Source organism: Pseudomonas sp. MOIL14HWK12:I1 (genome assembly GCF_000510705.1).
Classification (GTDB): domain Bacteria; phylum Pseudomonadota; class Gammaproteobacteria; order Pseudomonadales; family Pseudomonadaceae; genus Chryseomonas; species Chryseomonas oryzihabitans.
In genome coordinates this window covers 1-54,648 of sequence record NZ_AZNY01000006.1, presented here as the reverse complement: position 1 = coordinate 54,648, position 54,648 = coordinate 1, and the positions used below count along the sequence as shown (strand labels likewise).

Genomic DNA, 54,648 nt, shown 5'->3' with positions numbered 1-54,648 from the left:
GCCCCGCAGGATCTGGCCAACTATGACAATCTACCGCGGCTGTACGGCCCCAAGCGGGCCCAGCAGCAGGTAATGCAGCAGTACCAGATGTTCAGCCAGATGCTCCGGCCGCTCGGTTACACCGTGTCGCGCCTGGAAATGCACGAGCGCGGCAGCTGGTACCTCACCACCGGTCAGGGCCTGGAACTGGTGTTCGGCCGCGACCAGCTGGTGGAAAAGATGCGGCGCTTCATGCGCCTGTACGATCAGGTGCTCAAGGCACAGATGGACAATATCGCGCGGATCGATCTGCGTTATCCGAACGGTCTGGCCGTGGCCTGGCGTGATCCCGCTGTCGCCGCCACCCCCGTGACCGAACCGGCCAAGCATTGAGGAGAAGTTTTTTACTATGGCAAGCGTGCAAAGCGGCAAGATGATCGTCGGCCTCGACATCGGCACTTCCAAGGTCGTGGCTCTGGTCGGCGAGGTGTCTTCCGATGGTCAGATCGAGATCGTCGGGATCGGCACCCATCCGTCGCGCGGGCTCAAGAAGGGCGTGGTGGTCAACATCGAATCCACCGTCGCCTCCATCCAGCGGGCCATCGAAGAAGCCCAGCTGATGGCCGGTTGCCGGATCCATTCGGCCTTCGTCGGCATTGCCGGCAATCACATTCGCAGCCTGAATTCCCACGGCATCGTGGCGATCCGCGATCGTGAAGTGAGCCCTGCGGACATCGAGCGGGTGCTCGATGCCGCCCAGGCGGTGGCCATCCCCGCCGACCAGCGCGTGCTGCACACCCTGGCCCAGGACTATGTGATCGACAACCAGGAAGGGGTGCGCGAACCCCTGGGCATGTCCGGCGTCCGCCTGGAAGCCAAGGTTCACGTCGTGACCTGCGCCGTCAACGCCGCGCAGAACATCGAGAAATGTGTTCGTCGTTGCGGCCTGGAAGTCGACGACATCATCCTTGAACAACTGGCGTCGGCCTATTCGGTGCTGACCGACGATGAAAAGGAACTGGGCGTCTGCCTGGTCGACATCGGCGGCGGCACCACCGATATAGCCATCTTTACCGAAGGCGCCATCCGCCATACGGCGGTGATACCTATTGCTGGCGACCAAGTCACAAATGACATTGCCATGGCCTTGAGAACCCCAACGCAATATGCCGAAGAAATCAAGATTCGGTATGCTTGTGCCTTGGCGAAACTGGCTGGACCGGGCGAAACCATCAAGGTGCCCAGCGTGGGTGACCGTCCGCCGCGAGAATTGTCGCGTCAGGCCCTCGCGGAAGTGGTCGAGCCCCGTTACGATGAGCTATTCACACTGGTGCAAGCGGAACTGCGCCGCAGTGGTTACGAGGATCTGATCCCCGCTGGGATCGTACTCACCGGTGGTACCGCGAAGATGGAAGGCGCGGTCGAGCTGGCGGAAGAGATTTTCCATATGCCGGTACGCCTGGGGGTGCCCCAGACGGTCAAGGGTCTGACTGACGTGATCAGCAACCCGATCTATTCCACAGGCGTCGGCCTGTTGCTCTATGGCCTGCAAAAGCAGACCGATCCCTTGCCGGTTGTTTCTGGCGGATATAGCAGCGAAACCAAATCCACAGTCCTGGAACGCATGAAGCGTTGGGTCCAGGGCAACTTGTAATTCACAATTAAACCGCGGCAGTAGGCGAAGATCCGAAAGGAAGAGAGGGGACCATGTTCGAACTCGTAGACAACATTCCACAAAGCGCCGTGATCAAAGTCATCGGCGTGGGCGGTGGCGGTGGCAACGCCGTCAACCACATGGTCAAAAGCGGTGTTGAAGGCGTCGAATTCATCTGTGCAAATACCGACGCCCAGGCCCTGAAGAACGTCACATCCCGTACCGTGCTGCAACTCGGCCCGGGCGTCACCAAGGGTCTTGGTGCCGGCACCAACCCGGAAATCGGCCGCCAGGCGGCCATGGAAGATCGTGAGCGCATCGCCGAAGTCCTCGAAGGCGCCGACATGGTCTTCATCACCACCGGCATGGGCGGTGGCACCGGTACCGGTGCGGCGCCGATCATCGCTGAAGTGGCCAAGGAAATGGGTATCCTGACCGTTGCCGTGGTCACCCGTCCGTTCCCCTTCGAAGGCCGCAAGCGCATGCAGGTCGCCGACGAAGGCATTCGCTCCCTGTCCGAATGCGTCGACTCGCTGATCACCATCCCCAACGAGAAGCTGCTGACCATTCTGGGCAAGGACGCCAGCCTGCTGGCCGCCTTCGCCAAGGCTGACGACGTCCTCGCCGGCGCCGTCCGTGGTATCTCCGACATCATGCAGCGTCCCGGCCTGATGAACGTCGACTTCGCCGACGTCAAGACCGTGATGGGCGAGATGGGCATGGCCATGATGGGTACCGGCCACGCCAGCGGTCCGAACCGTGCGCGCGAAGCCACCGAAGCCGCCATCCGCAACCCGCTGCTGGAAGACGTCAACCTGCACGGCGCCCGCGGCATCCTGGTCAACATCACCGCCGGCCTGGATCTGTCCCTGGGCGAATACGCCGCCGTCGGCGAGATCATCGAGGACTTCGCGTCCGAGCACGCCACCGTCAAGGTCGGCGCCGTGATCGATCCGGAAATGCGCGACGAGCTGCACGTCACCGTGGTCGCCACCGGCCTGGGTGCGCGCATCGAGAAGCCGGTCAAGGTGGTGGACAACACTGCCCAGACCCTGGCCGCGGCCCGTCAGGAAACCGCTCCGGTCAACTACGACGACCTCAAGTACCCGACCTCGATGCGCTCCGGTCGTGGCAGCCAGAATCATGGCGGCTCGGCAGCGGCGACCAAGGTCAATCCCAACGACGACCTGGATTACCTGGACATCCCGGCCTTCCTGCGTCGTCAGGCTGATTGATCGGGTATATCACAAGCCAGGGTGTGATTAGTGGGCATCGATTTTCGCTTCTGCTATCATCGCGACTTCGTTGAACACCATTCGCACCCTGCGACCGAGCGGCCCTGGCATGATTAGACAACGCACCCTCAAGAACACCATTCGCGCCACTGGCGTTGGCCTGCATTCCGGGGAAAAGGTTTACCTGACCCTGAAGCCGGCGCCGGTCGACACGGGGATCGTGTTCCGTCGCACCGATCTCGATCCGGTCGTGGAAATCCCGGCCTGGGCCGAGAACGTGGGTGAAACCACCATGTCGACCAACCTGTTCAGCGACACCGGCGTCAAGGTCGGTACCGTTGAACACCTGCTGTCGGCCATGGCCGGTCTGGGTATCGACAATGCCTACGTCGAGCTGTCCGCAGTCGAAGTGCCGATCATGGACGGCAGTGCCGGTCCCTTCGTTTTCCTGATCCAGTCCGCCGGTCTGCAGGAACAGGAAGCGGCCAAGCAGTTCATCCGTATCAAGCGTGAAGTGACCGTCGTCGACGGTGACAAGCGCGCCACCTTTGTGCCCTTCGACGGCTTCAAGGTGACCTTCGAAATAGATTTCGATCACCCGGTGGTCAACAACCGTACCCAGAAGGCCTCGGTGGACTTCTCGAGCACCTCCTTCCTCAAGGAAGTCAGCCGTGCCCGTACCTTCGGCTTCATGCGCGACCTGGAATTCCTGCGTTCGCACAACCTGGCCCTGGGCGGCAGCGTCGACAACGCCATCGTGGTGGACGAGAAGGGTGTGATCAACGAAGACGGTCTTCGTTACGAAGACGAATTCGTCAAGCACAAGATCCTCGACGCCATCGGCGACCTGTACCTGCTCGGCAAGAGCCTCATCGGCGAATTCCGTGGCTACAAGTCCGGTCATGCCATGAACAATCGCCTGCTGCGTGCGCTGCTGGCCGATCGTGATGCCTGGGAAGTGGTGACCTTCGAAGATTCCGGTCTGGCGCCGATTTCCTACATGAGACCTGCGGCTGCCGTCTGAGTCCGGTCCAAGAAAAAGCCCTGCATCCGCAGGGCTTTTTTTATGGCCGCTGAAAAGGCCTAGCGACGCGCCAGGGGCTCGCCCTGGAAGCTCACTCCGGCCAGGCCGTGGGCGATAAGGGCGCGAATGTTGGCGTGGTCGCTGCCCTCGGGGGTCTGCAGCACGCTGCGATAGTGCTCGCCGAAGGCCAGCAGGGCTTCCTGATCGCTCAGACCTTCGAGCTTGGCCAGGCCCAGGGTCTTGCAGGAGCCTTCGTTCTGGCCTGCGGCATTGTCCACCGCGCCGTTGCGAAAGGCGGTGGGCTGGTAGTGGTAGTGCTCGGCGACAAAGGCCAGGGTGTCGGCGAAGGCATGGTCGCCCTGGGCCAGGCGGGCGCGGAAGCTGGCGAGATCGCTCATTTGTTCTGCTGCTCCTGGAAGGCCGCGGCCTGGGCCGGCGAGGCCTCGGTCTGGTACTGGGCTTTCCAGTCGGCGTAGGGCATGCCGTAGACGGCCTCGCGGGCATCGTCCAGGCTCAGCGCCAGGCCCTTGTCGTCGGCCGCGGCCTTGTACCACTTGGACAGGCAGTTGCGGCAGAAGCCGGACAGGTTCATCAGGTCGATGTTCTGCACGTCGGTGCGCTTGCGCAGGTGCTCGACCAGGGTGCGGAAGGCGGCGGCCTCCAGTTCCAGGCGGTCTTGTTCGGTCATGGCTGATTCCTCTTGCTAGCGGCGGCCGTGGCGCAGGTGGCGCCCGCCGTTGACGGTAAAGGTGCTGCCGGTGGCGTACTGGGTCGACAGCAGATAGAGCACGGTATCGACGATGGGATCGGCGCCGGGTTCGAAATCCAGCAGCGCCTTGTCCAGGGTCGCCTGGCGATAGGCCTCGTCGGCGCCTTCCTTGAAGATCAGCAGGCCCGGCGCGATGGTGTTGACCCGGACGGTGGGCGCCAGGGCCTCGGCAAAGGACAGGGTCAGGTTGTGCAGGGCGGCCTTGGTGGCGGCGTAGCCGATGTGGTTGCGGCTGCCGCGGGTGGCGCTGTCGTCGCCGATATGGATGATGTCGGCCCGGGGCGCGGCCAGCAGCAGGTCCTGCAGGCCCAGGTTGAGGTGGTAGGGCGCTTCCAGGTGCAGGCGATAGAGCAGCCGCAGATTATCCAGGCCGTCTTCGGCCCAGACCGAGGCGTTGTGCACGATGCCGCGTAGCGCCGGATGGCGTTCATGCAGCTGTTGCAGCAGGTTTTCGCGCTGCGCCTCTTCCGCCAGATCGACCTGATAGGCCTCGATCTCCAGTTCACGCAAGGGACCGGGATCGTCGCGATAGACGGCGATGACGGGTTGGCCCTCCGCCAGCAGCCGGCGGGTCAAGGCGAGACCGACACGGCGATTGGCGCCAGTGACCAGAAGGGGGAGGGTTGCGGACATGAGGGTACCCGATCCTGATGAGCGAGGCGGCCAGAGGGCTGGCCGCGGCTATTGTACGCATTCGACGCGTCAGGATGCAGGCCGATCCGTGCGAGCCTAGCGGGCGCTGCCTCGCCAGTCGTTGGCCCGCGAGGCGTTGTGCAGCCAGCCCTTCAGCACCCGGGTGATCAGCGGGATGAAGACGCAGACCATCACCGGGGTGAGGATCAGGGTGCTCAGCAGGATGCGCGGCAGCAACGGCAGATGAGCCAGGTAATCGCCGAAGGCGGCATTGAACAGCAGCGAGATGGGAAAGAACGCCAGCCAGACCGCGATGCTCTGCTTCCAGCGTGGCGGAGGCTGCAGGCCGGCGCCGAACCAGTCGTCCATGCCTTGGGCACGCCGTGCCAGGGGTGCTTCGAACAGGCCCTGGCCACGCTCCAGCCAGAGGCGCCGGGTGTCAGAGTGTTCCCAGGCGTCGAGGGTCTGGGGGCAGGCAAAGCGAAAGACGATCTGCACCAGGTTGTCGCCTGGAGGCGGGGTCAGGACCCCCGAACCGAGATAGCCGGGATGCCCGGTGGCCAGGGCTTCGCCTTCGCGCAGCCAGACCAGAAAGGCGTCGTATTGGCCGGCCGCGACGCGCCGCGCGACCATGAGGGTAACAGGCTGATTCATGCTCTAACTCCGGGCGATCGGGCCGGATAGGCCGGATGCCGTCACGCCGCCGGGTAGGCGGACAGGTGGCGAAGACGCCTGGGGTAGCAGGCGGCGCTAGCATAACAAGCCTTGAGACCCTTGGCTGCAGCCGGGGTTGCCAGCGGAGTCGTCTTGCTGACGGAGCGCCAACCCTGGCCGGCCCAGGCATACTGGGCGGGATTCCACGCAAGAGGTCCGTATGAAAGTCGCACTGTTGAATGGCTCGGTCTATGGCACTGCCGAAGATATCGCCCGTCAGGTGAAGGCGCGCCTAAGCGCGGCAGGGCATGAGGTCTGGCACCAGCCCAATGCCGATCTCGCCAGCCTGGAGGCCTTCGCGCCCGAGGCCCTGCTGGCCATCACCTCCACCACCGGCATGGGCGAATTGCCGGCCAACCTGGAATCCCTGTATTTCCAGCTGCGCGATCGGCTGCCGCCCTGGTCCGGACGATCCGGCGCCGTGCTGGCCCTGGGTGATTCCAGCTATGGCGACACCTATTGCGGCGGCGGCGAGCTGATGCAGGAATTGTTCGCCGAACTGGGGCTGCGCGAAGTGCTGCCCATGCTGCGCATCGATGCCAGTGAAACGGTCACGCCGGACGAAGACGCCGAGCGCTGGGTCGCCGAGGTCATCGCCGCCCTGGGCTGATCTTGCCCCGGCAGCAAAGCTGCTTTACCCGCGCGGAGCGCGCCGCCGGGCCCGGTTCGCTGTCCTCGCTCCCTCAGCCTCGGTATCCTTGGCGCCTGTCGAGGATTTGAGAAGGAGCCCTGGGTGAATAGATATCTGCGCCTGGCTCTGGAGCTGTGCGGATTGGGCGCGCTGTGGGGTGTGGGTACCTGGCTGGCCACCTATTTCGCCTTGCCGGTACCAGGCGGGGTGGTGGGGCTGGCCATGCTGCTGGTGCTGCTGGCCGCGCGCATCGTCGAGCCCGAGTGGTTGCAGGGCGGCGTGCGCCTGCTGCTGGGGGAAATGCTGCTGTTCTTCATTCCCGCGCTGCTGAGTCTGCTCGACTACGGTCCGTTGCTGCGGCAAGAGGGTGTGCGCATCCTGCTGGCCATCCTGCTCAGCACCGTGCTGACCATGGTCGCGACCGCCCTTACCGTGGACTGGATGTTTCGCCGGCGAGGGCGTCGTGATGCTTGATCTGCCCGGACTCTTCTGGCTGCTGCTGACGGTGGCGGGCTATGGGGTAAGTAGGCTGCTCTATGCCCGGCTGCGCTGGTATGTGGTCAGTCCGATCATCTTCGTCACGGTGCTGCTCTATGCCGCCACCCTCTGGCAGCAGGTGAGCTATGCCGAGTACGCCCACTACAGCCACTGGCTGATCACCCTGCTGGGGCCGGCGACGGTGGCCTTCGCCGTGCCGATCTGGCAGCAGAGACGCCTGCTGGCGCGCTACTGGCAGGCGTTGCTGGCCGGCCTCTGCGTCGGCAGTGGCGTGGCCATTGGCAGTTCCTGGCTGCTGGCCCGGCTGCTGCTGCTCGATGACCGGGTGCTGCTGTCCATGCTGCCGCGCTCCATCAGCACCCCCTTTGCCATGCCGATGTCCGCCACCGTGGGAGGCGTCCCCGAGCTGACCGCGGCCTTCGTGATGATCACCGGCCTGGGGGGCGCCATCCTCGGCAGCCTGCTGATCAAGCTGCTGCCGCTCAAGTCGGCCCTGGCCCGCGGTGCCCTGTTCGGCATGGGCGCCCACGGCGTAGGGACCAGCAAGGCCTACGAGGTCGGCCTGGAGGAGGGCACCGTGGCTGGCCTGGTCATGGTGCTGGCCGGCCTGAGCAATCTGCTCGGCGCCCAGCTGGTGCTCTGGCTGCTGCACCGCTAGTGCAGGGTGGCGGACGGCGCGCCCAGTTGCGCCAGCCGCCGCCGCACCTGCTCGCGTTCGGCATCGTCTTCGCTGATCAGCAGGGCGTGCTGCAGGTCGTAGCGCTCGGCCTGGGGGCAGTCGAGCTGGCGGTACAGATCGGCGCGCGCCAGGTGATCGATGACTCCGACCGTGCCCAGCTCGATGACCCGCTGGGCATCCTTGAGCGCGGCCAGCGGCTGGTCGCCCTGGCGATGCAATTCCCGCAGATTGCGCGAGAGTCGCTGCATCATCTGCCGCGGACCGAGGGGCGCCAGATAGCTGGCCTGCAGTTGCGCGTTGGGCCCGAACTGATCCACCAGCAGTTGGCGGCAGTCGTTCATGTACAGGCGACGACCGCCGAAGGGTTCGAGCAGATGATCCGCGCCTGGCACGCGCAAGAGGAAATGTCCGGGAAAGCCGATACCCTGCAGGTCGATCTCCAGGCGCCGGGCCAGTTCCAGAGCCACCAGGGCGATCGACAGCGGCTGGCCGCGTCGCCGCGCCAGGACCTCGTCGAGCAGGGCAGCCGTAGGGTTCAGGGGCCACTCGGCCGCGCGAAAACCGGCATCGCACAGCTGCCGCAACAAGGCCTGGGCCCGCTCGGCGTGACTAGCATCGCCATCCAGGCTGGCGACCAGGCGCAGTGCCAGGTCGTCCAGCGAGTGCAACAGGGCCGGGGGATCGATCTGTTCGTGGTGTTCGGCCGCGATCCACAGGGCGGCTTCCAGCAGCCGGGGATCGGGCCGGTCCAGGCAGGCGAGGCAGGAAAGACGCGCGTCCACGGTAGACTCCAGAGCCCTCGCGGGCTTTTCCTCAGGTTTTAGCCTGCCAGCGCCGGGCCGTCCAGTCTGCGACAGTTGCGCACTGGCCGACGGTCCGGCTTCTCGCTATAAGAGCGACTGACGCCAGGGCAACCTCGAGAACGGGATTCCGGCATGGATCTATCTTCGAGTGGAGGTCTTCACTCTTGCGGAGGGAGCAGCACGCCATGAAATGGGCAGACAACGGTCGCAAACGCATGCACGACGGGGCGAACTCCCTCGGCAACCTGCTGGTGGAAGGCTTCCACTACTTCGGGCTGTTCGCCATTGGCGCGGCCACGGCCTGGGCCTCGGTGCTGGCCTTCCTCGGCATGCTCGACAAGGGCCAGGCGAGCATCGATGACATCCTGCTGCTCTTCATCTACCTGGAGCTGGGTGCCATGGTCGGCATCTACTTCAAGACCAACCACCTGCCGATCCGCTTCCTGCTCTATATCGCCATCACCGCCCTGACCCGCTACCTGATCGGTGACGTCTCTCATCATCGGCCACCGGATGTCGGGCTGCTGTATCTCTGTGGCGGGATCTTCCTGCTGTCGCTTGCGGTGCTGGCGGTCCGCGTCGCCTCGAACAGGTTTCCTTCCAGCAGGGCGCTGGATGCGGCGGGTGATGTGGTGGGCGAGGGCGCGGGCGACAAGTAGCCCGCGGCACCGCTATCCGCTGCGTTCCCGGCAGCGCAGCTGGCCAGGCCAGACGCTGCCGGGATGACCCGCTGGCGGGTGCCTAGCGGTCCAGCGGCGCCAGCAGCTGGGCCAGGTCGCTTTCGGTCAGGCGCCAGTCGCCGCTGTTCTCGCTGAGGATGCCGGCGCTCAGGCGCGCCTTTTCCTGCTGCAGCTGCTGGATGCGTTCTTCCAGGGTACCGCGGGCGATCAGCTTGTAGACGAACACCGGACGATCCTGGCCGATGCGATAGGCGCGATCGCTGGCCTGCTGCTCGGCGGCCGGATTCCACCAGGGATCGAAGTGGATCACGGTGTCGGCCGCCGTCAGGTTGAGACCGCTGCCGCCGGCCTTGAGGCTGAGCAGGAACACCGGCACCTCGCCATTCTGGAAGCGCTGCACCGGGGTGCGCCGATCCCGGGTTTCGCCGGTCAGGGTGACGTACGGGATGCCGCGCTGGTCGAGATCGGCGGCGATGAGGTCGAGCATGCTGGTGAACTGGGAGAACACCAGGACCCGGCTGCCACCGGGGAGCAGGGCGTCGAGGCGCTCGTTCAGCGCCGCCAGTTTCGCCGAGGGCTTGGCCACGCTGGCGTCTTCGTTGGGCACCAGGCGCAGGTCGCAGCAGACCTGGCGCAGGCGCAGCAGGGCATCGAGGATCAGCAGCTGGCTGCGACCGATGCCCTGGCGGGCGATCTCGGCGCGGACACGTTCGTCCAGCAGCAGGCGCAGGTCTTCGTAGCGTTCGCGTTGCGCTGCGCTGAGTTCGACCAGCTGGACGATCTCGGTCTTGGGCGGCAACTCGCTGGCGACCCGCTGCTTGGTGCGGCGCAGCATGAAGGGGCGGACCCGTGCCTTGAGCGCCGCCAGGCGCTGCACATCGCCTTCGCGCTCCACGGGGATGCGATAGGCCTGCTTGAAGCCTTTCTCGTCGCCCAGCCAGCCGGGCATCAGGAAGTGGAATTGCGACCAGAGTTCGCCCAGGTGATTTTCCAACGGCGTGCCGGTCAGGCAGAGGCGATGGCGGGCGCGCAGGTGGCGCGCCGCCTGGGCGGCCTTGGTGGCGGCATTCTTGATCGACTGGGCTTCGTCGAGCACCTGCAGGTGGAAGTCGTAGCCGGCCAGGCGCTCGGCGTCACGGGGTAGCAGGGCATAGGTGGTGAGCACCACATCGTGTTCCGGAATCCGCTCGAAGCGACTGCTGCGGGCGCTGCCCTGCAGGGTCAGCACGCGCAGGCCGGGGGCGAAGCGGGCGATCTCGTCCTGCCAGTTGGGGATCAGGCTGGTGGGCATGACGATCAGCGCCGGCGCGGTCAGGCGACCGGCCGCCTGTTCGACGAGGATGTGCGCCAGGGTCTGCAGCGTCTTGCCCAGGCCCATGTCGTCGGCCAGGATGCCGCCCACGTCCAGTTCCCGCAGCGCCTGCAGCCAGGCCACGCCGTCGCGCTGATAGGGCCGCAATTCGGCGTGCAGGGTGTCCGGCAGGACCACCGGCTCGGCGGCATAGCTGCGCAGGCGTTCGGCAAAGTTGCGTAGGCGCTCGCCGCCTTCCCACTCCAGCGGCAGGCGTTCGTCCAGCTCGGCCAGGCGCGCGGCGTCCAGGCGCGGCAGGCGCAGCGCACGATCCTGGGTGAGGCGATCGGTGGCATAGAGTTCACCGAGGATCTGCAGGATCGGCTTGAGCCGCCCCAGGGGCACGGCGACCCGTTGCACCCGGCCCTGCTGGCCGGCCAGGCGCGGCGGCTCGATACGCAAGAGCACGGGTTCGTCGTCGGCGCGCTTGGCCAGCATCGCCGGTTCGTACTGGGAGGGCTCGCGCCGTATGGCGTCGATCAGCAGCGGGATCAGGCTGACGCGGCGCTGGCCCAGGCGGATGCCCAGTTCGACGTCGAACTGGCCGCTCGCGGCGGTCGCGTCCTGCACCTCTTCGAGGTGACCGTACCAGCCTTCCACCGGTGTCAGGTCGAAGGTGAATTCGGGATGGGCCTCGATCTGCCAGCCGGCTTCGCGCAGACCGGGGATGACCTGCTGCACGAATCTGAGCCAGGCGGGGTCGTCCGGCAGCTCGAACATCTCGCCACTGTCGTCGGGCAGCGCGGCGCTGCGCCGGGTCGCCAGGCGCAGACCGTGGTCGAGCAGCGTCTGCCGCCAGCGTTGTTCGGCCGGCAGCTGGCGCGCGGGATAGTCGGCTTCCGGGGTGCGCGGCGGCGCGCCGAACAGGCGCCGCGAGCCATAGGCGAAGGCCAGGGCGGCGCGATGGCGTACCGTGGGTCTCATCTTGCCGATGTGGCGGTCGTAATCGATCTGGGTATGGCTGCCAAGGGTCAGGACCGGGCGAGGCAGCTCCGGATGGGCGACCGGCGTGGCCGGCAGGGCGGCCTCGCTGCGTTGCAGCCGCTCGAGTTCGATGAGGGCGGCGGCGGCATGCTTGCAGTTGCGGCCGACCGGGCAGGTGCAGCGGGCGTCGACCCGCCAGGCGGTCTCGCCCGCGCGCAGGCTGATCGCCTGCCGATAGGCCGGTCCGGCCGGGCTGTGGCACTCGGCATAGAGCTGACTCTTGGCGGCCGAGCGCAGCTGCACCAGGCCGTCGAGCGCCAGCCGCCGGCCGCGCTCGTAATTGCGCTCCGTGAAGGCGCCTTTCCAGTCCTGCCACTTGAGCCGTTCGAAACGTAACGCCATCGTTCACCCAGGCTGTTCGTACCAAACCGGCTATTCTGCCACAGTCCGCCAGGCGCCCGCCGGACTCCCTTGATCTATGTGAGAATGAGAATATAGTGCATTTAAATGGGTAGGGAGCGAGACGATGCGTGAACAGCCGTTGACCAGCGTAGCCCTGATCGATGCCAGTCGCCTGGAGGCACGGCGGGAAGGGCGCTTGCGCGCGCTGCAGCGCGGCATCCTCATCAGTTGCAGTCTGGGTGTCCTGGGCGCTGCGGCCCTGCACCTGGCCTACTTGGCCGCCGGCGGTCGCTAGGGCTGCCTGGCCCCGATCCGTCCAGAAAAAAGCCCCGCACAGGGACCTGTGCGGGGCTTTGTCTTCAGCACCGGTCGGAGACCGGCGGCGGGGTCAGACCAGCAGGTCGCCCACGCGGTACATCTTCATGGTGTTGGTGCCGTCACGCTTGGTGTAGCTGTCGCCCTTGGTCAGGATGACCCAGTCGCCGTGCTCGACGATACCGCGCTTGAGCAGCTCGTCCACCGCGGCCTGGCTCACCTTGTTCGCCGGCATGGTGGTCGGGTCGAAGGGGATGGTGTGCACGTTGCGGAACAGCGCGGTGCGGGCCTGGGTGGCGCGGCTGGACGCGAAGGAGAAGATCGGCACCGAGGAGCGCAGGCGCGACATGATCAGCGGGGTGTAACCGGTGTCGGTCAGGCTGATGATGGCCTTCACGCCGGGGAAGTGGTTGGCCACGTAGATGGAGGCCAGGGCGATGCTCTCGTCCCAACGGGTGAAGGTATGGCCCAGGCGGTGGCTGGACAGCTTGCTGGTGGGCTGCTTCTCGGCACCGACGCAGACGCGCGCCATGGCCTTGACCGCTTCCACCGGATACTGGCCGGCGGCGCTTTCGGCGGAGAGCATCACGGCGTCGGTGTTGTCCAGCACGGCGTTGGCCACGTCGGAGACTTCCGCGCGGGTCGGCATGGGGCTGCTGATCATCGACTCCATCATCTGGGTCGCGGTGATCACCGCCTTGTTGAGGCGCCGGGCGTGGGAAATGATGCGCTTCTGGATGCCCACCAGCTCGGCGTCACCGATTTCCACGCCCAGGTCGCCCCGGGCCACCATCACGGCGTCACTGGCATGGATCAGGCCGTCCAGGGCTTCGTCGTCGGCCACGGCTTCGGCGCGCTCGATCTTGGCCACCAGCCAGGACTTGCCACCGGCGGCTTCCATCAGGCGACGGGCTTCGTGCATGTCTTCGGCATCGCGCGGGAAGGACACGGCCAGATAGTCGACCTCCATGGAGGCGGCCAGCTTGATGTCTTCGCGGTCCTTGTCGGTCAGCGCCGGAGCGGTGAGGCCACCGCCGCGACGGTTGATGCCCTTGTGGTCCGACAGCGGGCCGCCGATCAGGGTGGTGCAATGCAGTTCGGTGGCGGTCATGCCTTCCACGCGCAGGACCACGCGGCCATCGTCCAGCAGCAGTTCGTCACCCACGCGGCAGTCGGTGACCAGGCCCGGGTAGTCGATGCCGACCACTTCTTCGGTGCCTTCGGTGCGCGGATGGGCGATGGACAGGCGGAAGGGATCGCCGACCTTGAGTTCGATGCGCTTGTTGACGAACTTGGCGATGCGGATCTTCGGACCCTGGAGATCGCCGAGCAGGGCGACATGGCGACCGTGCTTGGCGGCGAGATCCCGTACCAGCTGACCACGAGCCCGGTGCTCGTCGGGCGTTCCATGCGAGAAGTTCAGGCGGGCGACGTCGATGCCGGCGATGATGAGCTGCTCGAGGACTTCCGGAGAATTGCTGGCCGGGCCCAGGGTGGCGACGATCTTGGTACGGCGATAAATCATGCAGTCTTTCCTTTAGCGGATTGCAACCATGAGTCGGCGCCTTAGCGCCGAGTCGACGTAGAACACGGAGCGCACCTCATTGTAGCGCTGTCGCGTGGCCAGCACATGACGGCTTTTCGCAGCTTGGTCACACCAATGGTCGTTTGCCCTCAAGAAGCGGGCCCCGGCGCCGATCTAGCGAGCAGGAGGACTTTCCATGCGCCCTTATCTCTGCCTGTTCCTGCTGCTCGGCCTCACCGGCTGTACCAGCGTCTCGATGAATTCCTATCTGGATGCCGCCTATAAATCCTATAGCGAAGGCGACTGCAACAATGCCTTGCTGCAGATCTCTCAGGCTGAACGCAAGGGGCGGGCACGGCCCTGGCTGCAACCGGAATTTTCCATGCTGCGCGGCCAGTGTCTGGAGCAGCAGCAACTGTACGCCGACGCGGTCCAGACCTATCGTTTCATCCAGGTCCGGTTTCCGGCCAGCGAATACGCCTATCGGGCCCAGGCCCGACTGGACACCCTGCGCCAATTGGGGCTAGATGGCGGAACGGCCGTTGCGACGCCCCAACCGGTGCGGAAACTACCGCAGCGCTGAGCTTTCCAGGACGTTGTCGGTAAAGTGGCTTTACCGTGTGCAGGATGAATCGCACCATGACTCAGAATCGTCGTATCGAGCGCCACCAGCTGCCCTACTATCTGAAGGTGTTCAACCGCTTTACCGACAAGCCCATGGGCTACATCGGCAACATTTCCCGCGAGGGGCTGCTGATGATCAGCCAGCTGCCCATGCTGGTGAACGCGCGCTTCGAACTTCGGCTGAAGATTCCGGGGCAGGACGGTCAGCTGCATTTCGTCGACTTCGACGCCCGCTGCCAGTGGAGTCATGAAGACGTGACCCCGGGCAACTACGATTCGGGCTTCAGCGTCGCCGAGCCGCCGGCCGAATTCGCCGAATTGATCGACGTGCTGCAGCACTACTTCACCTTCGGCCGCCTCTCTCAGTCGGCGGCCTGATCCGGGTCACCGGCATTCCATAGCTGCAGCAGGCAGGTCTGCAGATCCGCCGTGGCGCCGGCCGCCAGCCAGCGGACGTGCCTTCGCTCCAGCCGCGCGGCCAGCCGCTCGCCCTGGATCCGGGCCTGCCAGGCGTCGGCATAGCGGCGGGCATCGCGCCAGCTGCGGATGTCGTCGAGTTCCGCCACCTGCTGGCGTGCGGTGTCGACCAGCCAGAGCTGCAGGCCGCGTCGGACCAGGTCCAGACGGCCGAGCCAGACCGCCAGCTCTTCATCCAGCGGTGCCGCCACCACCAGCACACTGCCCGGGCGCGCCTGACGGCAGAGCCGTGCCAGCGCTGCCCTGAGATCGCTCGTCGCACCTGGCAGCCGCACCGGCAGTTCGGCTGGGGTCAGGCGGCAAGCAGCCGTGCCTGCCGCCAGCAGGCGCAGCTCGGGATCGAGACCATAGAGCCGCAGCTCATTGCCGCTGGCTGCCAGGGCCTGCCCGAAACCCAGCATCTGCTGGTGGTCGCCTGACCGCTCGGCCGGTCCTCGTCCCTGCTCGGCCGGGCTGGCGATCAGCAGGTGCAGGGGGGTATCCGCGCGCAGGCGTGCCCTGGAGGCCGGCGCGGCGAGCGGCGGATGCTCACCACTCGCTCGCCGGCGCCGGCGGGCGTTCAGCCGCCCCATAACGCTCAGCACCAGCAGCAGCAGGGCACCCGCCGCCGGCAGGCCCTGCCAACGCAGGGGCGCCAGTTCGCCCAGGATCAGGCTGAGCAGCGCCAGGGCGACCAGCGCCAGGGGCAGGCAGCGCTGGATCATGGGCGCGGTGCCGGACACTGTCCCAGCAGCTTGAGGATCTGGCCGTCCAGGCTGTCACCCTCGAATTCGCGTTCTGGCGTCAGCCGCAGCCGCGGCCGCAGCACGGCGGGCAGCAGGGTGCGCACATCCTCGGGCGTCACGCTGTCGCCACCCCGCAGAAAGGCCTGTGCCTGGGCCAGGCGCAGCAGGGCCTGACCGGCGCGCGGTCCGGCGCCCTGTTCGAAGGCCGGCCATTCCCGGGTGAGACGGATCAGGCGCACGGCATGCTCCAGGACCGGCTCCGCAACCGGCAGGCCGGCCACCAGTCGCTGCAGCGCCGGCAGATCCCGCGCCTGCAGCAGGGGGCGCAGCGCCGCCGCTTCCAGGGGGTCGCCCAGGCCCTGCTGCACGGCCAGGCGCAGGGCGGCCAGTTCCTGGCCTTCTGCCGGCCACTCCAGACGCAGTTGCACCAGGAAGCGATCCCGCAGCGCCAGTGGCAGCTCGCTGCCCGGGGGGCGGGTGGCAATCACCATAAAGGGCGCCGGCAGGGGCACCTGGCGACCGCCCAGGCTCAGCTGGCGACCCTGCAGGGCGTCGTCCAGCAACTGGAGGACCACCGGCGGCGCCCGATGCAGGTCTTCGAGCAGGACCAGGGAATTGAACAGCGGACCCCGGCGCAGACGGGCACTGTCGCTGCCGAGGTCCGTGACGATTTCGCCGGCCACCTCGGCAGGGGTCAGGGCCGGATGGCAGTGCAGCCGGGCGAAACCGGCATCCAGGCTGGCCGCCAGGGCGCGGGTCAGCAGCGTCTTGCCGGAGCCGGTGGGACCTTCCAGCAACAGGTGACCGCCGGCCAGCAGGCTGGCGAGCAGTCCGTCCACGGCGGCGTCCTGCTGTGGCAGCACCTTGAGCAGGGCCTGCCGCAGGGCCTGCAGGCGGGTCAGGGCGCGGGCCTTGACGCCGGTATCGCCAGCGTCCACCGGAGTGGCGTCAGGAGGAGAACTGTCGGTCATCGGAAGTCCTCGGGAGCGGGGGACGCACGGCCAGGTGCAACAGGCGCAGCTGGACGATGCGGCGGGTGAAGTCGCGAGCGGAGAGGCGCGCCGGGCTTGGGCGCATCGCCTCGCCCACCGCGCGGGTGCTCAAGCCGCTCAGACGCGCAAGATATTGCCAGCGCTCGGCCACGCCCTGGTCGGCGAGTTCGGGGCGGCGGCGGTGCGCCTCGCGCTGGATATCGCGCTGCAGCGTGGCGATCAATTCGGGCCAGCGTTGGGCATCACGCCGTGGCGCCGGATTCTGCCGACGACGTCTCAGCCAGATTCCTGCCGCCAGCATCAGCAGCCCAAGGGCCAGGCCATAGCGTTGCAAGGCGTCCAGCCACAGGGGGAGCGGTGGCGCCGGGGCGATCAGGGTCACCGGCGCGCCCTGGGTGAGGTACCACAGCAGCCAGGCATTGTCGTACTGGGCGAGATGGGCGTTGCTCCAGAGGTCGCTGTCCGACAGCAGGGTCACGCTGCCATCGCCCCAGGGCAGCATCAGCATATGGGTGGCGCTGGCGCTGCTGGCCCAGGCCACCGCCTGATCGCCGACATCGAACAGATGGCGACTGTCGTCGAAGCCGAGGTAGGCGGGAGCATCGTCTTCGGCGAGATAGAGTTGGGTCAGGTTGGGCCACAGGGGCAGCGCCATGATCGGCGGGGCGGCGCCGCCCAGTTCGCGGGTCGCCATGGGACGCACGCCCAGGGTCGCGCTGAGCGCCAGGGTGCTGTCATCGGCGACGGCCACCAGCCTGCCGCCCGCCTCGACCCAGTCCAGCAGCGCCTGGGCCTGAGCCTCCGCCAGGGGCGGGTTGCCGGCCAGCCAGAACCTGACGTCCTGGGGCGGTAATTCGGCGAGCTGCTCGGGCTGGCCCCGTTGCACCCGGCTGCCAAAGTGCTGTAGGTAAGCCGCCGCCAGCGCCTGGGGATCGGTGCTGCGGGTGGTCGCGGCGAGTTGGGTGGCGAGTTGGCGCGCGGTCCGGCTGTCGAGTCCCTGATGGGTCAGGCGCAGGCTGGCCGGGCCGCTGTCGGTCTGCGGCGGCAGGGGGCAGGACAGCGGCTCCTGCTGCGCGAGGCACGCCAGCGACAGGGTCAGCGCCCAGACGGCGGCGCCCAGGCGTACGCCGATACCTCGGCACCTGGAACGAACGGAGAGCCGATCGACTGAACGCATGGTAAGGGAGGATACGCGGTAGACGGACGCCAGAGCCTAGCGGGTGCGGGCGCCCGGGAGCAAGGCGCGCGACGATGCTAGACTGCGCCGATTGTAGGGGAGGGCGGTGTGACGCAAAGTATCTTCTGGTACGACTTCGAGACCACGGGCATCGATCCACGGCGGGATCGTCCGCTACAGGTGGCCGGGGTGCGTACCGATCTGGACCTCAACGAAATCGAAGCACCGCTCAATCTGCATTGCCAGCTGAGCGAGGACGTCCTGCCCCATCCGGCAGCCTGCCTGGTCACCGGTATCCTGCCCGCCACCCTGCAGCGCCTGGGGCTGCGCGAGCGGGACTTCGTCCAGCGTCTGCATGAGGAGTTGCGGCGTCCCAATACCTGCAGCGTCGGCTACAACAACCTCAGATTCGACGACGAAATGGTACGGCACAGCCTGTACCGCAACTTTCACGACCCCTATGCCCGCGAGTGGCAGCAGGGCAACAGTCGCTGGGATGTGCTTGGCCTGATCCGGGCGCTCTATGCCTTTCGCCCGGAAAGCCTGGACTGGCCGCAGGACGAGCAGCGCGTTTCCCTGCGCCTGGATCGCCTGACCGTCGCCAATGGCATCGAACACGCCCAGGCCCATGACGCCCTGGCGGATGTCCGCGCGACCCTGGCCCTGGCGCGCCTGGTCAGGCAGCGGCAGCCAAGGCTCTATGACTATCTCTGGACGCAGCGCCAGAAGAAGGCGGCGCTGGCGCGCATTCGTCTGCTCGAACCCCTGCTGCACGTCTCGGGACGCTTCAGCGCCGAGCGGCACTTTCTCGCCCCTGTCCTGCCGCTGGCCTGGCATCCGGTCAATCGCAATGCGTTGATCGTCTGCGACCTCGGCCTGGCGCCGGAGCCGCTGCTGGACCTGGACGTCGAGACCCTGCGCGAACGCCTCTATACCCGGCGGGATGCGCTGGCCGAGGGTGACCTGCCGGTGCCGCTCAAGCTGGTACAGGTCAACAAATGTCCGATTCTGGCGCCCTTCAGCGTCTTGCGTCCGGCGGATACGGAACGGCTTAACTTCGATCTGGCCGCCGTCTGGCGCTGCGTCCGCCAATTGCTCGACCAGCGTGCGACCTGGCAACCCAAGGTGCAGGCCCTCTATGCCGAGGCATCCGGATTGGCCGCCCAAGAACAGGAGGCCGAAGCAAGACTGTACGACGGCTTCATTGCCGCCGAAGAACGGCAACTCTGCGACCAAGTTCATCAGTGTCCGGCAGAGCAACTTGGCAGCCGCGCCTGGCCCTTTCGGGATGAGCGACATCCAGAGCTGTTCTTTCGCTATCGAGCGCGCAACTTTCCCGAGTTGCTGACGGCGGAAGAAGAGGCTCGTTGGCGACAATTCTGTCGGCAGCGTCTGCTGGGTGAAGAGCAACAAGGTCATATGACCTGTACGCAGTTCCTCACCCTGACCGAACAATTGCGGCGGGAAGTCCCGGTTGATCAGGTGCCGATTCTCGAGGCCTGGTCCGCTCATGTTCGAGCGGTGATGCAGCGATTGGATCGGGCGGTTGCCTGAAGTCGCAAAAGCCGGATACCGATCCGAGACGTTTGTTAACCAAAAAAGAGTGGCAAGCAGCAAATTCGGACGGACGCTATCCGACCGCGGTTGAAGCAAGGGAAAAGTGAAAGGGAAGTACCGCGCCGGAGATGAAAGCGCTTCGGGCGCTGTGGTGCGGGATATCGATAACGGCGAGCGGTCACCAGGCCTAACCTGGGTCCGCGCCTGGCAGGCTGCGGTAAACGCCTGCCAGGCGGGCAAAAAGAACGCCGGCTAGCCGGCGTTCTTCTGATCAATCCAGCAGCGTTGCCCAGGATTCGACGTCGTCCGAACCCCATTTGGCTTTCCACTCTTTCAGCGTCTTGTGATTGCCACCCTTGGTTTCGATCACTTCGCCATTGTGCGGATTCTTGTATTGCTTAACTTTGCGCGCGCGCTTGGGCGTACTGCCAGTGCTGGCCTTGGGAGTGCGCGCCTGGCGGGCAGGCTTGGCTTCGGTATCGAGAATGCCGATGATGTCGCGCAGGGACTTCTGATACTCACCCATCAACGCGCGGAGTTTCTTTTCGAATTCCAGTTCGCGCTGCAGTTTGTCGTCCTCTTGCAGCGACTTCAGGCGCTCCTGCAATTCCTTGATGGCTTCTTCGGTCTGGCGGTATTCATTGATGAGCGACATAAACGGCCTTTGTTCTGAGTGATGCAGAGATGAAAGTCTGCATCGATCATAGATTGGCTATCGGGATAAGTAAACTGTCCGTCTGACAGGTCGATAGTTGCAGCTCGTTTCGTCGCAACAGCGAAGTTGTCGAGTACGCGTAACTTTCGACAGGGCATTGGCGGAACTTATCGGTTCTTACTTGTCCTTTGCAAAGTCTTTACCCTGGCCCTACAGTCGCGCGCTATGGTGCCCTGCGCCGCTCGACGCTGCCGGCGACTGCGCCTAGAATGCAGCCCCTTTTCGTTCGAGGTTGTGCTATGCAAACGTTTCGTCTGGTGATCGCCTGTCCGGACGGGGTAGGTATCGTGGCCAAGGTCAGCAACTTCCTGGCGACCTATAACGGCTGGATTACCGAAGCGAGTCACCATTCGGATACGGAGAGTGGCTGGTTCTTCATGCGCCATGAGATCCGCGCCGATTCACTGCCCTTCGATCTGGCCGGCTTCAGTCAGGCCTTCGCACCCATCGCACGGGAATTCTCCATGCAATGGCGGATCACCGATTCGGCCCAGCGCAAGCGCGTGGTGCTCATGGCCAGTCGCGAATCCCACTGCCTGGCCGACCTGTTGCACCGCTGGCACAGCGGCGAGCTGGATTGCGAGATTCCCTGCGTCATCTCCAACCACGACACCCTGCGCAGCATGGTCGAATGGCACGGCATTCCCTTCTTCCATGTGCCGGTCGATCCCGCCAACAAGCAGCCGGCCTTCGACGAGGTGTCGCGGCTGATCGATCTGCACCAGGCCGATACCGTGGTCCTGGCGCGCTACATGCAAATCCTGCCGCCGGATCTCTGTGCGCGCTATGCCCACCAGGTGATCAACATCCACCACAGCTTCCTGCCGTCCTTTGTCGGGGCCAAGCCCTATCACCAGGCGGCACAGCGCGGCGTCAAGCTGATCGGCGCCACCTGCCACTACGTGACCGAAGAGCTGGATGCCGGGCCGATCATCGAGCAGGACGTGGAACGCGTCAGCCACCGGGACAACGTCGAAGACATGGTGCGCCTGGGCAAGGACGTCGAGAAGATGGTGCTGTCGCGCGGCCTGAGATACCACCTGCAAGAGCGGGTCATGGTTCATGGCAACAAGACCGTCATCTTCGACTGACCACGAACGGCCAGCGGCGGCGCCCGGTACCGCGGCGCCGCCACCGCGCCTGGGCGAGGGCTGCCTGGCGCGCTATGACCTGCAGGCCATGACTGAAGAGGGTGGCGCCGACTTCAGTGCCGCCGCCGCGCTCTGGCAGCAACTGCAGGCACGGCAAGAGCACGAGGACGTCGCAGAAGACGCCCCGGACAGCGGGGATCCGGACTCGACTCAGGCGTCCTGAGCGGTGGCCTCGGCGCTGGTCTTGGCTTTGAGATCGGCGATCTTGCGTACCTCGGAGGCGAACACCTCGTCCTGCACGGTCGGCCGTTTTTTCCAGGGCTTGCGGTCGGGCTTGGGTTGAGCGGCGTAGGTGACGATTTCGCCACCGTAGACATCCTGATAGCGCTGGGCCTGGCGTTCCAGTTCAGCGCGAAGTTGATCTTTGGTCACGGGTTCGATCTTGTTCGAGTGTCGCGAGAGGCGAGCGGTCGTCAGGACCGCTCGAAGCCGTTGCGCAAAGGGCGCGGCTGCGGAGTCTAGCCGCCGCGAGGTCCTTTGCCTATCCCACTCGATCCAGGACGCGCATGGACAGGTCGATGGCCTTGACGTCCTTGGTCAGGGTGCCGATGGAGATGTAGTCGACACCGGTCTGGGCGATGCCGAGCAGGGTGTCCTGGTTGACGCCACCCGAGGCCTCCAGCTTGGCCCGGCCGGCGGTCAGGGCCACCGCAGTACGCATGTCGGCCAGGCTCAGCTCGTCCAGCATGACGATGTCCGCGCCGGCGCTCAGGGCCTGTTCCAGCTCCTGCAGATTTTCCACCTCGACCTCCACCGGACGCCCCGGCGCCAGTTGCCGGGCGGCGGCCACGGCCTGGGCGATGCCGCCGCAGGCGGCGATGTGGTTTTCCTTGATCAGGAAGGCGTCGAACAGGCCGATGCGGTGGTTGTAGCAGCCGCCGCAGGTGACCGCGTATTTCTGGGCGCGGCGCAGGCCGGGCAGGGTCTTGCGGGTGTCCAGCAAGCGGACGGCGGTGTCCTGCACCAGATCGGCATAGTGGCGGCAGCGGGTGGCGGTGCCGGACAGCAACTGCAGGAAATTCAGCGCGCTGCGCTCGCCGGTGAGCAGGGCGCGCGCGGGACCCTGGAGTTCGAACAGCACCTGGTCGGGCGCGACCCGCTCGCCGTCGGCGACCTGCCAGCGGACCTCGACTGCGGGATCCAGCACCCGGAACACCTCGTCGACCCAGGCCGTGCCCGCCACTACCGCGGCCTCGCGGGTGATGATCCGCGCCCGGGCCTGCTGGTGAGCGGGGATCAGACCCGCCGTGAGATCACCACTGCCGACGTCTTCGCGCAGTGCGGCAGCGACGTTTTCGGTGATGACCTGGGCGAGATCGGCAGAGGTGGCGCTGGACATGAACGGACTCCGGTAGGGGTAGCGGCGGACGCGCGGGCAACTTTAGGGGAGGTTGACGATCTGAGATAGACAACGTTGAGTTATTCTAAGGGCAGGCGCTGACAGACAGGTGCCTTGTGAACCCTGTCATGTACTGTGCAGATGCCGATTGGTCGATGCCTTAGCAGAGCAAATAATGGCACATCGACAACGTTTCACCTCGCGGCCAGGGCGGCCAACGTTGTTCAATGCTCCTGTAGTGGAACGCGATTCAGCCGAACGCAAGAACGGTTGTGGGAGGCGGTGGTGCAGAACGACGTAAACGTAGTTCATTTCAAGGCGCTCGGGGAGTCCTCTTCCCGATTGCCTGCAGTGCTTTTACCGGTCAGGGATCGCGCCGCTCAGCGACTCAACGCCTCCTTGCAGCAGCTGTTCGACAACGCCGACGATGCGCTGTTTGAAATGGCCGATCGCGCCGGCAGCAACCAGGAACAGAGCCTCTATTTCGAAGCGATGCGCGACCTGCGTCTGCGCCGCAAGAGTATCGAGCGCAGCTTTCTCCAGCAGTATTTCGAGCGCTTCGCCGCGCTGAACAACCTGGTCGGCAGCAAGCCGGAGATGCGCCTGGACAGCGTCTCCTACGAAGACCTCAGCCTGGTGCAGAACGATGCGCTGGAAGAGAGCGTCGCCGTGGACACCATGGTGGCCAAGGCGCTCAGCAACAACGCCATGGCCATCAGCCACCTGACCATCAGATTCAATACCCAGCTGTCGAGCAAGCTGGACGACTCGACCCATCCGCTGGGCCCGCGCCGGCTGTGCGAGGCCTTCGTCGAAGCCTGTCGCGATCTCGACACCGACATCAAGGTCAAGCTGATCATCTACAAGCTGTTCGAGCGTTTCGTGCTCAACGGTCTGGGTCAGCTGTACGCGGAATCCAATCGGCAACTGGTCGACGCCGGCGTACTGCCCCAACTCAAGGCCATCCCCCAGCAGGTGCCGAGCCGCTCGGCCAAGGGCTACAGCGGGCGCACCCCGGCCCACGTCAACAGCGAAGACGACGGTCAGGAGCTCTTTGGTACCCTGCAGGGCCTCCTGGCCCAGCTGCGCACGCCCGGCAGCGCCACCCTGGGTGGCGGCATGGCGGTCGATGAGGGTGCCGCGAACGGTGATGGCCAGGCCATCACCAGCTACGACCTCATGCGGCTGCTGTCGCACCTGCAGCAGCAGATTTCCGGCCAGTCCCTGGAGGGCTATGACCTCAAGGCGCAACTGGGGGTGGCCCTGGGCCGCATCAGCGAGCGCTCGGGTCGAAAGCGCGTGGTGGGGCAGGTCGACGAAGACGTCATCAACCTGGTGGCGATGCTGTTCGAATTCATTCTCGACGACCTTACCCTGCCGGATTCGCTCAAGGCGCTGATCGCTCGCCTGCAGATTCCCATGCTCAAGGTCGCGGTCCTCGACAAGACCTTTTTCAGCCGTGGCAGCCATCCGGCCCGGCGGCTGCTCAACGAGATCGCCGCCGCCTCCCTGGGCTGGGGCGAGCAGAGCGATCTGCAGCGCGACGGCCTGTACCAGAAGATCGAGCAGATCGTGCAGCGCCTGCTGTCCGACTTCGTCGACGATCCAGAGATCTTCGCCGAGCTGCTGGCGGACTTCATGGCCTATGTCAGCGACGAGCAGCGACGCAGCGAATTGCTCGAGCAGCGCACCCGCGATGCCGAGGAAGGCCGGGCGCGCGCCGAGATCGCCCGCTTGCAGGTCGAGCACGTCCTGAGTCAGCGTCTGCAGGAACACTCTCTGCCGGCCGCAGTACAGCGTGTCCTGCGCGAGGCCTGGAGCCAGGTGCTGCTGCTGACCTGCCTGAAGCAGGGCTACGACTCCAGCGAATGGCGCGCAGCCCTCAAGACCATGGACGATCTGATCTGGAGCATCCAGCCGCACCACGACGTGGCGTCCCGCCAGCGTCTGCTGGAGATGGTGCCCGGCTTGCTCAAGGCGTTGCGGGAAGGCCTGGCCAGCGCGGCCTTCGATCCCTTCTCCACCTCCGAATTCTTCACCGAACTGGAATCCCTGCACGTCCAGACCTTTCAGCAGACCCGTCCCGAGCTGGCGGATGCGGCAGCGGACAACGCGAGCGTGGCACCTGCCTCGCCTCCCGCCGAGGAACCCTTCGAGCTGCCACGCGCAGGCGAACGGATCACCGGGCTGACCAGCGACTCCCTGGAGTGGGTGGATGCCCTTTCGGTAGGCGCCTGGCTGGAGATCCAGGACGTCGAGCAAAAGCTGCGCTGCAAGCTGGCCGCGGTCATCCGGCCCATGGGCCGCCTGGTGTTCGTCAATCGGACCGGCATGAAGGTGCTGGATCGCACCCGTGAGGAGCTGGCGCTGGATTACCAGGAAGACCGGGTACGGCTGCTGGACGATGCCTTGCTGTTCGACCGGGCCATGACCTCGGTGATCGGCAACCTGCGGGGCCAGTCGCCTTCCTGAGGTCGCTGCGACACAAAAAAGCCGTCCCTCGGGACGGCTTTTTTCATGCCTGGGCCAGGGGCCTAGTGCAGTTTGAGGCGCGGCTCGGTCTTGCGTCTCAGGTGATCGCCGGCAAACAGCGCCAGGGCGCGCAGCGGGCCATAGAGGGCCACCTGGTGCATCCGGTAGAGCGAGACATAGAAGGTCCGCGCCAGCCAGCCTTCCAGGGTCAGACTGCCCAGGGCGCCGCCCATGAGATTGCCGACCGCGCTGAAGCGCGACAGCGAGATCAGCGAGCCGTAGTCCTTGTAGACGTAGTCGGGTAGCGGCTTGCCTTCCAGGCGCGCCTTGAAGGTCTTGACCAGCAGCGAGGCCTGCTGGTGGGCGGACTGGGCGCGCGGCGGCACGGTACGGGTATCGCCGGGGGTCAGCGGGCAGGCCGCGCAGTCGCCCAGGGCGAAGACATTCGGGTCGCGGGTGGTCTGCAGCGTCGAGTTGACCACCAGCTGGTTGATGCGGTTGGTCTCGAGACCCGCCAGGTCCTTGAGAAAGGCCGGGGCGCGGATGCCGGCGGCCCAGACCTTGAGGCTGGCCGGGACGAATTCACCCACGGTCTGCAGGCCGTCGGCGCGGACTTCCTTGACCGCCGAACCGGTCAGCACCCGCACGCCGAGTTTTTCCAGGGTGCGATGCGCCTGGCCGGCGATCCGCTCGGGCAGGGCCGGGAGGATGCGCGGACCGGCTTCGACCAGGGTGATGCGCAGGTCTTCGGGGCGGATGCGATCCATGCCGTAGGCCTGCAGCTCTTCGGCGGCGTTGCGCAGTTCGGCCGCCAGTTCCACGCCGGTGGCACCGGCGCCGACGATGGCCACCTCGATGAATTCACCCGGCTGTTCGCTGACATGGGCGCGCAGGTAGTGGGTCAGCAGCTTGCGGTGGAAGCGCTCGGCCTGGGCCCGGGTGTCGAGGAAGATGCAGTTTTGCGCGGCGCCCGGCGTGCCGAAATCGTTGGTGGTGCTGCCGATGGCCAGTACCAGGGAGTCATAGCCGATCTCCCGTTCCGGGACCAGGACGGCGCCGTCGTCCTCGATGGCGGCCAGTTGCACCTTGCGGCGCTCGCGATCCAGGCCAGTCATGCGTCCGAGCTGGAATTCGAAGTGATTCCACTTGGCCTGGGCGACATAGCTCAGTTCGTCTTCGGTGGAGTTGAGCGAGCCGGCAGCCACCTCATGCAGCAGCGGTTTCCACAGGTGGGTGGCATTGGCGTCGATCAGCACGATCTGCGCCTGGTCGCGCTTGCCCAGGCTACGGCCCAGGCGGGTAGCCAGTTCCAGGCCGCCGGCGCCGCCGCCGACGATAACGATGCGATGGGTCATGGAGAGCACTCATAGAGAAGGAAAGCGTGAGCCGGACCGGGCGCGTCGCCGCGTGCGGGCGCAGTCCCGGGCTGGTGAAAATCTGGGGTCGTCGAAGCGCGCGAATCGAGACATCTAGCAAGGAAGATGGGCGAAAAGTCGTCAAATTCAAGGGAAGCGGCCTGCATCTGCTCTGGCAGGGACGTCTGCGGCGACGAGAGGTAGCGCTAGTTTAACCGGGCTGGCCCGGCCATTCGACCCTAGGGAAACTGGGGTCAATCCAGGACCTCCAGCCGATCGCCCAGGCGGATGATGCCGCTTTCCAGGACCCGGGCCGTGAGGCCGCCGTGGCCGCGCATGGCCTGGAAGGTCCCTGGCCCGAGACGTTCTTCCAGGCGCGCACAGGGCTGGCACCAGCCGGTGGTCTCCAGCACCGCCTGGCCGATGCGAAAGCGCCGATTCTTCAGGCTGAACAGATTGATCCCGGCGATGGCCAGATTGCGGCGCAGGTCGGCGGGTGCGACCGCCTTGCCGATCAGCGCGGCCACCACCGGCAGGTGTTCCCATTGGATCAGGGTGACCTGGCGCTGGTTGCGCGGGGTGGGCCGGGCGTGATCGCCGGTCAGGCCGGCGTCACGCCGGGCCTCCACCGCGTCGATCTCGACCATGGATGCGCGCGCGCTGGGTCGCACGCCGATCCAGCGCACCTCGCCGGACCGGGGAACCTGGGCCAGCAGTTCTCTGAGAGGGATCATGGGGCTCCTCGACGCGATGGTGGTGCCAATCCGAGCGGTAGGGCAGGATAGCGGCCTCGATAGACCGTTCAAGAGAGGATGCCATGCGCGCTGGAGTTCTGGCGTTGTTGCTGTCGTGTCTGCTGCTGCCCCTGACCGCTCTGGCGCTCGAGCCGGGTGAGCGGGTGGCGCCCTTCACCCTGCTCGATCAGCGTGACCAGCCCTATACCTTCGACGACCAGCTGCAGGTCCTGCTGCTGGCGCGCAGCATGAGCGGCTCGGGGCTGGTCAAGGAAGCCATGCGCGATCAGCCGGCAGGCTATATCGACGGCACCCGGGTGGCCTACATCGCCGACATCAGCAGCATGCCGGCGGCCATCACCCGGATGTTCGCCGTGCCGGCCATGCGCAAGTATGGCTACCGGGTCCTGCTCGACCGCGAATCGCGCATCGTGCCGCGCTTTCCCGGCGCGGCCGACAAGGTGCTCTGGGTGACCCTCGACCATGGCCGTTTCGTCGGTCAGCGGGAATTCAGCGACGCCAGCGCGCTGCGCGACGCGCTCAAGGCCAAGGCCCGCTGATGGACGGGGTGTTCGTCGATGGCTGGTATCGCGAGGCGCGGCTGTGTCCTTCGCCCAACCACAACGAACGCCCGGCAGGGACGGAAGTGTCCCTGCTGGTGATCCACAACATCAGCTTGCCGCCCGGACAATTCGGCACCGGCTGCGTCCAGGCCTTCTTCCAGAATTGCCTGGATCATTCGGCCCATCCCTTCTTCGCGGAGATCGCCGAGCTGAAGGTGGCGGCGCACTTTCTCATCGAGCGCGACGGGACGGTGACCCAGTTCGTCTCCTGCGCCCAGCGCGCCTGGCATGCCGGCGTCTCGTCCTTCGACGGCCGCGAGAACTGCAACGACTTCTCCCTGGGCATCGAACTGGAAGGCACGGACGACCTGGCCTACACGGACGCCCAGTACCGTGCCCTGGGGCGGCTGACGCGGGCGCTGCAGCGCGCCTATCCGGCGATCACCGCGGAACGTATCCAGGGCCACAGCGACATCGCCCCGGGGCGCAAGACCGATCCCGGTCCGGCCTTCGACTGGGCGCGGCTGCAAGGCGAATTGGCGGTCGAGGAAAACTAGGCGAGGCCGGCGGCGTCCCAGCCGAACACCGCGCAGGCATTGCGGGTGGTGACGGTGGCCAGGGTCTCGGGCGAGACCTGCCAGAGTGGCGCCAGGGCCGCGCAGATGGCCGGCAGATGGGTGGGGCTGTTGCGCACGTCCGGATGCATGGCGGGCGGCATGTCGGGCGCATCGGTCTCCAGCACGATGCCCTCCAGCGGCAACTGTGGCAGTACCCGCTGCAGTCTCTTCGCCTGCGGCCAGGTGGGTGCGCCGCCCAGGCCGATCTTGAAACCCAGGCGCAGGTATTCGCGGGCTTCCTCGAAGCTGCCGGAAAAGGCATGGGCGATGCCGGCCCGGGGTGGCTTGAGACGCTTCAGGATCCTGGCTACATCGGCATGGGCGCGGCGCACGTGCAGCAGCACCGGCAACTCCAGCTCCATGGCCAGGCGCACCTGCTGTTCGAAGAACCAGGCCTGGCGCGCCTTGTCCGGCGCCTCGACGAAATAGTCCAGGCCGATCTCGCCCAGGGCGCAGAGGCGGGGATCGCTCCGGCGCTCCAGGCAGAAGGCCCGGAGCGCTTCGATATCGGCTTCCTGATGACGCTGCAGGTACAGGGGATGCAGGCCGGGCGCCGCATGGAGGCCGGCATTGGCCGTGGCGACCCGCCAGAGTTGCGGCCATTGGCTGCGCTCGACGCCGATCAGCACCTGGCGGACCACCCCGAGGCGCGCGCACTCGGCCAGCAGCGCCGGTCGCGCGGCGTCGAAGTCCGGATAGTCCAGGTGATTGTGGGTGTCGATCAGCAGGCTCATGACAGGCGGCGTTTGAGGACCCTCGGAATGGCTTGGACACCGGGCAGATAGTGGTCGTTTTCCAGGGCGTCCAGCATCAGTTCCAGGGCGCGCTCGGTAATGACCTCGTGCTGCTGGGAGATGGCGTTGACCTTGAACGGCAGATAGTCCAGCAGCTGGGTATCGCCAAAGGTGGCCAGGCGCAGGGTATCGCCCTCGGCCAGCGGATGATCGCGCAGCACGTCCAGCACGCCCTGCAGCAGGACGTAGGAGGTGGTCAGCAGCGCCTCGGGCCAGTGGCCGAGTTCCTCGATCATGGCCAGCGCCTGGGCGCGACCGCCTTCCCGGCTGTAGTGGGGCGCATGCCGCTCCCAGTGGCGCGCCGGGTGATCGGCGAGGGCGGCGGCGAAGCCGGCGGCGCGGGCGCGGCTGATGGCGAGGTCGGGGCGGGCGCCGATCAGCGCGATGCTGTGGGTGTCCGGCGTCAGCAGGGTGGCTGCCAGTTGCCGGCCGGCGGTGTGGTCGTCGCTGACCACCGAGCAGAATTGGGCCGGATCGAGCTGGCGATCGATGGCGATGATCGGGATGTTGTGTTCCTGCAGCTGGCGGTAGGGGGCGTCGTCCTCGGCCAGGCTGCTGGCGGTGAACAGGCCGTCGCAGCGGCGGGCGCGAAACAGCGCGATGAGCTGGCGTTCGCTGTCGGGATTGTCATCGGTGCAGGCGATCAGCAACTGATAGCCACGCGCCCGTGCCCGGCGTTCCAGCTGCTTGGCCAGGCGTGCGTAGCTGGGGTTTTCCAGATCCGGCAGCAGGAAGCCCAGGGTGTGGGTGGCCCCGCGGCGCAGGCCGGCGGCGCGCTGGTCGGGCTGGTAGCCGTGGGCTTCGACCACGGCCATGACCCGCGCCACGGTCGCCGCGCTGATGCGCCTTTGCGCCGCCTTGCCGTTGATGACGTAGCTGGCGGTGGTGAGGGATACGCCGGCCAATTGGGCGATGTCGCTGAGTTTCACGCCTGTTCCTCATGGGACCTGAATGGCCTGGCGCTGTACGGCGCTGGCGAGACGGTCTTTATTGTGTGTTGTGCTTCAAGGATCGGCGATTATCGAGTAACGTTCCAGTCCCATTGGGTGAAACGTTTCAGCTTTCTGTTGTCCGAGGGCTGGCACGAATCTGCCAAGGGCCCTGTCACGCCTCTCCCGACGCGGTTGCAGGGCTGAGCGAGCCGGCAAGCATCTATTACAAGAAAGGCACGGCGCCAGGATCAGGCGCGCGGCGCCGGAGGTATCCTTCCATGTTCGAACTCAATGCCCAGCATATCCGCATGGCCCAGCAGGCGCCGGACAAGGCGACCGCCCTGGCCATGCTCGCCGAGTCCCTGGTGACCGATGGCCTGGTCGCCCCGGGTTATCTCGACGGGCTCAAGGCCCGCGAGGCCCAGGGCTCCACCTACCTCGGCCAGGGTATCGCCATTCCCCATGGTACGCCCCAGACCCGCGACCAGGTGTTCGTCACCGGCGTGCGGATGATGCAATTCCCGCATGGCGTGGACTGGGGCGACGGTCAGCTGACCTACCTGGCCATCGCCATCGCCGCCAAATCCGACGAACACCTGCGCATCCTGCAGCTGCTGACCCGCGCCCTGGGCGAGAGCGATCTGCAACAGGCGCTGCGCGACGCCCGCGAACCCCAGCAGATCCTCGACCTGCTGCAGGGGGCGCCCCAGGCCCTGGCGCTGGACGAAGAACTGGTGCAGCTGGCCATCGATGCCGAGGACCTGGAAGACCTGGCCTGGCAGGGTGCGCGCATGCTCAAGCACATGGAATGCGTGGGGGCCGGTTTCGCCGGTGCCCTGCAGGCCAGCCAGCCGCTGCCCCTGGGCGACGGCCTCTGGTGGCTGAACAGCGAGACCGCGGTGAAACGTCCCGGCCTGGCCTTCGTCACCCCGCTGCAGACCCTGCAGGTGCAGGAGCAGCCGGTACGTGGCCTGTTCTGCCTGGCCAGCCTGGGCGAGGGCCATCGCGCCCTGCTCGAACGCCTTTGCGATCTGCTCGTCGCTGGCCGTGGCCAGGAGCTGGCCCAGGCCACCTCCCGCCGCGCCGTGCTCGAAGCCCTGGGCGGCGAAGTCGCCCCGGACTGGCCCAGTGCCCAGGTGGTGCTGGCCAACGCCCATGGCTTGCACGCGCGTCCGGCCAAGGAGCTGGCGCGGCTGGCCAAGGCCTATGACGGCGAGATCCGCGTGCGCGTCGACAACGGCGCCCCGGTCTCGGCCAAGAGTCTGTCGCGGCTGCTGGCGCTGGGCGCCCGGCGCGGCCAGACCCTGGAATTCCTGGTCGAGCCCGGCACCCCGGCCGAGGCGGCCTTGAACGATCTGATCGGCGCCGTACAGGCCGGTCTCGGCGAAGAGGTGGAGCCGGTCACCGCCAGCGCCCCGGCTCCGGCCGGTGCCGCGCGGGTCACCGCCATCAGCCTGGTGGACCCGTCCGAGCAACTGCCGCTGGCGCCGGGCGATCGCGCCCAGGCCGTGGCCGCCGCCCCCGGCCTGGCCGTGGGCCCGGCCCATGTGGTGGCGCCCCAGCACTTCGACTATCCCGCCACCGGTGAAGGCGCCGCCGCCGAGCGCCAGCGCCTGGACGCGGCCCTGGCCGCGGTACGCGCCGACATCGAGGCGCTCATCGCGCGCAGCGAGGCCAGCGCCCTGCGCGAGATCTTCCTGACCCACCTGGAAATGCTGGAAGACCCGGATCTGCAGCAGGGCATCGCCGCCCGGCTCAAGGCCAACGCCAGCGCCGCCGCGGCCTGGGACGCCCAGATCGAGGAGGCGGCCAGCCAGCAGGAAGCCCTGCACGACCGGCTGCTCGCCGAGCGCGCCGCCGACCTGCGCGACGTCGGTCGTCGGGTACTGGCCCAGCTGTGCGGCGTCGAATCCGCCCGCGAACCCGAAGAACCCTATGTGCTGGTGATGGACGAGGTCGGCCCGGGCGATGTGGCGCGGCTGGACCGCGAGCGCGTCTGCGGCATCCTGACCGCCCGTGGTGGCGCCAGCTCCCACAGCGCCATCGTCGCCCGCGCCCTGGGCATCCCGGCCATCGTCGGCGCCGGCCGCCGGGTGCTGGACCTGGCGCCGCGCAGCGTGCTGCTGCTGGATGGCGACAAGGGCACCCTGGAAATTGCCCCGGACGCCAGCCGCATCGAGGCCGTGCAGCGCGAGCGCGAGGTCCAGGCCGAGCGCCGCCGCGCTGCCGAGGCCCGGCGTTTCGAAAGCGCCACCACCCGCGATGGCCACCATGTCGAGATCGCCGTGAACCTGGGTGATACCGCCCAGGCCGCCGCCGCGGTGGAGCAGGGCGCCGAAGCCGTCGGCCTGCTGCGCACCGAACTGGTGTTCATGAGCCATGACAGCGCGCCCGACGAGGCCGCCCAGGAGCAGGAATACCGCCGTGCCCTTGATGGCCTGGCCGGCAAGCCGCTGGTGGTGCGGACCTTGGACGTCGGCGGCGACAAGCCGTTGCCCTATCTGCCGCTGCCGGCGGAAGAGAATCCCTTCCTCGGCATCCGTGGCATCCGCCTGACCCTGCGCCGTCCGGAGCTGCTGGAAACCCAGCTGCGCGCCCTGCTCAAAGCCGCCGATGGCCGGCCGCTGCGGATCATGTTCCCCATGATCGGCCGGGTCGAGGAGTGGCGTCAGGCACGGGACATCCTCGCGCGCCTGCGCCAGGAGATCCCCACCACCGATCTGCAGGTCGGCATCATGATCGAGGTCCCCTCGGCCGCGCTGCTGGCCCCGGTGCTGGCGCCGGAAGTGGACTTCTTCAGCGTCGGTACCAATGACCTGACGCAATACACCCTGGCCATCGACCGCGGGCATCCGCTGCTGTCGGGCGAGGCCGACGGCCTGCACCCCAGCGTGCTGCGCCTGATCGACATGACGGTGCGTGCCGCCCATGCCCACGGCAAGTGGGTCGGCGTCTGCGGCGAGCTGGCCGCCGATCCCCTGGCGGTGCCGGTGCTGGTCGGCCTGGGCGTGGACGAGCTGTCGGTTTCGGCGCGCAGCGTGCCCCTGGTCAAGGCCCGGGTCCGCGAGCTGGAGTTGCGCCAGGTGCAGTCCTGCGCCGCGCGCGCCCTGGAGCTGGGTACCGCTGCCGAGGTGCGGCAGAGCGTGGAGGCCCTGCGATGAGCCGAATCCTCACCCTGACCCTCAACCCGGCGCTGGACCTCACCGTCCAGTTGCCGGAGCTCAAGCCCGGCGCGGTGAATCGCAGCGAGGCGGTGATCGTCCATGCCGCCGGCAAGGGCATCAACGTCGCCCAGGTGCTGGCCGATCTCGGCCATGAACTGACGGTGAGCGGCTTTCTCGGGGCCGACAACGCGGCCGCCTTCGAAGCCCTGTTCGCCCGCCGCGGCTTTACCGACGCCTTCGTCCGGGTCGCCGGCGAGACCCGCAGCAACCTCAAGCTGGCCGAGGCCGCGGGCCGCATCACCGACATCAACGGGCCTGGCCCGGAGGTGTCCGCCGCCGCCCAGCAGGAATTGCTCGAGACCCTGGATCGCCTCGCGCCCGGCCATGACGCCGTGGTGGTGGCCGGCAGCCTGCCGCGAGGGGTAAGCCCCGAGTGGCTGGCCGCGCTGGTCGGCCGCCTCAAGTCGCTGGGCCTGCCGGTGGCGCTGGACACCAGTGGCGCCGCCCTGCGCGCCGCCCTGGCCGCCGGTCCCTGGCTGATCAAGCCCAATACCGAAGAACTGGCCGAAGCCTGCGGCGCACCGGCCGAGACCGCGACCGAGCAGGCGCTGCTGGTCGAACAGCTGCGGGCCCTGGGCATCGAGCACCTGGTGATCTCCCAGGGCGCCGATGGGGTGCGCTGGTATGGCGCCCAGACCCTGGAGGCGCAGCCGCCCAAGGTCACCGTGGCCAGCACCGTCGGCGCGGGGGATTCCCTGCTGGCCGGCATGCTGCACGGCCTGCTCACCGGCCAGGCGCCGGAGCGCACCCTGACCACGGCCACCGCCATCGCGGCCCTGGCCGTGACCCAGATCGGCTTCGGCATCAATGATCCCGCGCAACTCGCCGTCTTCGAAGACCAGGTGCAGGTGCGTGTCCTTCCCGACTTTCCGCTAGAACAAGAATCAGGGGTAAACCCATGAACATCGCCATCGTCACGACCTGCCCGACCGGCATGGTCACCAGCGTGCTCAGTGCGCGCCTGCTGGACGCCGCCGCCCAGCGCCGCGGCTGGACCACCAGCGTCGAGATCCACGACGGCCCCGAGGCCACCCTGCTGACCGACGACCAGGTGGCGCGCGCCGAACTGGTCGTGGTGGTCCACACCGGCGCGGTCGACCTGTCGCGCTTCGTCGGCAAGCGCGTCTACCGCGCCGCCCCGGCCGAAGCCCTGCGCGATGTTGACGCCTTCCTGCAGCGCGCGGCCAGCGAAGCCAAGGTGCTGGAACAGGCCCCGGCGGCGGGTGGCGCTGCCCCCAGCGCTCCCGCCAGTGCCAGCGAAACCCCGCGGCTGGTGGCCATCACCGCCTGCCCGACCGGGGTCGCCCACACCTTCATGGCGGCGGAGGCGCTGCAGAACGCGGCCAAGAAGCTCGGCTATCGCCTGCACCTGGAGACCCAGGGCTCGGTAGGGGCACGCAATCCGCTGCCGGCCGAGGCCATCCGCGACGCCGACGTGGTGCTGCTGGCCACCGACATCGAGGTCAATGTCGAGCGCTTCGCCGGCAAGCGCGTCTATCGCTGTGGCACCGGGGTCGCCCTCAAGCAACCCGAGGCGACGATCAAGAAGGCCCTGGCCGAGGGCGAGACCCTGGCCGGCAGCGCCGCGCCAGCGGCGGGCGAGGGCGCCAAGCCAGCCAAGAAGGAAGGCGCGGGCGTCTACAAGCACCTGCTCACCGGGGTGTCCTACATGCTGCCGATGGTGGTGGCGGGCGGTCTGCTGATCGCCCTGTCCTTCGTCTTCGGCATCGAGGCCTTCAAGGAGCAGGGCACCCTGGCCGCGGCGCTGATGCAGATCGGTGGTGAATCGGCCTTCAAGCTGATGGTCCCGGTGCTGGCCGGCTACATCGCCTACTCCATCGCCGACCGCCCGGGTCTCGCCCCCGGCATGATCGGCGGCTGGCTGGCGGCCAGTCTGGGCAGCGGCTTCATCGGCGGTATCATCGCCGGCTTCCTGGCCGGCTACGTGGCCAAGGCCATCGCCCAGCACGTCAAGCTGCCGGCCAGCGTCGAGGCGCTCAAGCCGATCCTGATCATCCCGCTGTTCGCCAGCCTCATCGTCGGCCTGGTGATGATCTATCTGGTCGGCACCCCGGTGGCCGGCGCCCTGAGCCGACTCACCGACTTCCTCAACAATCTGGGCACCAGCAACGCCGTGCTGCTCGGCCTGATCCTCGGCGCCATGATGTGCATCGACTTCGGCGGCCCGATCAACAAGGCCGCCTATGCCTTCACCGTCGGCCTGCTGGCGTCCAAGACCTACGGGCCGATGGCCGCCACCATGGCCGCCGGCATGGTGCCGCCCATCGGCATGGGCATCGCCACCCTGCTGGCCCGGCGCAAGTTCGCCCAGAGCGAGCGCGAGGCGGGCAAGGCGGCGTCGGTGCTGGGGCTGTGCTTCATCTCCGAAGGCGCGATTCCCTTCGCCGCCAAGGATCCGCTGCGGGTGATCCCGGCCAGCGTGATCGGCGGTGCCCTCACCGGCGCCCTGGTGATGCTGTTCAACTGCAAGCTGATGGCGCCCCACGGCGGCCTCTTCGTGCTGCTGATCCCCAACGCCATCAGCCACGCCTGGCTGTACCTGGCGGCCATCGCCGCCGGCAGTCTGGTGACCGGGGTCATCTACGCGGTGCTCAAGCGCAACGAAGCCGCCACCGAGCTGGTCCCCGCGGCCTGATCCGGACCCTGGCGATACCGCTGTAACAAGAGGTTACACTGGGAGGCTCTCGCCTCCTGGTGGCCTCTTCTCCATGTCCGACCCCGTCTATCCCGATACCGATCCCGAAGTCGCCGCCCGGCGTCGGCTGCATCTGCTGCGCCATCGCCGGCGCCGTCGGCTGCGCGAGTGGCGCCAGCGCGTCGCCTTCTGGGTCGGCGCGGTGCTGGTGGGCCTGGCCGGTCTGGGCTTCGCCTGGCTGGCCGATGCCTCCTTCGGCCTCTTTCAGCAGCTGCTGCAGCACAGCGCCTTCTGGCCCTGGCTGGTGACGCCCCTGGGCTTCGCCGGACTGGTCTGGCTGACCCAGGGCGCGCTGCGCGATGCCCGTGGCAGCGGCATCCCCCAAGTCATCGTCACCCTCGAACGACCCGAGGCGGACCTGCGCGCCCGGCTGCTGGCGCCCCCCATCGCCCTGGCCAAGCTGCTGCTCACGGCCGGCGCCCTGCTGGTGGGCGGCTCGGTAGGGCGGGAAGGCCCCACCGTGCACGTCGGCGCCGCCTTGCTCTACGGCTTCGGCAAGCGGCTCGGCCTGCATGGCCGCCGCACCCTGTCCGGACTCATCCTCGCTGGCGGCGCCGCCGGGATCGCTGCCGCCTTCAACACCCCCCTGGGCGGGGTGGTCTTCGCCATCGAGGAACTCACCCACACCTTCGAGCAGCGCTTCAGCGGCCTGGTGCTGACCGCCGTGCTGCTCGGCGGCATCGTCACCCTGGGCATCGTCGGCCCCTACAGCTATCTCGGCGCTCTGGACCTGCATCTGACCTGGGGCCTGGGCTGGATCGGCGTAGCGGTGATCGGCGTCATCGGCGGACTGCTCGGCGGTTGCTACGGTCGCCTGGTGCTGCCCACCGAGCGGGGCTGGCTGGGGCGCCTGAATGCCCTGCGCGGTCGCCGCCCGGTGGCTTTCGCCGCCGGCTGTGGCCTGGTGCTGGCGGCTTTGGGGCTGTTCTCCGGCCAGCATGTGTTCGGCACCGGCTATGCCGAGACCCATGCCATCCTAGCTGGCGAACCCATGACCGGCGGCGACTTCCTGCTGTGGAAATTCCTCGCCAACGTCGTCTCCTACCTGGCCGGGGTACCGGGCGGCCTGTTCTCGCCCTCGCTGGCGGTGGGGGCGGCCCTGGGCCCCTGGCTGGTCGACTGGCTGCCGGGCATCAGTCTGCCGCAATGCGCCTTGCTGGGGCTGGCCGCCTACCTCGCCGGGGTCACCCGCACCCCGCTGACCGCCACCGTCATCACCCTGGAGCTGGCCCACAGCCCGGACATGGCGCTGCCGGTGCTGGCGGCCTGTCTGCTGGCCGCCGCCGTCTCCGGCTGGCTGATGCCGGTGCCGCTCTACCATGCGCTGTCGCAGCAGGTGCTCAACGCCCTGACGCGCCGCCGCGACTAGGCCCTGTACGAAAAATGCCTGCGCTCGGTGATGCTTCGTTGAAAAACGCTTCGCCTGACCGTCGCTCGGCGACTTTTCGTACAGAGCCTAGGCCCTAGCGCCCGCCACCGATATCCAGCAGGGCGCCGGTGGTGTATGAGGCTTCGTCCGACAGCAGCCAGAGGATGCCGGCGGCGATCTCCTCGGCCTCGCCCGCACGCCCCAGCGGGGTGGCCACGCCCAGGCGCTCGGCGCGGCCCGGCTGGCCGCCGCTGGCGTGGATGTCGGTAAGGGTCACGCCGGGTCGCACCGCATTGACCCGCACCCCGTGCGGGCCGAGTTCCTTGGCGAGGCCCAAGGTCAGGGTGTCCAGCGCCGCCTTGCTGGCGGCATAGTCGACGTATTCGTTGGGCGAGCCCAGACGCGCCGCGATGGAAGAGACATTGACGATGGCGCCACCGCGGCCGCCGCGCTCCCGCGACAGGTGGCGAGCCGCCTCGCGGGCACAGAGAAAGGCGCCATAGACGTTGACCTCGAACATCCGTCGCAATCGCTCGGCGCTCATGTCCACCAGTGGCTGCGACTGATCGACGATCCCGGCATTGTTGACGAAGGCGTCCAGGCCGCCGAAGCGCTCCACCGTGCGCTCGAACAGCGCCAGCACCTGGGCTTCGTCGGCCACGTCGCCACGCAGCGCCAGGCCTTCCACGCCCAGCGCCTCGATCTCGGCCAGAGTGGCCCGGGCCGCGGCCTCGTCATGGCGATAGTTGAAGGCGACGTTCCAGCCGCGGCGGGCGGCGCCAAGGGCCGTGGCGCGGCCGATGCCACGACTCGCGCCGGTGATGAGCAGGGTCTTGCGCATGGTGAAAACCTCGGGCTAGAGAGGGTAGGGGTAACGGCTAACCGTCTGATGTGGCGAAAAAAGCTTGGACGTCCCCGTCGTTTCGCCTAAAAGTAAGGCGAACGGCACGCGCCGCATTATCCGCGGCCACTTCGCGATCTGATTCCTAAGCGCTTGCAGAGGTCAATCCTGATGACGAGACCCCGCTTCATCTCGCCTAACGAAGTTTCCGCGCTCCGTACCAACATCCTCTCCAAGCTCACCTACGCCGTCGGCAAGGACCCCGACAACGCCCTCGACCACGACTGGTTCCAGGCCACCGCCCTGGCCGCCCGGGACTACATCGTCGATCGCTGGATGAGTCGCACCCGCGACGCCTATCGCACCGGCCAGAAACGGGTCTATTACCTTTCCCTGGAATTCCTCATCGGTCGCCTGCTGATCGACAGCCTGTCCAACCTCGGCATCCTCGAAGAGACCCGTCGCGCCCTGGCCGACCTCGGCGTCGACCTGGAACGCATCCGCGGGCTGGAGCCGGACGCCGCCCTGGGCAACGGCGGCCTCGGCCGGCTGGCCGCCTGCTTCATGGAAAGCATGGCCACCCTGGGCATTGCCAGCCACGGCTATGGCATCCGTTACGAGCACGGGCTGTTCCGCCAGGTGATCGCCGACGGCTTCCAGCTGGAGCAGCCGGAAAACTGGCTGGATTTCGGCAATCCCTGGGAATTCGAACGCGCCGAGGTGGTGTACGAGATCGGCTTCGGCGGGCATGTCGCCCCCTACGGCGAAGGCGATCCGCGGCGCCAGGTGTGGACGCCCGGCGAGCGCATCCGCGCGGTGGCCTATGACACCCCGGTGATCGGCTGGGGCGGGGAGGGCGCCAACACCCTGAGACTCTGGCGTGCGCGACCGCTGGAGATCCTCCACCTGGAAACCTTCAACGCCGGCGATCACGTCGGCGCCGTGGCCAACGAGGCCCGCGCCGAGAGCATCTCGCGGGTACTCTATCCGGCCGACAGCAGCGAAGCCGGCCAGGAATTGCGCCTGCGCCAGGAATACTTCTTCGTCGCCGCCTCCCTGGCCGACCTGACCCGTCGTCATCTCAAGCAGCACAGCGACCTGCTCAGCCTGCCCGAGCACGTGTCCATCCAGCTCAACGACACCCACCCGGCCATCGCCGTGGCCGAGCTGATGCGGCTGCTGGTGGACGTCCACGGCATTCCCTGGGACGCCGCCTGGAGCACCACCGTCGGCACCCTCAGCTACACCAACCACACCCTCTTGCCCGAGGCCCTGGAGACCTGGCCGGTACAGCTGATGGAACGCCTGCTGCCGCGGCACATGCAGATCATCTACCTGATCAACGCCCAGTTCCTCGACTCCCTGCGCGCCCGCGGCGAGACCGATGGCGGCATGATTTCCTATGTTTCCCTGATCGACGAAAGCCAGGGGCGCCGCGTGCGCATGGGCAATCTGGCCTTTCTTGGCTCGCACAGCATCAATGGCGTGTCCGGTCTGCACACCGACCTGATGCGCAAGACGGTCTTCCGCTCGCTGCACCGGCTCTATCCGGATCGCATCAACAACAAGACCAACGGCATCACCTTCCGCCGCTGGTTGCACCAGGCCAATCCGGCGCTCACCGACCTGCTGGTGGATACCCTCGGCCAGGGCGTGCTGCACGATCCGGAAAAGACCCTGCCGCAGCTCAAGCCCTATGCTAACGACAGCAATTTCCGCGAGCGCTTCGCCCTGCAGCGCCAGCGCAACAAGGACACCTTCACCAGCCTGGTGAAGCAGCGGCTGGAGATCGACCTCGATCCCAATGCGCTGTTCGATGTCCAGATCAAGCGCATCCACGAGTACAAGCGGCAGCTGATGAATCTGCTGCAGACCATCGCGCTGTACCAGGCCATCCGCGACAACCCCAACGGCGACTGGACGCCGCGGGTCAAGATCTTCGCCGGCAAGGCCGCCGCCAGCTATCACCAGGCCAAGCTGATCATCAAGCTGGCCAACGACGTGGCCAAGGTGGTCAACAACGACCCCCTGACCCGTGATCTGCTCAAGGTGGTCTTCCTGCCCAACTACAACGTCAGCCTGGCCGAGGTCATCATTCCGGCGGCGGATCTTTCCGAGCAGATCTCCACCGCCGGCATGGAAGCCTCGGGCACCAGCAACATGAAGTTCGGCCTCAACGGCGCCCTCACCATCGGCACCCTGGACGGCGCCAATGTGGAGATGTGCGAACTGATCGGGGAAGAGCACATGTTCATCTTTGGCCTCAAGGCGGCCGAGGTGGAAGAGCGCCAGCGCAGCGGCGGCATCTCCTCGGACATCATCGAGAATTCGCCACGCCTGGCCCAGGTGCTCGCCGGATTGCGCGGCGGCCAGTTCTCGCCCGAGGATCCGGCCCGCTACAACAGCCTGCTCGACGTCCTGACCTGGCACGACCGCTTCCTGGTCTGCGCCGACTTCGACGCCTACTGGGAAGCCCAGCGCCAGGTCGAGACCCGCTGGCAGCAGCCGGACAGGTGGTGGCAATCGGCGGTGATCAACACCTCCAGCATGGGCTGGTTCTCCTCCGACCGCACCATCCGCGAATACGCCACGGAAATCTGGAAGGCGCTGTAGTCGAGCACGCTTCGCGGCCATGGCGGTCCGCCGCTGCGGCCGCTCCTACGGGTAAGGCACCCTCCTGTAGGAGCGGCCCATGGCCGCGATAAGGACCACCATAGAGCAGGTGCCCAGGCAGGATTTGCTGGGCTTCGCTACGCTCAACCCAGCCTACGGCGGCCGGCCCTGGCCACGATCAGCTATCCCCCGATTGAGAACCCGCGGCTTCCACACCGTCTACATCCTTGCAGCATCCGCCCCGCAAGCCCGTCACCGGAGTCCCCATGCCCCGCACCTCTACCCGCCTCGAAGCGGGCAATCCTGCCCATTACGGTGCCACCCTCGTCGAGGGCGGCATCAACTTCGCCGTCTGGTCGCCGGCGGCTGAAGCCGTCGAACTCTGCCTCTACGATGCCAAGGGGGAAGCCGAGACCCAGCGTCTGGCCTTTCGCGAACACGAAGGCGGCGTCTGGCATGGTTTCCTGGCCGGTGCCAAAGCGGGTCTGAGATACGGTTTGCGCGCCCAGGGTGCCTACCGTCCCCAGGACGGCCTCAGATTCAACGCCAACAAACTGCTGGTGGACCCCTGGGCCCTGGCGGTGGACCGGCCCTTCCAGCTGCATCCCAGCACCTATGGTTTCCATCCCGAAGATCCCAATCGTCCGGACGCGCGCGACAGCGGTGCCCATGTCCCCAAGGCCATCGTCCTGCCGCCGGTCGATAGCCTGACGCCAGCGCCCAAGCGCCGCGACGCGGGACTGATCTACGAATTGCACGTACGCGGCCAGACCCAGCTGCATCCGCAGGTGCCCACCCGCCAGCGCGGCACCCTGGCGGCGCTGCGCCATCCGGCGCTGATCGAGCACTGGCAGCGCCTCGGCGTCACTACCCTGGAGCTGCTGCCCATCGCCGCCTGGGCCGACGATCGCCATCTGCCCGCCCTGGGGCTGGCCAACTACTGGGGCTACAACCCGGTGGTCATGGCGGCGGTCGATCCGCGCCTGGCGGGGCGCGAGGCCCTCGCCGAATTGCGCGAGACGGTGGCCACCCTGCAGGCGGCCGGCTTCGAGGTGCTGCTCGACGTGGTCTTCAACCACACCGGCGAAGGCGACGAACTCGGCCCCACCTTCAATCTGCGTGGTCTGGACAATGCCGGCTACTACCGGCTGCAGCCGGACGATCCGGCGCGCTATATCAACGACATGGGCTGCGGCAACTGCCTGGCGCTCTACAGCCCGCCGGCGTTGCGCCTGACCCTGGACAGCCTGCGCCATTGGGTCACCGCCGTCGGTGTCGACGGCTTTCGCTTCGACCTGGCGCCCGCGCTAGGTCGCCTGGAAAGCGGCTTCGATCGCGACGCGCCACTGCTGCAGGCCCTGGCCCAGGATCCGCTGCTGCGTCAGGTGCGACTGGTGGCGGAACCCTGGGACATCGGCCCCGGTGGCCATCAGGTCGGCGCCTTCCGCGCGCCCTGGCAGGAATGGAACGACGCCTTCCGGGACGACGTGCGCCGCTTCTGGCGCGGCGACGACGGTCTGAGAGGCGCCCTGGCGACCCGCCTGGCCGGCAGCGCCGATCTCTTCGGTGCGGGTGATCGCTCCTTGCGCACCAGCGTCAACTTCGTCACCGCCCACGACGGCTTCACCCTGGCCGACCTGGTCAGCTACGCCGAAAAGCACAACGAGGCCAATGGCGAAGGCAATCGCGACGGCACCACCGACAACAAGAGCTGGAACAATGGCGTCGAAGGACCGAGCGACGACCCCGCCGTCCTGGAAGCCCGCGCCGCCGACCAGCGCGCCCTGCTGGCGACCCTGATCCTGGCCGGGGGCGAACCCATGCTCACCGCCGGTGACGAATTCGGTCGCACCCAGCAGGGCAACAACAATGCCTATGTGCAGGACACTGAACTGTCCTGGCTGGACTGGCAGCAGGCCGCCAGCCCGGCCGGGCAACGGCAGAGCGCCTTCGTCGGTCGGCTCATGGCGCTGCGCCAGGAGTTACCGGCCCTGCAGGCGCAGCGGCTGCTTGGACGACCCGATCCCCGTGGCTGGGTCAGGATCGAATGGCTCGATGCCGACGGTGCGCCGATGGACGACGGTCGCTGGCAGGCCGGGGGCAGCCTGCCGCTCGCCCTCACCCTGGAGCCCCTCGACGGAGCGGATCAGCCCCAGGCCGCACGGATCTGGCTGGCCTTCCAGCCGCGCCGGGAGGAAATCGACCTGCGCCTGCCGCCGTCACGTGACGGACATCACTGGGTGATACAGCTGGACAGCCGTCAGCCTGAACTGGAACCCGACTCGGCAGTCTATCCCAGCGCCGAAAATCTCCGTGCTGGCCGAGGCGTACTGCTGGCCGTGGAGACCCCGAACGCGCCCTAGACGCGCGTTCCCTGCCGGCCGCCGGTGCCCGGCGCCTCGTTGCCCCGGCGACAGCGTCCGGAATCGGCACTGGCTGGCAGACCTGGCCTGACGGTCCGCTCTGCTTGAGACGGAGCTTGAGCTTTGGCGCTACACTCGCGCCCATCATTACAAGGAGCACCGCGATGTCCCGGATATCCCTCAGTCGTTACCTCATCGAGCAGACCCGCAGCCACAAGACCCCGGCCGACCTGCGCTTCCTCATCGAAGTCGTGGCACGGGCGTGCAAGCGCATCAGCTACGAGGTGTCCAAGGGGGCGCTGGGTGGCGTGCTTGGCAGCATGGGCACCGAGAACGTCCAGGGTGAGGTGCAGAAGAAGCTGGACGTGCTGTCCAACGAGATCCTGCTGGAAGCCAACGAATGGGGCGGCACCCTGGCCGGTATGGCCTCCGAGGAAATGGACCAGGTACACCAGATTCCGGGTCACTATCCCAAGGGCGCCTACCTGTTGATGTTCGACCCCCTGGACGGCTCGTCCAACATCGACGTCAACGTCTCCGTCGGCACCATCTTCTCCATCCTGCGCAAGGACTTCGTCAGCAGCACCACCGGTGACGTGACCGAAGAAGCCTTCATGCAGAAGGGCACCGAGCAGGTGGCTGCCGGTTACGCCATCTACGGTCCCCAGACCATGCTGGTGCTGACCCTGGGCGACGGCGTCAAGGGCTTCACCCTGGATCGCGAACTGGGCAGCTTCGTGCTGACCCACGAAGACATCACCATCCCCGAGACCACTGCCGAATTCGCCATCAACATGTCCAACCAGCGCCACTGGGAAGCCCCGGTCAAGCGTTACGTGGACGAGCTGCTGGCTGGCAAGGAAGGTCCCCTGGGCAAGAACTACAACATGCGCTGGATCGCCTCCATGGTGGCCGACGTCCATCGCATCCTTACCCGCGGCGGTATCTTCATGTACCCGCGCGACGCCCGCGAGCCGGAAAAGCCCGGCAAGCTGCGCCTGATGTACGAGGCCAATCCCATGTCCATGCTGGTCGAGCAGGCCGGTGGTGCCGCCACCAACGGTCACCAGCGCATCCTCGACGTCCAGCCGGACGGCCTGCACCAGCGGGTGGCGGTGTTCTTGGGCTCCAAGGAAGAAGTGCAGCGCGTGACCGAGTACCACCGTCAGCGTTGATCCCTCCCTGCCGGGCCGCCTGCAACGGGCGGTCCGCTGCTCCGCTCGTGTCCTGCCTCAGCGTTCAGCTCCGATTCAGTCCCCTTAATCCGCTGCTAATCCGCCACCGCCGAAGATGGCCGCGCAGCCGGTCGGGCTGTATTCGCATCGCGTGAGGAGCCTTTCACCATGAACGCCCTGAAATCCCGTGTCGTCCTCTTCGGCCTGCTGGCCCTGGCCAGTCATCAGGTCTTTGCCGCCGATCCCCAGAATTTCGCCGGCCTCACCTATGGCAAGAGCTACGACAACTTCAGCAACAGCCACGCCCTCGACCGCAACCTGAACGGCCCCGATACCGATGGTGCCATCGATGGCAGCAACACCTGGGGGCTGCGCCTCGGTCAGCAGAACGATGCCGGTCGCTACTACGCCACCCTCGACCAGGCCAGCGGCAGCAGTGATGGCCTGAGACTCAAGCAGCAGGACCTGACCGGCAGCTACGATGCCTTCTATCCCCTGGGCGACAGCACCAAATTGTTTGGCGGCGGCACCCTGGGCGTCGCCCGGGTCACCCAGGATGGTTCCAGCTTCGGCCATGACAGCGACCTCGGTTATGTGGCCGGGGTCCAGGCCGGCATCCTGCAGCAGGTCAACGACCGCACCTCCCTGGAAGCCGGCTATCGCTACCTGCGTAGCAACGCCAAGCCGGACATCGATCAGGACGGCAGCAAGCTGGGTTCGAGCCAGCTCGACAGCAGCAAGGAAATCTACCTGGGCATGAACGTCTATTTCTGAGGCGTGGCCGGGGCGACAGCGTTCGCCCCGGCTGTCAGCTGAAGGGATCCAGACCCGAGAAGGCCGCCACCAGCGTGACGACGACCACCCCGAGGGCGATCTCCACGGCCGTGGCCCGCCGCAGCAGCTGCCATGCCTGGGGTCCCTGTCCCAATCGCGGCACCAGCAGATAACGATTGGCCACGGCCAGGACGACCATGGTCGCCACCACCAGCACCTTGGCCAGCAGCAGGCCGGAGTAGGGCGTCAACCGCAGCAGGCCGGCCGGACCGAGGATCAGCAGGCTATTGAGCGCGCCGCTGAGCAGGGCCAGCGCCACGCAGATCTGCCCGGGTAGCGAGTAACCGCGCAGCAGCCGCTGGACCTCCCCCCTGAGCCGGGCCGGAGGCCGCCCCAGGCACAGCAACACCCCGGGCAGACTGCCCAGCCAGAGTCCCGTGGTGAGCAGATGCAGGGCCTGGTTCAACCTGTGCACTCCGCCGAGCGCGCCCGCGGTCGCGGCGGCATGGCCACCCAGGGCCAGACTGGCCAGCAGTAGGCCACTCAAGCCCCACAGCCAGCGAACGCCACGCATCCCGGGTCCCGCCAGCAGCCACAGGGCCAGCAGCAGGCCCAGCGGCAATTGCCAGCGCCAGCCCTGGCCGGCCTCGGTGGCCAGATAGAGCTGCCACAGCGGCAGGTTGAAGGCATCCGTCCAGCCATCGCCGACCAGCGCGGCCTGCAGCGGCAACAGACTCAGCACCCCGAGCAGCAGCAGGGCCCCCAGCAGGCGGGCCGCAGGGCGCGCCCGTTCTAGCAGCCAGCCGCTCAAGGCAGGGCGACCCAGCCAGAGCGCCAGCGCCAGATAGCCCCAGGTCAGCAGCAGCGGCAGCAGGAAGAGGGCGCGGGCGAGGGGGCGCCAGGCATCGGGCGTCGCCAGTCCGCCGTCCATCCTTACTGGACGGTGAAGCGATAATCGCCCTGGGTCTTGTGTCCGTCCTTGGCCAGCACCCGCCATTTGACCTGGTAGCGGCCCGCTTCCAGCGGTGCCTCCAGCGGCACCTCCAGGGTGCGTTCGTCACCACCGGAAATCACCTTGCCGGTGGTGATCGCCGTACTGGCCTGACCCTCCAGCCGCTGCAGCTGCACCTGGCTCAGAGACGCCTCGACCCCTTCGGAAAAGCTCAGACTCAGCTGCTTCGGTGCCGGGCTGGTGCTGTCGGGGGCGGGCTCGGCGCTCTTCAGGTGACCATGGGCCAGGGCCAGCCCCGGCAACAGCAGAGAGGTCAGGGCGAGACGGCGAGCGAGACGCAGGGCAGCGGTCATGGAGAACTCCAGCGGCAGAAGGAAACCGCCAGCTTAGCAGTCCGCCCGAGTGGCGTCCGCGCCCGGCGCCTGTTCCGCCGCGCGTGCCGCGCACTCGACGAAGGTCCGGGCGGTGCAGCTGCGGCAAACCTCCGGATCCAGGCGCGGATAGATGCTGCGCAGGGCCTGATCCTTGGACGAAAAGATATGGCCGTCGCCCAGCTCCTTGAGAAAGCCGGTCTTGGCGAACAACTGCAGCACCGGCGTGCGCGGGCGATGGAAATAGAGATCGCCACCCTGGGCGCGTCGCTCGCGCCATTCGCGCCGCCAGAGGTCGTTACCCGCCAGGTCGATGAAATTCATGCTCTTGGTCATGAACAGGGCGTGCTTCTGCCCGGGCTGGGCGTTGCGAAAGCCGTCCAACTGATCGCCGACATGGGGCACGGCGCCAAAGAACACCGAGCCTTCCACCCGCACCAGCTTGAGTTGCGGACACTCCTGCGCCGGCTGGCCCAGTTCGTCCAGCGGGGTGAAACGGCGCTCGGGGGTACGGGGATCCGGCACCAGCGGGCGGATGGCCGGGTGCGAGGTGCGATAGAGGTAGGCCACCAGGGATACCAGGGTGCCCAGCAGCACGGCGCGATCCAGCGGAATGGTCAGGGTCGCCAGCAAGGTCACCCCGGCCACCAGGGCCTCGGTGCGGCTGACCCTCAGCACCTCGCGCCAGCGCCCCAGGTCCAGCAGCCCGCGCGCCACCAGCAGCAGGGTGGCGGCGATGGCGGCCAGCGGAATGGCCGCGATCAGGGCGCCGCCAAAGGCCACCAGGGCCACCACCAGCAGGGCGGCGAACACCGCCGCCAGCGGGGTGCGGGCTCCGGCTTCGAAATTGGGCATGGAGCGATTCAGCGAGCCGCAGGAGACATAGGCCGAAAAGCAGCCGCCGACCAGATTGGCCAGCCCTTGGCCACGGAATTCGCGATTGACGTCGAGTCGCTGTCCGGAGCGCTGGGCCACCGCCTTGGCGATCGACAGCGACTGCCCCAGGGCCACCAGGGTCAGGGCCACGGCGATGCCGGAGAGATTGCCCAGGTCCTGCAGGGTGACGTTGGGCAGATGGAAGGGAGGCAGCGCCGAGGGAATCCGTCCGACCGTGGCGATCCCCTGGGCCGCGCCCGCCACGCTGCGCTCCAGGATCCAGGCGCTCAGGCAACCGGCCAGCAGACCCAGCAGCATGGTTGGCCAGCGCGGGCGCAGCCGCCGCAGCAGCAGGGTGGCGACCAGGGTCACCACGCCGATCAACAGCGAGGGCCAGTGGATCGCCAGGGGATGGGCGACGACATAGCCGAGCACGCCAAAGGCCGAGGTGCCCAATGGCGGCGACAAGCCGAGCAAATCCTTGAGCGAATAGAGCCCGATCAGCACCGCGGCGCCACTCATGAAGCCGAGCAGCACCGAGGGCGAGATGAAGTTGGCCACCGCGCCCAGGCGCAGGGCGCCCACCGTCAGTTGCAGCATGCCGACCAGCAGGGTCACCGCCAGCGCCAGATCGATATAGGGGCCGGAGCCCGCCAGCGCCAGCGGAGACAGCGCCGCCAGCAGGGCCAGGGAGTTGGCGTTGGTCGGCCCGGTCACCACATGGCGACTGGAACCCGCCAGGGCGGCGACGATGCAGGGCACCACGGCGCCATAGACGCCGTATTGCGGAGGCAGTCCGGCCAGGGTGGCGAAGGCCACGCCCTGGGGCAGCGCCAGGACCGCGCCCAGCAGACCCGCGCCAAGATCCGCCTTCAGGGTGGTGCGGTCCACCTCGCGGAGCCAGGGCAGCAGGGTCGAAAGGGCGGGCATGGGGCGCTCCTGGAACAAGGGTCGCCCACTCTACCGATTCCGGTCGCCGGTGGGCTACCCGAGTCCCGCCGTCGCCGTTCGCCGCCACGACATCGAGGCCGTGTTCATTTCTTCACCAGTCGCCGCCAGCCCGGTCTCTGTGGCGTTCTCGTGACTTCATGCACGGGTTATCCACATCACTGTACACGGTCCCTGTGGGTAACCTCGGCCGCTAGCCGTCGTGGCTGTTGGCGGCGATGCGATGGATCGACAGGTCGGCGCCCTGGTATTCCTCTTCCTGACTCAGACGCAGCCCCAGCACGGCCTTGAGCAGCCCGTACACCGCCAGGCCGCCGAGCAGGGCGACTGCGATACCCAGTCCCGTGCCCGCCAGTTGCGCCAGCACGCTCACCCCACCCAGGCCGCCAAGTCCGGTCTGGCCGAACAGGCCACAGGCGATGCCGCCCCAGGCGCCGCAGAGGCCGTGCAAAGGCCAGACGCCCAGCACATCGTCCAGCTTCCAGCGCGTCTGCACCGCGGTGAAGGCCCAGACGAACAGGGCGCCCGCCACCAGCCCGGTGGCCAGGGCGGCGATGGGATGCATCAGATCGGAGCCGGCACAGACGGCGACCAGGCCGGCCAGGGGCCCGTTGTGCAGGAAGCCGGGGTCGTTGCGCCCGAGCAGCAGGGCAGCCGCCGTCCCGCCGACCATGGCCATCAGCGAATTCAGCGCGACCAGGCCACTGACGCCTGCCAGGCTCTGGGCGCTCATCACGTTGAAACCGAACCAGCCGACGATCAGGATCCAGGAGCCCAGCGCCAGAAAGGGGATGTTCGACGGCGGAAAGGCCACCAGCCGGCCTTCGCGATAGCGACCCTGACGCGGCCCCAACAGCAGCACGGCCGCCAGCGCCAGCCAGCCACCCACGGCGTGCACCACCACGGAGCCGGCGAAATCGTGGAAGCGCGCGCCGAACAGCGCTTCGAACCTGTCCTGCAGCCCCAGGTTGTTGTTCCACATCAGGCCTTCGAAGAACGGATAGACGAAGGCCACGATCAGCGCGGTGGCGCACAGTTGCGGGACGAAACGCGCCCGTTCGGCGATGCCGCCGGAGATGATCGCCGGGATGGCTGCGGCGAAGGTGGCGAGGAAAAAGAACTTCACCAGCCCATAGCCGCTGTCGGCGGTCAGCACCTGGGCAGGCGCGAAGAACGTCACGCCATAGGCGATCCAGTAGCCGACGAAGAAATACACCAGGGTGGAAATGGCGAAGTCGGCGAGGATCTTGGACAGCGCGTTCACCTGATTCTTGTGCCGCACGGTACCGGCTTCGAGAAAGGCGAAACCGGCGTGCATGGCCAGCACCATCACGGCACCCAGCAGCAGGAACAGGGTATTGGCACTGTGGACCAGGGTCGCCACAGCGGAAGGCAATTCGTTCATCAGGGCAGTCGTCGCTAAGGGTTGCACCAAAAACATGCCTGGCGGCTGCTCGATGCGCGCTTTTAGGGCGTGCTGCAGCTCTCGGCAGGTTCAGTCTTGCCGCCAAGCAGAGCGCAACGGGGAATTAGCGCGGGGATGCGCCAGGGCGGTGCGAATCGGAAGGGCGTGCACCAGGAGATAGCAAAGGTCGTGCCGCTAGAGCGCACGCATCACGATACGTCCACTGCTCAGATTGCTCAGCAGCATCGCTACTTCGTCGCGTCGCTGGGGCTCGACCGCAATCCGCAAGTCGATCTCCAGCGCCTGATAGTCCTCGGCGAGCACGAGCACCGCCAGGGCTGCCAGGCGAGCCTTGATCAGCGGCCACTCCGCATAGGTACAGGCGAAGCCATAGTCCTGCCGCACCACCAGCGGCTGCTTGTCCGCCTGTTGCAGGCAACGGGCGGCGCAACCGCCATAGGCGCGCACCAGGCCGCCGGTACCCAGCTTGATGCCGCCGTACCAGCGGATGACCACCACCACCACCTGATCGCAATCCTGCCCCTCGATGGCGGCCAGAATGGGCCGGCCCGCCGTCCCACCGGGTTCGCCGTCGTCATTGAAGCGGTATTGATTACCCAGCTTCCAGGCCCAGCAGTTGTGGGTCGCGGTCGGCACGCTCACGCGGTCGATGAAGGCCATGGCCGCTTCCACCGTGGTGACGGGCGCGGCGAGGGCGAGAAAACGACTCTTGCGCACCTCTTCCTCGCAGGCGGCATCCTGGATCAGGGTAAAGGTCATGGTGCCTGGAGACCCAGTCCCTTGAGAATGACATGGGTCAGGGTCCGCGCCGCCTCGTCGAAATCCTGCCGGGTCAGACGGGTGCGCCCGGTCACCTGGCAGATCTGGCTGGCGAAGTCGGCATAGTGCTGGGTACTGCTCCACAACAGGAAGATCAGGTGGACCGGATCCACCGGATCCATCTTGCCAGCCGCGATCCAGGCATCGAACACCGCTGCCCGGCTGCGAAACCAGGTCTGGTAGTCCTGATCGAAATACTCGTACAGGCAATGACCGCCGCCGATGATCTCCATGGCGAAGATCCGGGAGGCCAGCGGTTGCCGACGCGAGAATTCCAGCTTGGCGCGGATGTAGCGGCTCAAGGCTGCCGCCGGATCGTCTTCGACGGTCAGGTGATTGAAGGTGCTGTCCCAGAGTTCGAGGATGTTGCCCAGCACGGCCATATAGAGGCCGAGCTTGTTGTTGAAGTAGTAATGAAGATTGGCCTTGGGCAAGCCAACGCGTTGCGCGATGGTGTTCATGCTGGTGCCCTTGAAGCCATGGCGGGCGAATTCTTCCTCCGCCGCGCTCAGGATCAACTCCTCATTCTTCTGCCGGATGCGTCCGGCCGGCTTGTCCTGGCCGGCGTGATGGGCGGGTACGAGAAGGGTCATGACAACTGGAGGATCCTGAGGCGCGGCAGGCATCAATAGCGTACCCCCGGCCCTGGACACAAGGGCTGTTTTACCGGTGTGGCGCTGGCGAGCCGCATTCCGTCACCGCTGCGCGGCGCTCCTCGGGCAGCAACAGGTTGAGCAGGATGGCGGTGATGCCGCCGCTGGTGATCGCGGTGTCGAAGAGATTCTTCACCAGTGGCGGCAGCTGATCCAGCAGCGTCGGCTGGCTGGCGATACCGAGACCCACGCCAAGGGAGGTGGCGATGATCAGCAGGCTGCGGCGATCCAGGGTGCAGTGCGCCAGCAGCCGTATCCCGGCCGCGGCGACACTGCCGAACAGCACCAGGGTCGCACCGCCCAGCACCGGCTTGGGAATCTGCTGCAGGACGGCGCCCAGCACGGGGAACAGACCCAGCACCAGGAGGATGGCGCCTATCCAGTAGCCGACATGGCGGCTGGCCACGCCGGTCAGCTGGATCACCCCGTTGTTCTGCGCAAAGGTGGTGCTGGGAAAGGTATTGAAGGTGGCGGCGAGCAGGCAGGCGACCCCATCACCCAGGACCCCGCCCCGCAACCGCCGCAGATAGCCGGGTCCTTCGACGGGTTGCCGCGAAATCAGGCAGTTGGCGGTCAGGTCGCCGGTGGTTTCCAGGGTGCTGATCAGATAGATGAGCGCGACCGGGAGGAAGGCCGACCAGTCGAAGGCGAAGCCGAAATGGAAGGGGAGGGGGACGCTGACCAGGGGCAGGTCCGGCAGCGGTTGAGGTTTCAGCAGGCCACAGGTCCAGGCGGCGAGGGAGCCCACCAGCAGGCCGATCATCACCGCCGACAGCCGCAACCAGGGACGCCGCGACAGATTCAGGCCGATGATGACGACCAGCACCAGACCACCGAGGGCCAGGTTGATCGGTGCGCCGAAATTGGCGGCCTTGGCGCCCCCGCCGAGATCGGTGACGCCCACCCTGATCAGGCTGATGCCGATCAAGGTGATGACGATGCCGGTCACCAGTGGCGTGATCACCCGGCGCAACAGACCCAGGCAGCGACTCAGGCCGATCTGGACGAAGGCGCCAAAGAAGCAGACGCCAAAGATCATCGCCAGGATGTCCTCCGGCGTCCCGCCGCGCTGCTTGACCAGCATCCCGGCTGCCAAGACCGCGGATAGAAAGGAGAAGCTGGTGCCCTGCAGGCAGATCATGCCCGCGCCCAGTCCACCGGCACCCCGCGCCTGCAGAAAGGTACCGACGCCCGACACCATCAGCCCCATGCTGATCAGATAGGGCAGGTGCTCGTGCAGCCCCAGGGCGCCGGCAATGATCAGCGGTGGGGTGACGATCCCTACGAAGCTCGCCAGGACGTGCTGCAGGGCGGCGCAAAAGGCCGCGAGCGGGGCCGGGCGATCGTCCAGGCCATAGAGCAGATCATCGTGGACGGGAGTGGGCATGGTGATTACCTCGCAGTGGCGCTGCGGGCCGGTAAGGCGGCTGCAGCGCCAGAAGTGGGTCTGGCCAGGCTAGAACTGATACTTCACCAGGAAGCTGAAAACGCTCTGGTCGGTACGGAAGCCCTCGCTGTCCTTGATGCCGTACTTGTCCGACCAATAGTCGTACTCGGTCCCTACATAGAGGTGCTTGGCCTCGTAGCCCATGGCCTTGCCCAGGTCGTACTTGACTTGGGGATTGAAGTGCAGATTGGCGTGATAGCTGCCCTTGTTGTTCATCACCCAGTCCATGTAGCCATCGATGAGCAGATCCGAATTGCCCAGGGGCAGGGTGTAGGCCCAGACCGGCGTGAGCTGCCAGGCACCCGAGGGGGCACTGCCGCCATCCGGCTTGCGGTAATAGAGATTCAGCTGGAAGTAGTCGAAGCCCGGCACCTTGAGGTCGAAACCTGGACCGACCAGATAGTTGCGCTGGTCACGGCCGGCGCCCTCGCCATCGTTCTGGTCGTATTCCAGGGTGGTGGCGAGCAAGACATCGGTGACCGGACCAAAAGAAAGGTCCCGCCCGGACAGCTTGCCGAAGGACAGTCGCGGACTGATCTCGCCATAGAAGCCCTGATGACCGTCGCTGGCGTTCGTCGCACCGTTGAACCAGATGCTGTCGACGAAGAGGAAGAGATCGCCCCAGGTCCAGCTGCTGGCATGCTCGAAGGTGACGGTCTGCTGGATGCGGGGATCGACCCGGAAATCCTTGCCATATAGATAGGTGAGGCTTTCACCGTGCCACAGCAGTGGGCTGTCAGCGGCTTGGGCGGCACCGGCTGTGAACAGGCTGGCGGTCAGCAGCGCGGTGGTTAGGGTCTTGCGCATGTAGGCTCCTGGAAGTGCTTTCTCGTTATGTGCAGCGTCCGCCGTGCTCAGCAAAATCGACGCCAAGCTCCGGCGGGCGGGAGAAAATAGTTATTTTTCAACGCCTTGTATAAGGATTCCGGGAAATTTCAGCTGTTTGGCAGGGCACCAAACCTGACCACTTGCTCAGTTTTCGTGCCCTGAAGGGGCGCCCGCAGCGGCGCTGCTGCGAAACAGCGCACAGGGGGCCGCGCAGTGCTAAGGTGCTGGGCGACCCCGCAGGAGATAGTCATGAAGTTGCTTATCGGTATGCTGACGGCCTTGCTCTGCTGCTCTTTCGCCTCGGCTCAGGTCCCCCAGGGTGGGACGGGACAGCCAGGCATCCTCATGATCACCCGGGGCGATGCCTACTCAGGTTCGGGATGCGACATAGGTCTGGTGATTCAGGGGCGCCTCGCCGGCACCCTTATGGCCGGTCAGAGTGCTTCCTTCAATCTGCCGCCTGGCGAGATCGCCGTCAGCCTTACCTCTTCCGGCCCGGGGGGTTGCGCGGCGCCCATGGCCAGCAGCGTCGCCCAATCCATCCTGCTGACTCCTGGGGAGATCAAGCAGTACCGGATCATCGCGACCGAGGCGGGGTATCGGCTGGCCCCCATCCCCCTTTATTGAAGTTTTTTGAAATAACCTGTTGACCTGCTCTGAAACTCCCCTATAATGCGCCCCACTTCCGGCGCAGACGCTGAAGCGGCTTGAAAATCAAGCACTTAGGTCTGAGTCGGGCGAGGGGTCCACGGATTCTTCGCCATTGGGTCTCACCCTCGGGTGATGACGAAATGAAGTGGAGGGGGTTGACAGCGTCTTGGGATGCTGTAGGATTCGCCTCCCGCTGCCGAGATTGGTTCTACCGGTCAGGCAAGCGCAAGTGGTTGAGTTGAAACGAAAAAGTTCAAATCAACGCTTGACAGGATGTGAGGGCAGCGTAGAATGCGCGCCTCGGTTAGCGACACGGTCGCAACCAACTGTTCTTTAACAAGTTGAATCAAGCAATTCGTGTGGGTGCTTGTGAGATAAGTCTGATGTCGCAAGATTATCAGCAACACAAGTAACTCGTGAATTCATGAGTTTTTTGCGATTGCTGAGCCAAGTTTAGGGTTTTCTCAAAACCCGATCAGTCTACTTAACTGAAGAGTTTGATCATGGCTCAGATTGAACGCTGGCGGCAGGCCTAACACATGCAAGTCGAGCGGATGAGAGG

Annotated in this window: 52 protein-coding genes and 1 rRNA gene (1 of these 53 only partly in view); 27 read left to right on the top strand and 26 right to left on the bottom strand. The window is 66.6% G+C overall.

From position 1 onward, the window contains the following. From PSEK12I1_RS0104300 to lpxC, 4 genes are all read left to right on the top strand, one after another. Positions 1–372: the end of a cell division protein FtsQ/DivIB gene (locus PSEK12I1_RS0104300; protein WP_007162052.1), read on the top strand. It extends 483 nt beyond the left edge of the window; 372 of the gene's 855 nt are visible here — the last part of the coding sequence; the start codon falls outside the window, past its left edge; the stop codon is at positions 370–372. A gap of 16 nt (positions 373–388) precedes the next feature. Beyond that, entirely contained in the window at positions 389–1,633 is a 1,245-nt protein-coding gene (gene ftsA, locus PSEK12I1_RS0104295; RefSeq protein WP_007162051.1) for a cell division protein FtsA, read from the top strand. A gap of 53 nt (positions 1,634–1,686) precedes the next feature. Continuing rightward, on the top strand, positions 1,687–2,868 hold the full coding sequence (gene ftsZ / locus PSEK12I1_RS0104290) for a cell division protein FtsZ (RefSeq protein WP_007162050.1): 1,182 nt from the start codon (positions 1,687–1,689) through the stop codon (positions 2,866–2,868). A gap of 109 nt (positions 2,869–2,977) precedes the next feature. Then, on the top strand, positions 2,978–3,892 hold the full coding sequence (gene lpxC / locus PSEK12I1_RS0104285) for a UDP-3-O-acyl-N-acetylglucosamine deacetylase (RefSeq protein ID WP_007162049.1): 915 nt from the start codon (positions 2,978–2,980) through the stop codon (positions 3,890–3,892). 59 nt (positions 3,893–3,951) lie between these two features. On the opposite strand, the gene PSEK12I1_RS0104280 is transcribed toward lpxC, so the two are convergent. The 4 genes from PSEK12I1_RS0104280 to PSEK12I1_RS0104265 all read right to left on the bottom strand — a co-directional run bounded on the left by PSEK12I1_RS0104280 (position 3,952) and on the right by PSEK12I1_RS0104265 (position 5,948). After that, positions 3,952–4,290 (bottom strand): HopJ type III effector protein, encoded by a 339-nt coding sequence (locus PSEK12I1_RS0104280; protein ID WP_027600275.1) that lies wholly within the window; start codon positions 4,288–4,290, stop codon positions 3,952–3,954. Then, on the bottom strand, positions 4,287–4,580 hold the full coding sequence (locus PSEK12I1_RS0104275) for a DUF1244 domain-containing protein (protein ID WP_007162047.1): 294 nt from the start codon (positions 4,578–4,580) through the stop codon (positions 4,287–4,289). Before PSEK12I1_RS0104275 ends, PSEK12I1_RS0104280 begins: the two co-directional genes overlap by 4 nt. A 15-nt stretch (positions 4,581–4,595) precedes the next feature. Further along, the gene (folM, locus tag PSEK12I1_RS0104270; RefSeq protein WP_027600781.1) at positions 4,596–5,294 is read right to left on the bottom strand and encodes a dihydromonapterin reductase; all 699 of its coding nucleotides are present in this window, start codon (positions 5,292–5,294) and stop codon (positions 4,596–4,598) included. Between the two features lie 96 nt (positions 5,295–5,390). Next, complete coding sequence (locus PSEK12I1_RS0104265) at positions 5,391–5,948, bottom strand: antibiotic biosynthesis monooxygenase (protein ID WP_007162045.1); 558 nt, start codon at positions 5,946–5,948, stop codon at positions 5,391–5,393. A 220-nt stretch (positions 5,949–6,168) separates the two neighbouring features. Here PSEK12I1_RS0104265 and PSEK12I1_RS0104260 point away from each other — a divergent pair, with 220 nt between their 5' ends. The 3 genes from PSEK12I1_RS0104260 (at position 6,169) to PSEK12I1_RS0104250 (ending at position 7,795) form a co-directional block, all read left to right on the top strand. Next, positions 6,169–6,618, top strand: coding sequence for a flavodoxin (locus PSEK12I1_RS0104260; RefSeq protein WP_027600780.1), 450 nt, complete (start codon positions 6,169–6,171; stop codon positions 6,616–6,618). Between the two features lie 123 nt (positions 6,619–6,741). Continuing rightward, complete coding sequence (locus PSEK12I1_RS0104255; protein ID WP_007162043.1) at positions 6,742–7,113, top strand: CidA/LrgA family protein; 372 nt, start codon at positions 6,742–6,744, stop codon at positions 7,111–7,113. Continuing rightward, on the top strand, positions 7,103–7,795 hold the full coding sequence (locus PSEK12I1_RS0104250) for an LrgB family protein (RefSeq protein ID WP_027600779.1): 693 nt from the start codon (positions 7,103–7,105) through the stop codon (positions 7,793–7,795). The genes PSEK12I1_RS0104255 and PSEK12I1_RS0104250 overlap by 11 nt, the downstream gene beginning before the upstream one ends. Here PSEK12I1_RS0104250 and PSEK12I1_RS0104245 read toward each other — a convergent pair. Beyond that, a complete protein-coding gene (locus PSEK12I1_RS0104245) occupies positions 7,792–8,598 on the bottom strand; it encodes a SirB1 family protein (protein WP_027600280.1) in 807 nt (268 codons plus the stop codon). The genes PSEK12I1_RS0104250 and PSEK12I1_RS0104245 overlap by 4 nt on opposite strands. Before the next feature lie 206 nt (positions 8,599–8,804). On the opposite strand from PSEK12I1_RS0104245, the gene PSEK12I1_RS0104240 reads away from it, so the two are divergent. Then, entirely contained in the window at positions 8,805–9,278 is a 474-nt protein-coding gene (locus tag PSEK12I1_RS0104240; RefSeq protein WP_007162040.1) for a phosphate-starvation-inducible protein PsiE, read from the top strand. Between the two features lie 82 nt (positions 9,279–9,360). On the opposite strand, the gene PSEK12I1_RS0104235 is transcribed toward PSEK12I1_RS0104240, so the two are convergent. Then, positions 9,361–11,976, bottom strand: a complete 2,616-nt coding sequence (locus PSEK12I1_RS0104235; protein WP_027600778.1) for a DEAD/DEAH box helicase — start codon at positions 11,974–11,976, stop codon at positions 9,361–9,363. 124 nt (positions 11,977–12,100) lie between these two features. On the opposite strand from PSEK12I1_RS0104235, the gene PSEK12I1_RS24725 reads away from it, so the two are divergent. Beyond that, on the top strand, positions 12,101–12,271 hold the full coding sequence (locus PSEK12I1_RS24725) for a hypothetical protein (RefSeq protein ID WP_007162038.1): 171 nt from the start codon (positions 12,101–12,103) through the stop codon (positions 12,269–12,271). Positions 12,272–12,364: 93 nt separating this feature from the next. Here PSEK12I1_RS24725 and pyk read toward each other — a convergent pair whose 3' ends face one another. Then, complete coding sequence (gene pyk / locus PSEK12I1_RS0104225) at positions 12,365–13,816, bottom strand: pyruvate kinase (RefSeq protein ID WP_007162037.1); 1,452 nt, start codon at positions 13,814–13,816, stop codon at positions 12,365–12,367. A gap of 196 nt (positions 13,817–14,012) precedes the next feature. On the opposite strand from pyk, the gene PSEK12I1_RS0104220 reads away from it, so the two are divergent. After that, positions 14,013–14,399 (top strand): tol-pal system YbgF family protein, encoded by a 387-nt coding sequence (locus PSEK12I1_RS0104220; RefSeq protein ID WP_007162036.1) that lies wholly within the window; start codon positions 14,013–14,015, stop codon positions 14,397–14,399. Between the two features lie 56 nt (positions 14,400–14,455). Continuing rightward, entirely contained in the window at positions 14,456–14,818 is a 363-nt protein-coding gene (locus PSEK12I1_RS0104215; protein ID WP_007162035.1) for a PilZ domain-containing protein, read from the top strand. Here the strand turns inward: PSEK12I1_RS0104215 and PSEK12I1_RS0104210 are convergent. The 3 genes from PSEK12I1_RS0104210 to PSEK12I1_RS0104200 are packed head-to-tail and all read right to left on the bottom strand — an operon-like array spanning position 14,803 to position 17,811. Continuing rightward, on the bottom strand, positions 14,803–15,621 hold the full coding sequence (locus PSEK12I1_RS0104210) for a hypothetical protein (RefSeq protein WP_027600777.1): 819 nt from the start codon (positions 15,619–15,621) through the stop codon (positions 14,803–14,805). The two genes, PSEK12I1_RS0104215 and PSEK12I1_RS0104210, sit on opposite strands and share 16 nt — an antisense overlap. Next, positions 15,618–16,613, bottom strand: a complete 996-nt coding sequence (locus tag PSEK12I1_RS0104205) for a MoxR family ATPase (RefSeq protein ID WP_027600776.1) — start codon at positions 16,611–16,613, stop codon at positions 15,618–15,620. Before PSEK12I1_RS0104205 ends, PSEK12I1_RS0104210 begins: the two co-directional genes overlap by 4 nt. Beyond that, the gene (locus PSEK12I1_RS0104200; protein WP_027600775.1) at positions 16,591–17,811 is read right to left on the bottom strand and encodes a DUF4350 domain-containing protein; all 1,221 of its coding nucleotides are present in this window, start codon (positions 17,809–17,811) and stop codon (positions 16,591–16,593) included. The genes PSEK12I1_RS0104205 and PSEK12I1_RS0104200 overlap by 23 nt, the downstream gene beginning before the upstream one ends. A gap of 108 nt (positions 17,812–17,919) precedes the next feature. On the opposite strand from PSEK12I1_RS0104200, the gene sbcB reads away from it, so the two are divergent. Beyond that, on the top strand, positions 17,920–19,365 hold the full coding sequence (gene sbcB / locus PSEK12I1_RS0104195; protein WP_027600285.1) for an exodeoxyribonuclease I: 1,446 nt from the start codon (positions 17,920–17,922) through the stop codon (positions 19,363–19,365). A gap of 274 nt (positions 19,366–19,639) precedes the next feature. Here sbcB and mvaT read toward each other — a convergent pair whose 3' ends face one another. Beyond that, positions 19,640–20,023, bottom strand: coding sequence for a histone-like nucleoid-structuring protein MvaT (gene mvaT, locus PSEK12I1_RS0104190; protein WP_027600286.1), 384 nt, complete (start codon positions 20,021–20,023; stop codon positions 19,640–19,642). A 299-nt stretch (positions 20,024–20,322) separates the two neighbouring features. On the opposite strand from mvaT, the gene purU reads away from it, so the two are divergent. Beyond that, complete coding sequence (gene purU, locus PSEK12I1_RS0104185; protein ID WP_007162029.1) at positions 20,323–21,174, top strand: formyltetrahydrofolate deformylase; 852 nt, start codon at positions 20,323–20,325, stop codon at positions 21,172–21,174. Further along, positions 21,146–21,397, top strand: a complete 252-nt coding sequence (locus PSEK12I1_RS24230; protein WP_081737465.1) for a hypothetical protein — start codon at positions 21,146–21,148, stop codon at positions 21,395–21,397. Before purU ends, PSEK12I1_RS24230 begins: the two co-directional genes overlap by 29 nt. Here PSEK12I1_RS24230 and PSEK12I1_RS0104175 read toward each other — a convergent pair. Together PSEK12I1_RS0104175 and nadC are read right to left on the bottom strand one after the other, a co-directional pair. Beyond that, positions 21,385–21,606, bottom strand: a complete 222-nt coding sequence (locus tag PSEK12I1_RS0104175; RefSeq protein ID WP_027600287.1) for a hypothetical protein — start codon at positions 21,604–21,606, stop codon at positions 21,385–21,387. The two genes, PSEK12I1_RS24230 and PSEK12I1_RS0104175, sit on opposite strands and share 13 nt — an antisense overlap. A 109-nt stretch (positions 21,607–21,715) precedes the next feature. Beyond that, on the bottom strand, positions 21,716–22,573 hold the full coding sequence (gene nadC / locus PSEK12I1_RS0104170; protein ID WP_027600774.1) for a carboxylating nicotinate-nucleotide diphosphorylase: 858 nt from the start codon (positions 22,571–22,573) through the stop codon (positions 21,716–21,718). Between the two features lie 285 nt (positions 22,574–22,858). Between nadC and PSEK12I1_RS0104165 the strand changes: the two genes are divergently transcribed. Then, complete coding sequence (locus PSEK12I1_RS0104165; RefSeq protein ID WP_027600773.1) at positions 22,859–25,045, top strand: DUF1631 domain-containing protein; 2,187 nt, start codon at positions 22,859–22,861, stop codon at positions 25,043–25,045. A 62-nt stretch (positions 25,046–25,107) separates the two neighbouring features. On the opposite strand, the gene PSEK12I1_RS0104160 is transcribed toward PSEK12I1_RS0104165, so the two are convergent. After that, positions 25,108–26,400, bottom strand: coding sequence for an NAD(P)/FAD-dependent oxidoreductase (locus PSEK12I1_RS0104160; RefSeq protein ID WP_027600772.1), 1,293 nt, complete (start codon positions 26,398–26,400; stop codon positions 25,108–25,110). Positions 26,401–26,654: 254 nt separating this feature from the next. After that, a complete protein-coding gene (locus tag PSEK12I1_RS0104155; RefSeq protein ID WP_027600771.1) occupies positions 26,655–27,134 on the bottom strand; it encodes an MOSC domain-containing protein in 480 nt (159 codons plus the stop codon). An 83-nt stretch (positions 27,135–27,217) separates the two neighbouring features. Here PSEK12I1_RS0104155 and PSEK12I1_RS0104150 point away from each other — a divergent pair, with 83 nt between their 5' ends. Beyond that, a complete protein-coding gene (locus PSEK12I1_RS0104150) occupies positions 27,218–27,694 on the top strand; it encodes a hypothetical protein (RefSeq protein WP_027600770.1) in 477 nt (158 codons plus the stop codon). Beyond that, a complete protein-coding gene (gene ampD, locus PSEK12I1_RS0104145) occupies positions 27,694–28,254 on the top strand; it encodes a 1,6-anhydro-N-acetylmuramyl-L-alanine amidase AmpD (RefSeq protein WP_007162021.1) in 561 nt (186 codons plus the stop codon). The genes PSEK12I1_RS0104150 and ampD overlap by 1 nt, the downstream gene beginning before the upstream one ends. Here ampD and PSEK12I1_RS0104140 read toward each other — a convergent pair. After that, positions 28,251–29,048 (bottom strand): TatD family hydrolase, encoded by a 798-nt coding sequence (locus PSEK12I1_RS0104140; RefSeq protein ID WP_027600769.1) that lies wholly within the window; start codon positions 29,046–29,048, stop codon positions 28,251–28,253. The two genes, ampD and PSEK12I1_RS0104140, sit on opposite strands and share 4 nt — an antisense overlap. Then, entirely contained in the window at positions 29,045–30,037 is a 993-nt protein-coding gene (cra, locus tag PSEK12I1_RS0104135; RefSeq protein ID WP_007162019.1) for a catabolite repressor/activator, read from the bottom strand. The genes PSEK12I1_RS0104140 and cra overlap by 4 nt, the downstream gene beginning before the upstream one ends. 281 nt (positions 30,038–30,318) lie before the next feature. Between cra and ptsP the strand changes: the two genes are divergently transcribed. The 4 genes from ptsP to PSEK12I1_RS0104115 all read left to right on the top strand — a co-directional run bounded on the left by ptsP (position 30,319) and on the right by PSEK12I1_RS0104115 (position 37,349). Continuing rightward, the gene (gene ptsP, locus PSEK12I1_RS0104130) at positions 30,319–33,201 is read left to right on the top strand and encodes a phosphoenolpyruvate--protein phosphotransferase (RefSeq protein ID WP_027600768.1); all 2,883 of its coding nucleotides are present in this window, start codon (positions 30,319–30,321) and stop codon (positions 33,199–33,201) included. Beyond that, positions 33,198–34,166 (top strand): 1-phosphofructokinase, encoded by a 969-nt coding sequence (gene pfkB, locus PSEK12I1_RS0104125; RefSeq protein ID WP_027600297.1) that lies wholly within the window; start codon positions 33,198–33,200, stop codon positions 34,164–34,166. The genes ptsP and pfkB overlap by 4 nt, the downstream gene beginning before the upstream one ends. Then, positions 34,163–35,920, top strand: a complete 1,758-nt coding sequence (locus PSEK12I1_RS0104120) for a PTS fructose-like transporter subunit IIB (protein ID WP_007162016.1) — start codon at positions 34,163–34,165, stop codon at positions 35,918–35,920. The genes pfkB and PSEK12I1_RS0104120 overlap by 4 nt, the downstream gene beginning before the upstream one ends. Positions 35,921–35,993: 73 nt before the next feature. Further along, positions 35,994–37,349, top strand: coding sequence for a chloride channel protein (locus PSEK12I1_RS0104115; protein ID WP_027600767.1), 1,356 nt, complete (start codon positions 35,994–35,996; stop codon positions 37,347–37,349). Positions 37,350–37,443: 94 nt separating this feature from the next. Here the strand turns inward: PSEK12I1_RS0104115 and PSEK12I1_RS0104110 are convergent, their stop codons facing one another. Further along, positions 37,444–38,190, bottom strand: a complete 747-nt coding sequence (locus PSEK12I1_RS0104110; protein ID WP_027600766.1) for an SDR family oxidoreductase — start codon at positions 38,188–38,190, stop codon at positions 37,444–37,446. Between the two features lie 171 nt (positions 38,191–38,361). Between PSEK12I1_RS0104110 and PSEK12I1_RS0104105 the strand changes: the two genes are divergently transcribed. The 4 genes from PSEK12I1_RS0104105 (at position 38,362) to PSEK12I1_RS0104090 (ending at position 45,115) form a co-directional block, all read left to right on the top strand. Further along, entirely contained in the window at positions 38,362–40,803 is a 2,442-nt protein-coding gene (locus tag PSEK12I1_RS0104105) for a glycogen/starch/alpha-glucan phosphorylase (protein WP_027600765.1), read from the top strand. A 266-nt stretch (positions 40,804–41,069) separates the two neighbouring features. After that, on the top strand, positions 41,070–43,166 hold the full coding sequence (gene glgX, locus PSEK12I1_RS0104100) for a glycogen debranching protein GlgX (protein WP_027600764.1): 2,097 nt from the start codon (positions 41,070–41,072) through the stop codon (positions 43,164–43,166). A 164-nt stretch (positions 43,167–43,330) separates the two neighbouring features. Further along, the gene (locus PSEK12I1_RS0104095) at positions 43,331–44,341 is read left to right on the top strand and encodes a class 1 fructose-bisphosphatase (RefSeq protein WP_007162011.1); all 1,011 of its coding nucleotides are present in this window, start codon (positions 43,331–43,333) and stop codon (positions 44,339–44,341) included. A 168-nt stretch (positions 44,342–44,509) separates the two neighbouring features. Next, positions 44,510–45,115 carry an outer membrane protein gene (locus tag PSEK12I1_RS0104090; protein WP_027600763.1) on the top strand — a complete coding sequence of 202 codons (606 nt, stop codon included), beginning with the start codon at positions 44,510–44,512 and terminating at the stop codon, positions 45,113–45,115. Between the two features lie 34 nt (positions 45,116–45,149). On the opposite strand, the gene copD is transcribed toward PSEK12I1_RS0104090, so the two are convergent. The 8 genes from copD to PSEK12I1_RS0104050 all read right to left on the bottom strand — a co-directional run bounded on the left by copD (position 45,150) and on the right by PSEK12I1_RS0104050 (position 53,414). Beyond that, the gene (gene copD, locus PSEK12I1_RS0104085) at positions 45,150–46,046 is read right to left on the bottom strand and encodes a copper homeostasis membrane protein CopD (protein ID WP_027600762.1); all 897 of its coding nucleotides are present in this window, start codon (positions 46,044–46,046) and stop codon (positions 45,150–45,152) included. A 2-nt stretch (positions 46,047–46,048) separates the two neighbouring features. After that, the gene (copC, locus tag PSEK12I1_RS0104080; protein ID WP_007162008.1) at positions 46,049–46,420 is read right to left on the bottom strand and encodes a copper homeostasis periplasmic binding protein CopC; all 372 of its coding nucleotides are present in this window, start codon (positions 46,418–46,420) and stop codon (positions 46,049–46,051) included. A gap of 33 nt (positions 46,421–46,453) precedes the next feature. Next, a complete protein-coding gene (locus tag PSEK12I1_RS0104075) occupies positions 46,454–48,244 on the bottom strand; it encodes a SulP family inorganic anion transporter (protein WP_027600761.1) in 1,791 nt (596 codons plus the stop codon). A gap of 211 nt (positions 48,245–48,455) precedes the next feature. Then, complete coding sequence (locus tag PSEK12I1_RS0104070; protein ID WP_027600760.1) at positions 48,456–49,667, bottom strand: ammonium transporter; 1,212 nt, start codon at positions 49,665–49,667, stop codon at positions 48,456–48,458. Positions 49,668–49,862: 195 nt separating this feature from the next. Beyond that, positions 49,863–50,447 (bottom strand): YigZ family protein, encoded by a 585-nt coding sequence (locus PSEK12I1_RS0104065; RefSeq protein ID WP_027600759.1) that lies wholly within the window; start codon positions 50,445–50,447, stop codon positions 49,863–49,865. Next, positions 50,444–51,100, bottom strand: coding sequence for a TetR/AcrR family transcriptional regulator (locus tag PSEK12I1_RS0104060; protein ID WP_027600306.1), 657 nt, complete (start codon positions 51,098–51,100; stop codon positions 50,444–50,446). The genes PSEK12I1_RS0104065 and PSEK12I1_RS0104060 overlap by 4 nt, the downstream gene beginning before the upstream one ends. Positions 51,101–51,170: 70 nt before the next feature. Then, complete coding sequence (locus PSEK12I1_RS23540) at positions 51,171–52,547, bottom strand: uracil-xanthine permease family protein (protein ID WP_028700282.1); 1,377 nt, start codon at positions 52,545–52,547, stop codon at positions 51,171–51,173. A 69-nt stretch (positions 52,548–52,616) separates the two neighbouring features. Beyond that, a complete protein-coding gene (locus PSEK12I1_RS0104050) occupies positions 52,617–53,414 on the bottom strand; it encodes a DUF5020 family protein (RefSeq protein WP_027600758.1) in 798 nt (265 codons plus the stop codon). Between the two features lie 270 nt (positions 53,415–53,684). On the opposite strand from PSEK12I1_RS0104050, the gene PSEK12I1_RS0104045 reads away from it, so the two are divergent. Together PSEK12I1_RS0104045 and PSEK12I1_RS0104040 are read left to right on the top strand one after the other, a co-directional pair. Beyond that, positions 53,685–54,062, top strand: a complete 378-nt coding sequence (locus PSEK12I1_RS0104045; protein ID WP_007162001.1) for a hypothetical protein — start codon at positions 53,685–53,687, stop codon at positions 54,060–54,062. Positions 54,063–54,571: 509 nt separating this feature from the next. Beyond that, a 16S ribosomal RNA gene (locus PSEK12I1_RS0104040) occupies positions 54,572–54,648 on the top strand; the annotation flags it as partial.

Bases quoted from the DNA above. Each gene is read 5' to 3' on its own strand.
- ftsA (WP_007162051.1), top strand. From the start codon at position 389: ATGGCAAGCGTGCAAAGCGGCAAGATGATCGTCGGCCTCGACATCGGC.
- ftsZ (WP_007162050.1), top strand. From the start codon at position 1,687: ATGTTCGAACTCGTAGACAACATTCCACAAAGCGCCGTGATCAAAGTC.
- lpxC (WP_007162049.1), top strand. From the start codon at position 2,978: ATGATTAGACAACGCACCCTCAAGAACACCATTCGCGCCACTGGCGTT.
- PSEK12I1_RS0104280 (WP_027600275.1), bottom strand. From the start codon at position 4,290: ATGAGCGATCTCGCCAGCTTCCGCGCCCGCCTGGCCCAGGGCGACCAT.
- PSEK12I1_RS0104275 (WP_007162047.1), bottom strand. From the start codon at position 4,580: ATGACCGAACAAGACCGCCTGGAACTGGAGGCCGCCGCCTTCCGCACC.
- folM (WP_027600781.1), bottom strand. From the start codon at position 5,294: ATGTCCGCAACCCTCCCCCTTCTGGTCACTGGCGCCAATCGCCGTGTC.
- PSEK12I1_RS0104265 (WP_007162045.1), bottom strand. From the start codon at position 5,948: ATGAATCAGCCTGTTACCCTCATGGTCGCGCGGCGCGTCGCGGCCGGC.
- PSEK12I1_RS0104260 (WP_027600780.1), top strand. From the start codon at position 6,169: ATGAAAGTCGCACTGTTGAATGGCTCGGTCTATGGCACTGCCGAAGAT.
- PSEK12I1_RS0104240 (WP_007162040.1), top strand. From the start codon at position 8,805: ATGAAATGGGCAGACAACGGTCGCAAACGCATGCACGACGGGGCGAAC.
- PSEK12I1_RS0104235 (WP_027600778.1), bottom strand. From the start codon at position 11,976: ATGGCGTTACGTTTCGAACGGCTCAAGTGGCAGGACTGGAAAGGCGCC.
- PSEK12I1_RS24725 (WP_007162038.1), top strand. From the start codon at position 12,101: ATGCGTGAACAGCCGTTGACCAGCGTAGCCCTGATCGATGCCAGTCGC.
- pyk (WP_007162037.1), bottom strand. From the start codon at position 13,816: ATGATTTATCGCCGTACCAAGATCGTCGCCACCCTGGGCCCGGCCAGC.
- PSEK12I1_RS0104220 (WP_007162036.1), top strand. From the start codon at position 14,013: ATGCGCCCTTATCTCTGCCTGTTCCTGCTGCTCGGCCTCACCGGCTGT.
- PSEK12I1_RS0104215 (WP_007162035.1), top strand. From the start codon at position 14,456: ATGACTCAGAATCGTCGTATCGAGCGCCACCAGCTGCCCTACTATCTG.
- PSEK12I1_RS0104210 (WP_027600777.1), bottom strand. From the start codon at position 15,621: ATGATCCAGCGCTGCCTGCCCCTGGCGCTGGTCGCCCTGGCGCTGCTC.
- PSEK12I1_RS0104205 (WP_027600776.1), bottom strand. From the start codon at position 16,613: ATGACCGACAGTTCTCCTCCTGACGCCACTCCGGTGGACGCTGGCGAT.
- PSEK12I1_RS0104200 (WP_027600775.1), bottom strand. From the start codon at position 17,811: ATGCGTTCAGTCGATCGGCTCTCCGTTCGTTCCAGGTGCCGAGGTATC.
- mvaT (WP_027600286.1), bottom strand. From the start codon at position 20,023: ATGTCGCTCATCAATGAATACCGCCAGACCGAAGAAGCCATCAAGGAA.
- purU (WP_007162029.1), top strand. From the start codon at position 20,323: ATGCAAACGTTTCGTCTGGTGATCGCCTGTCCGGACGGGGTAGGTATC.
- PSEK12I1_RS24230 (WP_081737465.1), top strand. From the start codon at position 21,146: ATGGCAACAAGACCGTCATCTTCGACTGACCACGAACGGCCAGCGGCG.
- nadC (WP_027600774.1), bottom strand. From the start codon at position 22,573: ATGTCCAGCGCCACCTCTGCCGATCTCGCCCAGGTCATCACCGAAAAC.
- PSEK12I1_RS0104160 (WP_027600772.1), bottom strand. From the start codon at position 26,400: ATGACCCATCGCATCGTTATCGTCGGCGGCGGCGCCGGCGGCCTGGAA.
- PSEK12I1_RS0104155 (WP_027600771.1), bottom strand. From the start codon at position 27,134: ATGATCCCTCTCAGAGAACTGCTGGCCCAGGTTCCCCGGTCCGGCGAG.
- PSEK12I1_RS0104150 (WP_027600770.1), top strand. From the start codon at position 27,218: ATGCGCGCTGGAGTTCTGGCGTTGTTGCTGTCGTGTCTGCTGCTGCCC.
- ampD (WP_007162021.1), top strand. From the start codon at position 27,694: ATGGACGGGGTGTTCGTCGATGGCTGGTATCGCGAGGCGCGGCTGTGT.
- PSEK12I1_RS0104140 (WP_027600769.1), bottom strand. From the start codon at position 29,048: ATGAGCCTGCTGATCGACACCCACAATCACCTGGACTATCCGGACTTC.
- ptsP (WP_027600768.1), top strand. From the start codon at position 30,319: ATGTTCGAACTCAATGCCCAGCATATCCGCATGGCCCAGCAGGCGCCG.
- pfkB (WP_027600297.1), top strand. From the start codon at position 33,198: ATGAGCCGAATCCTCACCCTGACCCTCAACCCGGCGCTGGACCTCACC.
- PSEK12I1_RS0104120 (WP_007162016.1), top strand. From the start codon at position 34,163: ATGAACATCGCCATCGTCACGACCTGCCCGACCGGCATGGTCACCAGC.
- PSEK12I1_RS0104115 (WP_027600767.1), top strand. From the start codon at position 35,994: ATGTCCGACCCCGTCTATCCCGATACCGATCCCGAAGTCGCCGCCCGG.
- PSEK12I1_RS0104110 (WP_027600766.1), bottom strand. From the start codon at position 38,190: ATGCGCAAGACCCTGCTCATCACCGGCGCGAGTCGTGGCATCGGCCGC.
- PSEK12I1_RS0104105 (WP_027600765.1), top strand. From the start codon at position 38,362: ATGACGAGACCCCGCTTCATCTCGCCTAACGAAGTTTCCGCGCTCCGT.
- glgX (WP_027600764.1), top strand. From the start codon at position 41,070: ATGCCCCGCACCTCTACCCGCCTCGAAGCGGGCAATCCTGCCCATTAC.
- PSEK12I1_RS0104095 (WP_007162011.1), top strand. From the start codon at position 43,331: ATGTCCCGGATATCCCTCAGTCGTTACCTCATCGAGCAGACCCGCAGC.
- PSEK12I1_RS0104090 (WP_027600763.1), top strand. From the start codon at position 44,510: ATGAACGCCCTGAAATCCCGTGTCGTCCTCTTCGGCCTGCTGGCCCTG.
- copD (WP_027600762.1), bottom strand. From the start codon at position 46,046: ATGGACGGCGGACTGGCGACGCCCGATGCCTGGCGCCCCCTCGCCCGC.
- copC (WP_007162008.1), bottom strand. From the start codon at position 46,420: ATGACCGCTGCCCTGCGTCTCGCTCGCCGTCTCGCCCTGACCTCTCTG.
- PSEK12I1_RS0104075 (WP_027600761.1), bottom strand. From the start codon at position 48,244: ATGCCCGCCCTTTCGACCCTGCTGCCCTGGCTCCGCGAGGTGGACCGC.
- PSEK12I1_RS0104070 (WP_027600760.1), bottom strand. From the start codon at position 49,667: ATGAACGAATTGCCTTCCGCTGTGGCGACCCTGGTCCACAGTGCCAAT.
- PSEK12I1_RS0104065 (WP_027600759.1), bottom strand. From the start codon at position 50,447: ATGACCTTTACCCTGATCCAGGATGCCGCCTGCGAGGAAGAGGTGCGC.
- PSEK12I1_RS0104060 (WP_027600306.1), bottom strand. From the start codon at position 51,100: ATGACCCTTCTCGTACCCGCCCATCACGCCGGCCAGGACAAGCCGGCC.
- PSEK12I1_RS23540 (WP_028700282.1), bottom strand. From the start codon at position 52,547: ATGCCCACTCCCGTCCACGATGATCTGCTCTATGGCCTGGACGATCGC.
- PSEK12I1_RS0104050 (WP_027600758.1), bottom strand. From the start codon at position 53,414: ATGCGCAAGACCCTAACCACCGCGCTGCTGACCGCCAGCCTGTTCACA.
- PSEK12I1_RS0104045 (WP_007162001.1), top strand. From the start codon at position 53,685: ATGAAGTTGCTTATCGGTATGCTGACGGCCTTGCTCTGCTGCTCTTTC.